Below are 56,603 nucleotides of genomic sequence, written 5' to 3'. Positions count from 1 at the left end.
TTTAGAGCGCAGTTCAGAGGGGTTAGAAACGTAGAGTTCTTCCTATATAGACTTACAACAATTTATGCATAATCTTAAAATCCCACAACTTTTTGACTTGATCCCCCTTGATCCCTTGATCCTCCATAACATAGCATTATTTGAATTATGCCAAAAGCAAAAAACCTTGCTAATCTTAAGATTAACAAGGTTTTGTTTTTAAGTAGTATTTCTACTTGTGACCCGGCTGGGATTAGAACTTATAATTCTAACGCTAGTCAGAGCAGGGTATTTGCTAATTTTTACAATTCATGTTGACGAATTGTGAACTTATATTTTTACAAAAAAAATGTCAATATAACTTTCGTATTCCAAATATAGGAAATCTATTCTATAACTGTTTTAATTTTAGCAAATGTTAACCTATAAAAATTTTGGTAGATGCGCTAGGTTCAGGTCATTGCTTAATAAAAAATTGTTAAAATATTAAAATTCGGATGTGGTGGAACAGGTAGATAAGTTATACTTAGAATATAATATAGTAATGTGTGGGGGCTTTACGCCTGTACAAAAGCCAAAGACAAAACCTTGACTTTTTTGTTTAAAATCATAAACATTTTTATTCAGGAACAACATAAGTAAAACATTTTGTTATTTTTGTTTACTTAGTTTAGGATAATAAGATTTAAATTCATTTAATCTTAAAAACTATTTAGCCATGTTTTGCTATTAATTTTTTTGAGTACCAGACTCATTTCTTGAAGTTAAAAGGTTCAAATCCTGTCATCCCGACAATTATGGTGTCAATAGACACCAAAACATAGCTAATCTTATGAAAATCAAGTATTTTCATTTTTCTTGAAACCATAAGATTGGCTTTAATTTAAAATCAAAGGTTACCTATTCGGTTACCTAATTTATTGCCAGAATTTTCACTACCTTGGTATTTCAAGAAAATTGACCTTCGCAACGATTTGACTTTCGTAAACAAATCGATTATTAATTTAAAGCGAGAGTTTATGCAGACTTCAAAGACTTTTAGTATTCATTTTTGGTTGAGTATGGCCAAGAAAAAAGATGATTTAGCACCCATTTATGCCCGTATTACGGTTGATGGTAAACGTGTCGAAATCAGTTTAAAACGGTTCATTTCGGTTACCAATTGGGATAACCGTTCCAAAAGGGCAAATTCGAGAACTTCTGAAGGGAAATCTCTCAATGTTTATTTAGACCAAGTTTACTCCGATTTGCTTGATTGCCAAAAACAGCTTTTGTCCGAATCCAAATACGTAACCGCCCAATCCATTAAAGCGAGATACCTCGGCGAAGATGAACAGCACAAAACACTACTTCAGCTAATTTCCTATCACAATACGAATATGGTTTCTGTTTTGAAATCTGGCACATTGAAAAATTATTTCACAACAGAACGGTATATTAAACGGTATTTGAAGAATAAGCTAAAGACCAATGATGTTTTCCTCAAACAATTATCATATAAATTTATTATTGACTTTGAACAGTTTCTGCGCAACGGAAAATCAATAAACCGATCACAACCTCTTAATAACAATGGGGTTATGAAACATTTGGAGCGATTAAAAAAGATGATGAACCTCGCTCTTCGATTGGAGTGGATTGAGAAAGACCCTTTTGTGAGATTCTCGTTAAAGTTTACAAAACCCCACAGGGCATTCTTATCCCAATCGGAACTTGAAGTTTTGGAACCTGGCCAACTTTCCAAAGAGATGCATCTAAAAACAAGGGATGTCTTTGTTTTTGCCTGTTATACAGGACTATCTTATATTGATGTGAAATTACTGTCTGACGATAACATAGTTAGGGGTATCGATGGAGATTATTGGATATTCACAAAAAGGGAAAAGAATGATGAAGCAGTAAAAATTCCTATTTTGGATAAGGCTCTTGATATCATAAGAAAGTATGATCAGAATTCTCAAAATAAACAGGAACAATTGCTTCCTGTATTTTCCAATCAAAAAGTCAATAAATATTTGAAGGAAATAACGTTACTCCTCAAAATCAATAAAAAGTTATCGTTTCACGCGGCGCGACATACTTTTGCAACCACCGTTACGCTTTCTAATGGTGTTCCCATTGAAACTGTATCAAAATTATTAGGTCATACGAAGCTATCCACAACGCAAATCTATGCGAGGGTCATTGAAAAAAAAGTGTCAGTGGACATGGGATTGTTGCGAAGTAAATTAAACCTAAAGAACACAACGGTAATAAAGGTGTAGCATCATTAATAGTTTGTGAAGCGTACTTTTCACTGCAACCGTCAAAGGTTAAAACTTTTAAAAAAATTTTAATGGATATAATTTTATAAATCAGGTAGAACTTCACTGTTTAGAATATATTATCATGAACTCTCTGAAATTCACAAAGAACTGAATCAGTAAAACACTTGCATAATTTAAAAGCAAGGCCGTTGTAATTCGGATAAAAATAATTCTATTTTGAGACATCAAGTAGAATTGTCAGGTAGAATTAATATAATTAATTTACCAACCAAAAAACCTATTAACGAATATAAAAAGTGTTTGTTCTGAAGCTCAAATCAGTATAAATACTTTTACAGCGGCAGACTAAAATGGATATCCCCACTTAATAGTTGGAGTTTGACAATTCAAAACTTATATATTGAATTTGGAAATAGAATAACGTTCGATATTAAAAGTCCGAAAAGCAAATCCTAACGCTGCGCTGGGGCTCATTTTAAAAACAATTTGATTTTTCAACAACCAAAATCCGGAGAAAAATCAAACTATTTTTAAAACGTCAAAAAAATGAGCAGACAGAGTTTAAATTACAGACCCGAAAAGTTTATTTTTTATTGGATAAATCGCATCTATAATATTTAATGAAAAAGCACCTAAATAAATATATTCAAAGTGCTTTCAATTAAAATTTTTTTACAGTCTCAAATTTTCTGTAATTTAGTCTATTATAATCTTTTTATTTGAAATTTTACCATCTTCGGATTGCATTTTTAATATATAAATTCCTTTAGCAAAATTCTTAATGCTAATAGGATTTGTATTTTTACTTTTATAAACAGATTTACCAAGAATATTTACAAGTGTTACATTTTTAATTTGCACATCTGAACTTTTAAGTTGAAAGTTTAACACATTACTAACTGGGTTTGGAAATACTGTAATACCTGAGTCAAGTACATTGTTTGCAACAGATAATACTGGAGCAGTAGTTGGTAAAGCGATGCCATTTAAAGTCAAGACATCAATATTAAAATTTCTCGCCTTTTTACCATCATCTTCTCGAACATATCTAATTTCTAATTCGTCACCATCGTCAGATGACAAAGCAGTATGGTTAAGGCTAATTGTAGCTATATTTTCTGGTGCATTTTTAATGCCTTTAATAGTGATTTTACCAGACACACTCAGTTCTGTGCCATCTGTTAGATTGTATAATTTTACATTTACTATACAACTACTAGACTCAGTAGTATAAATAACTGTATTTATAGTATAGGTTGTTCCTGGCTCCATTGTACCATCAACTTTGAAGAAAGCGCCTTGGCCGACTACATCAACTCCCTTTGGTGTTTTTCCATCTACTTTAAGGGCACCGTCCCCAATACCATCGCCATTATCGGCATCAGTAAATACGTCTGTTAATTCTACATCATTTGCAGGGTCTGCGGGAATAGCTGGCACTATTTTTCCCCAATTACCACTAGGTGAAAGTTGAGCAAACGAATTGGTTGCAAAAATTGCAGCAATAAAAAATAAAGTAATTGTTTTCATAATAAATTGTTTTAAAGGTTTATAATTTAGATTAATAATAAGCATTGTTTTAATTACAGTAATAATTTTTAGACTTTAGTATATTTAAGTGTTAACGGTTATTTTTTATGATAAATAATTTTTTTAGAGAAAGCCGAAGTAGGCGTTTTTATTTTGAGGAAATAAATGCCATTAGCTAATTGTAAGTTTTCTATGTGTATTAATTCTTCTAAATTTTTATAGGACTTTCTATATACTTGTTTACCATGCACGTCAAAAAGGTTTAATTCTGCACTATGGCCAAGTAAGGATTCCGTGTTGATAAACAAACTGCCATTTGTTGGATTGGGGTATATTTGAAATGGGGCTCTATGATTATTGCCATGAGTACTTAAGGCATCTTTGTTTAGTGTAATATCTACTGGCAAACCGTCTTTGGCTTCAATGGTAATAGTTGTTTCTGTTACTCCCGTATCAGAAAGAACTACGTTGCCACCAAAACTAGAATCTAATGACCAATTACCGTGAACTTTAAAAGTTAAAGTGGAGGCTAAGCTCTCTCCATTGCTCGAATTAGCAAAGTTTAAGTCTGGATTAACAACAGACATGGATAATTTATCGTTGCTTTCCTTTATCATTAATAAACAAGGCGAGTCATTGGACTTTAAAGGCTGTGTGTTAGGGTAGCTACTTGCTTCAAAAAGCGCATATCCATACATATCATTATAACTTACAATATGACCCGATTTATTTTTTTGAACAACTTCATAAAATGCAGTATTAGCGTTACTCATATTATTGCTAAATGATGCCATTTCTGCATCGTCAGTTGCTGGAATAATAACATATTCATAACCAGAATTATTGGGCGACATACCGTGATTTATATATGCCGATGCAAAATTTCCATTGGTAAAAGAACCATTACCATTTTGATTGGGAGAGTCTTGGTTCTTTCTGTCAACGGTAATTGGATTTCCACTTTTTACATAGTAACCTGTGTTTTGTGCATCAATGAGCCAATTGTTTATATTACCATTTAGTGTATTGTTATATGGAAAGGAGGTATGGGAAGTATTATTGATTATTATGGGTCTAATGGTTGTGGTTATTGAGTTTTGGAATAAATTGGTCGCAGTAATATTTGTATTATCGTTATTACTAATGTTGCTGCCCAAACAAATTAATTTTCCATCGAAACAAAAAACAGATTTTTTAAATTTGAAAGAAAGATTGTGTGTGGCAGAAATGGGTTTTTGAATAAAATCCATTCCAAATACTCCATAGATTCCTTCTAATATTTCATCAATATAATAGTTGGATTTATCTCCAAAACGAAGACTGGCAGCAAAGTTAGACTCGGTTATTTCATCTTGTCTATCTTTTGTGGCTTCTAAATCATTCCAAGATAAATGGATGGTAGTTGCTCCAGGTGTTTTGTTCCAATCCCAACCGGTTTTTGTGAAGCCAGATTTGGTATGACCTCCAGGATACATGATTTCTATAGCACCATAACTTTGATATCTTCCAAATCTGTTACTTGTTTCATATATTTCTGTACCCCAAAAATATTTATTGAAACCTTTTATGTCTGCCACCCAATTACTTTGTCTATAAGCACCCAAATTCGAAAAGTTTATCTGCCAAAAGCCAGTAGGAGGCACTTCATTAGTGTATGAACTTGTTTCGGGGTCGCTGCCAGCTAAATAATTGTAGGCCTCTAGTAATTTACCGTCAATTGGGTTTGAAAGACCCAAATCTTTTAAGCCATTTGTAAAACTGGGAGTGATAAAAGGATTTCTTCCGCTTAGCGAATTTGGGATTTCACTACTTGCAGTTACAACGCGTGCTACAAGCAGCGCATTTTTTAAAGTTGTGTGCGCAACTGTGCCAACCGTAAAATTTCCTTCCGAAATTAGATTGATCACTTGTGCAATACTTTTATAACCAGCGTATGTATACCCAGGATAATATGTATTATGGTGGAATCCGGTAAAATCAACTTTCATTCCGCTACCTTCTTTTGAATATGTTGTTAACCAATTTTCTAGATAGCCTTTATACCCTTTTAAATATTGCACTTTTTCAGCAGCTGTACTTTTGTATAAACATGCTCCTAATATGGCCATAGCTCTCGTGTTGGCATCATCCAAATTACTGTCATGTGCTGTGGGATGCCATATAATATCTACTGCACTATACCATTCTACCATTTTTCTTGCTTCATCCCAAAGCCCTTCCGCCATCAGTTCTTGTTTCATCAAATGAATGGCATTAGGAATATTTCTAAATGAATATCCTATATGGTGGACGGTTTCCATTAAACTACCATCAGCATAACCTTGATCTAACATGTATTTGACAGTATTAATAAAATAGTTTAGACTGCTTGGTGTCGATTTATGTTTATAATCTCTAGCAAAAACATGTATAAATTGTTCGACTGCATCTATATTTTGATAATCTGGATAATCTTTGCCATACAAAGGAACTCCTGTAATATGCGCTCCTGTGTTTTTGATTTTTAAACTGTTGTAGGAATTAATGGCATTATTTATTTTAGAAGTATTAGGTGCATTTCCTAAAATAATGTTATCGTATTTCTGTTTGATGCTATTAAAATCGATGAGTTCTTGTACAGTGGGAGTAGTTAACGGTATTTTTGGTAAAGATTGAAAATACATCATATCGGACCAATGTTTTCCGTTGTTAAGTGCAAGAAACGGTAACTGATAGTCTGGTGATCTATAAGTGTTTCTTTCCATGGTATAATCTATATAATCAAAATAGAAAGCACCACTACCTGATGTAGGCGCCTTGATTTTCAAAGTTGTAATATTGGAGGACAATTTTTTTCCAAGCATTTCATATCTATAGCTTGTAGAAGCAGCCCTCCAACCCGTAAAATTCAATTGAAAATCATAATAGAATTGAAGCACTCCATTAGTGTCATAAAATTCAAAGGTCAACGGTTCATTGGCAATTTTTGATGTATTATACACCCATATTCGAAACATATTATTAAAATAGTCTAAAACTTGAGAAGGTACTAGACCGTTGTTCTGAAGGTTTGAAATTGTTAACACATCGTTTGAAGCCCAATCCCATTTTAAGGATTGTGTACCTAATTTGTAATGATTTGTTGATGTGGTTAAGTTGCCAATACCCGCATTCCAATTATTTGGGACTGTTCTGCTTTCAAATGATTGGTCTTGCGCATTTATTATAGTATAAAAAGCAAAAACGGATAGCGTCAGAAGAGTTTTGCACTTTTTTAATTTTTTTAAAGGTATAAGTTGAATCATTCTGGTTAAGTGTTTAAATCTAATTTTAAAGCATTATAGTTATTAAGGAAACTGTACCAAAAGATGATACTGAAACAACCTTAATCTTCTCTACAAATAAAACTGTACATTACAAAGCTAAAACAGAGGAGTCCAATCCATGTGTCAAAAAATACACTTTAAAGAACTATTAGTACAACAACTATTAAACTCCAAATACGTAATAAAATAATAAGGAAACACTTTATTGATATTTCAGAAAAAATTATTTAGTAAGGCTAGTACCAAATATTAATTGGAGAGAAAATCTGTTTTTATCCACTTTTATGGTATTAGTTACAAAAATTTGAATCACAAAAACTGAATCTAATTGATTAGCAATTTTGCAACGATATTTGTAGACAAGATAGGGGGGAATCCAAACTTACTCTAAAGAACAGAACACCCCCTATGTTTGATCCTCTCACCCCCCTGTGGTTTAGGCTTTAATTGATAATTTTATAATATTGGAAAATGGTTCTAGCTAAATAATCACAAAAGAACTACGCGTCATACTTGATAGAGTTCGAGACTTAGGGTTAGAATTTAAAAAAAACTAGTATGGATTTGCTTCTAAATTGCTTGGATATAGAGTACAAACGTCTGTCCCAGCAACGCTTCAATTACAGTGGTAATATGTATCTGTTTACTGTAAATCCTACTATTCTAAAGAAAAAGATGAGTATAAAAAATATTATTTTAAATCAAGTTTGAAATCATGAAAAAATTTTAGCCTAGTTGTTAAATTAATAAAAGTATGGGAATGAGAAAGTCTTTAATATGCTTAATGTTTTTAGCTTTATCGGTAAACCTGCATGCTCAAAATATTGGATTTGAATATTTTGGGTTAAAAGATGGCTTATCTCAAATTTCTGCGACCTCTCTCATCCAAGATGATATAGGCCGTATTTGGATTGGTACCAGAGATGGATTAAATGTTTACGATGGCGTAAAAGTAAAGACTTTTAGAGCCTTAAAAGGGGACACAACGACCTTATTGGGACATAGTATTAAAAAACTGGTAAAGCAGGGCGAAAACCTATGGGTCATTACTTATAGCGGACTTTCAAAATTGGACACAAAGACATTGGTCTTTGAACAATTTCCTTTTAAAGGAGTACATGCAATCTCGCTTTATAAAAACGTTTTGCTAGTTGCAACATCGCGTGGCTTGTTTGAGCTGGATCCAATAAATAAGACACTGATTTCTAGACATGATATATACAATAAAAATAATGTTGTTAATAGTTTATCAGTGGATAATACTGGCCAAATATGGATAGGTAGTGAAGAGGGACTTTTTATGTATGATGGGAGTAGTAAAATATGTACAAAAATATTAAATGTGACCTCCAATGTAGTTTTTACTGATTCAAAAAAAAGAATTTGGGTGGGCACCGATAATGATGGGGTCTTTCTTTTAAATCGGATTAACGGGGTATTAAAGCACTTTACATCAGATGGTAGTGACCAATCTATTGTTAGTAATTTTGTAAGAGATATTAATGAAGATAGTCAAGGCAATATATGGGTAGGGACTTTCTTGGGATTAAGTATTATTAATGATAAAATGTTAACTGTTAATAATTATCAACAATCTGAAGTAGATAAGCACGCACTTTCCCATAACAGTGTGTATTCTATTCTTCGAGATAATCAAGGCACTATGTGGGTGGGGACATATTTTGGTGGTATAAGTTATTATAATCCAGATTTTCATATTTTTAAGCACTATCCCATTCGTTATAATCACTCTGGGGGAATAAGTTACCGTGTTATTGGGAGAATGGTGGAAGATTCGAATAATAATATTTGGATTGCTACTGGAGGAGGAGGGGTTAACTATTTTGATAGACAGAACAATTTATTCAGACATTTCAAACGCAAAGAAGGGGGAAAAGGATTGTCGAGCAATAATGTGAAGTCTTTACTTTTTGTAGATGAAAATACGCTTTTAATAGGGACACATACTGGAGGTTTAAATATAATGGATATTAAGAAAGAAAAATTCACCGTATTTAAAAATAATCCGGATGATAGCTTGTCTATTCCTTCTGATAAAATTACGTCTATTATAGCTTATAATGATTATTACCTACTTGGAACACATAAAGGTATTGTTAAGTTTGATTACAAAAGAAAAGTGTTTAGTCCGTTTATAAAAGATAAAACAAGTAGACAATCAATTGGTGAGGTGATCTTCGATTTATTTACAGATAGTGATGGTAAATTGTGGATAGGTACCGAGCGTAATGGTCTATTTGTTTTTGATCCTACAATAGAGGAGTTGATAAAATATGTGAATAGTGACAATCCTAAATCCCTTGGGAACAATACGATTAACTGTATTTTTGAAGATAAAAAACAGCAGTTATGGGTTGGAACCAATGGAGGTGGTATCAGTAAATACAATCCTAAATCTAATAATTTTACGAATTACACAGCATCAAATTTTAATTTACCTAGCGATTTTGTTTATGGCATTCAGGAATCACGTTCTGAAAACCTATGGGTTTCTACAAGTAGAGGCCTGGTGAGTTTTGATGTGGAAAATAAGAGACTCTATAGTTATAATCAAAATAACGGATTCCCATTAAATGAGCTAAATTATGGGTCTCTTTACCTCTCTAACGATGGAGAGCTTTTTGTAGGCGGTGTAAATGGGTTGATTTCTTTTAAAGAAGCTGATTTGTTGAAAAAAACACCTTATTCAAAACTGTTATTTACTTCTTTATATCTTCAGAACAAGGAAGTGATACCAAGAGATAATACGGGTATTTTAAACAAAGACCTAACTTATACCGATAAAATTGTATTTAATCCTGAACATCACGAGTTTACTATTTATTTTTCTTCTTTCAATTTTATTTCAACCAACGATAACAGGTATGAATATATGATGGAGAACTTTAATGATACTTGGGTAAATGCAGGAAATCAAACATTCCTTACTTATACAAACTTAGATCCAGGAACCTATACTTTAAAGGTTCGTTCTCGCAACAATGCAGATAATAAAATTATTGATACAAAAAGTATAGATATAATTGTTAATCCTGCGTTTTATGAAACGTGGTATGCTTATTTATTCTATTTTGTTTTTTTAGCAGCATTAATAGCTTGGTTAAACCAAATTTATTTGAGCCGTGTCCGCTTGGAAGATAGTTTGGAAGCAGAGCGAAAAGAAAATGAGCATATTAAAGAAATGAACCAGTCAAAACTTCGTTTTTTCATCAATGTATCGCATGAGTTTAGAACACCATTAACTTTGATGACAGGTACACTTGATTCCATTCTTGAGGACATTAGAGGCTCTAGTAAAAATTATAGTAAATTATTAGCAATTAATAAAAATGCTGCTAGATTAAATAATTTAGTAACAGAGTTGTTAGATTTCAGAAAAATAGAAGGAGGAGAACTCCAGCTTAAAGTTGGAGAACAAAAATTTTTAATTTTTATTGATGAGATATTTCAATCTTTTGTAGAATATTCGCAACACAAAAAAGTGGGTTATGAATTAAAAAAGCCTAATTATCCAATTACACTATGGTTTGATGCTTTTCAAATGGGAAAAGTTTTTTACAATCTTGTTTCTAATGCTTTTAAAGTCGTAGATGAAAATTCAGGCCGAATTACTATTGAAGTAATAGATCAAACAGAAACAGTAGATATTGTGGTCTCAGATAATGGGCCAGGAGTGCCTTATGGTAAAAAAGATAAAATATTTGATAGATTCTATCAGCTTGGAAATGTGTCTGGAAAAACTGTTGGGTATGGTACGGGTATTGGATTGGCACTATGTAAAAACATTATTAAGGAGCACCATGGTGAGATAGCGTTAGATAGTACGGTAGGAGAAGGAACAATGTTTGTTGTCCGATTGAAAAAAGGGAATAATCACTTTAATAAATCCGAGATTGTCCAGGAAGAAGCTGACAAGCTTCAAGGTTACGATTTATCTATGGATTACAAATTTGCAGATATAAAAGATGATGCGATAGAACAGTATGATTTCGGTTATAAGGTTTTATTGGTAGAAGATAATCACGAAGTAAGATATTTATTAAAAAATATTTTTTCAAAACATTATAATCTACTTGAAGCATCTAATGGAGAAGAAGGATTAGAGTCTGCAATAGCACATCAGCCAGATTTAATTATTTCAGATGTCATGATGCCCAATATGTCAGGTACAGAGATGTGCGCTAAGCTTAAACGCAATAAAAAAACGAGCCATATACCAGTTATTCTGTTAACAGCACGTACTGCTGTTGAGTATAAAATAGAGGGTATTGAAACTGGGGCCGATGATTATATTATTAAGCCTTTTAATACAAAGTTGCTTAAAGCACGTGTAAGAAGCCTATTAGAGACTCGATCTATACTTCAAAAAAAATTTAGTCGAGACCCTAATTTGGAGGTCAAAGACTTGGTTAACAATTCTATAGATCAAAAAATAATGGAAAAAGCGCAGGAAATTGTAATGAGCCATATTGATAATGTTGATTTTGGGATTGATGATTTCGCTCAAGAAATGGGACTGGGTAGGACTCGATTATTTACTAAAATAAAAGGGATTACTGGACAAACACCTAACGAGTTTATTTTGTCAATCAAATTAAAGAAAGCGGTTGAATTGCTTACGGATCAACCACAAATGAATATATCGGACATTGCTTATGCTGTAGGGTTTAATACACTGCGCCATTTTAGTCGTTGTTTTAAAAATTATTTTGGTGAAACTCCATCTAAATTTATGCAAAAATTACCTAGCAATGATTCTGGAACAGAAACATTCTGACTGAAATAAAATACAAAAAAATAATTCATGTTTTTTAGGGTTGATGAACTTTCAGGACTAATTCGTGAACGATTATGACCCTGAGTAGTAGCATTTCATAATACTTTTATACCATATAATTAAAATGGCATATAATCGACTACATGTATTTTATTGTTTAAAAAATAGATAAAAGTAGCTGGATTCACTCATTTTTTATAGCAACACTATAAATAAAGCAAACGCACCTTGGTATGTGTAGCCATGCAGGATCTGAATTTGTTTTAATAAACAACTGATAACGTTTCAGGTTGTTTGTATTAAATAAAAAGACTAGTATAGTGCTTTTAGTATTTAAACAGATACCTGATAATACTTTTTTATTTACTGGTAAAAAAGAGCGTACTGGAATTTTTGCTTTATATAAAAAAGTATTGAAGCTTTTATCACGTATAATAAAAACAAGAATGTTAAACTCAAATAAAAAAAATAAAACATGATAAAAATAATAAGTTTACCGTTAATAGCTGGTGCTTTAATGGTATTTAGCTATCTAGAAATTAAATATGTGAACGACATTTTTCACTCTGTCCAACCGCTTAAAATTGAGAAAGCATCATCAATTGTGACAAATGAAAAAGAACTTTTACAGGCTATTGAAAAAGTAGCGCCTGGTGATGTTATTGTATTGATGGATGGTGAATATAAAGATGTAAAACTCTCACTCTCTACAAAATCAAGTAAAGAATACCCAATAATAATAAAGGCTAAAAATTCTGGAAAAGTAACTGTTGTAGGTAATTTTCATTGGAAAATATCAGGAGATTATATTACAGTAAGCGGTATTCATTTTACGAAAGGTTCAAGACATAAGGATAATGATTTAATTGTAGATACAGGTGAATATAATACGTATCAACACTGTAAATTCGATTTTTTAAATGATGTTTCAGGTACTTATATAAAATTGGAAGGGCGTAAAAGCGTTGTTGAATACTGTGAATTTACAGGGAAAACAACACTGGCATCATATATTAATATGGATGTACCTAAAGAGGAGGGTTCACATCATATAATCCGTCGTAACTATTTTTCACGTCCGCCTTTAAAGAAAAATGGCGGTTCTGCCATGCGCGTAGGGCATGGTTCTATGGCTATGTTCCATGCTTATATTTTAATTGAAGAAAATCTTTTTGAAAATTGTGACGGTGAGAGTGAAATTGTTTCCGTAAAAAGTTCTCGAAATTACATTCGAAACAATACCTTCAGAACCAGTAAGGGGGCTTTTAGTTTACGTCAAGGAAATGGGAGTGTTTTTGAAGGGAATTTTTTTATTGGAGATGGACAAAAGGAGTGTGGAGGCCTAACGATTCGAGGACGTGATCATTTTGTTTTCAACAATTACTTTTATAATTTAAAAGCTAGAAAATCAGGAGTTATTAATTTTGGGGTGGCATCTCCCGAGGATCCAGAGCGTGTAAAACGTGGGATCTATCCTCGTCATTTTCCGTTAACTCAAGATATTGTCCTTTGTTATAACACTATTGCTGAAAATAAAAGTGATAGTCATATCAATTTTTTAGAAGGGTATGGGACACGTGACCGTTTTGGCTTACCAACAAATATTAATTTTTATAACAATATTTTTGATGGCACTGCTAATGTCGTTAACGGCAAGCCTAATATGAAGGTAACCTTTGCTAGCAACTTTACTTCCCAAAGCGAAGCTAATATAAATGGTATAACTTCTGTAAAGCTAAATAAACTGAAAGTGGATGGTATTGTTGTTCCAGAAATTAAATCTTTGGATCGGACATCTGTGGTGGATGTGCCACAACAAATAAATTACTCTGTGTTTAATAATAGAGATCTTTTAATTGAAAAAGATATTTTCGGAAGAGCTCGAGAAAAAATAAAAAATGCGGGTTGTTTTAATTTTACTAATACTGATGATGAGATAAAACGTCCATTGTTTAAGAAAGATGTGGGCTGTGGGTATTAAGTTTTATGAGAAGTGACCTTAATGTTTTTTTAATTCGAAGATGGAATCTATAGGAGGTGAAAATTGAAATATTATCGGTTAGCTTGAAAAATTGGTACCTATTATTAAAAGCTTAACGATTATTATATGATCGAAGCTTTAATTGAATATGAAAATAGAAATTTAAATAATGGATTGTGAAATATATTAGATTGATTTTAGCTTTTACAATATTTGTAATAATGGGTGCTAAAGCACAAAATAGTGCTGTTTGGGAGGATTTCAAAATTTCAAAAAAAATTGGGAAAGAGGCAGTTTTGCCAGACTTTTCCTATGCCGGATATAAGTACAGTGAAGTTGAGATTCCATTAGTCAATTACAAGGTTTTTAATGTTTTAGATTTTGGAGCAATTCCCGACGATACTATATCAGATAAAAACGCATTGATAAAAGCAATTGTTGCGGCTACTGAAAATAAATCGGGGATAATTTATTTTCCAAAAGGAAAATATTACATTAACACTGGCGATGATGAATTGACCCCCATTAAAATTAGCACATCAAATATTGTATTTAGAGGTGAAGGTACTGGTAAGGAAGGAACAATTTTATTTTTTGATAAGGATTTGCTCCCGAAAAATCCTAAAAAGTTGTATTCAGTTCCAAATATGATAGAAGCCACTTCAGAAGGAAGAAATGGGAAGTTGGCAAATGTTATTGCAGATGCAAAAAGAGAAACATTTAGTTTAAAAATTTCGGATGCTTCAAAAATCGAAAAAGGGGACTGGGTCATATTGCAAGTCTCCAATAATAGTAAAGATTTGATAGAATATGATGTTCAGCCGTTAGTTATTGAGCCAGAATGGACTTCAATTTTGGATAACGGAGTTGTTGTAAATGAACGTCATCAAGTAAAGTCAGTCAATGGAAATACCATAACCTTTTTTGAGCCAATTCATTATGATGTTCAAGCGAAACATAATTGGGAAATTTTTAGTTTCGCTCATATTGAAGGAATTGGGTTTGAAAATATAGTTTTTGAAGGAAACTGGACCAAAGAGTTTGTGCATCACCGTTCAGCACAAGATGATGGCGGTTGGAGTATTCTAAGTATCACTAAGAGTGTGAATTCTTGGGTAAGAGATTGTCGATTTGTGAATATATCAAATGCAATTACTTTTAAGGCATCCGCCGCTTCTACAGCGTTAAACATTACTATTGAAGGAAAAACAGGACATAGTGCTGTTAGCGCTGCTGGAGGATCAACAGGTATTTTAATAGCAAACGTGAATGATTTGGCAGGAATGCATCATGCTTCCGGTGTTGGTGGCGGAAGTACAACAGGAACCGTTGTGTGGAGATCAAAACATCCAGCACACACTAGTTTTGAATCACATGCTTCACAACCACGTTGCACCTTATTTGATAATGTTGAAGGAGGCTTTTTTTTAGGCAGAGCTGGAGGTGCTAGCAAAAACTTACCTAATCATGGACGCTATTTGGTTTTGTGGAATTATAAAGAAACAGATGAGGCTGAAATCAACTTTGAATTTTTATCATCAAAAACTAATTTTTGGAAATTTGTGCCACCAATAATCGTAGGCTTTCACGGTTCAGGCACGACTTTTAAAACAAAAGAAATTCAAATTTTAGAAAGTTTAGGGACGCGAGTTCTACCAGACTCATTATTTGAAGAGCAATTAAAATTACGTTTAGGAAAACTTCCTAAATGGATTCAAGTAATGGAAAGATAGGTTTAGAAACAACTTGATGCTTGTACGATGGAATTTGGACGTGTTCCATATAGTCTACGAAATGGGGCAAGATCAAAGTTTTTTTTAGATAAGATGGTTGAGACATGCTGTAAAATGGTATATAAAAATATTCTGCACTTTAGAAGGTAAAAACAAGCTGTTACTGAAATTCTCATGTGTTTTTTTATTTAAATGAGATTATAAAAGTTGAAAAAAAGCAAGAGAATTACATGCAATATTCATTAAGAATATAGAGAAGTAATTAAGATTTTATTAATTATTCGAAGAGTATATTGTAAACGAAGTAGTTATCTCGTAAAGCCTACAAATAATTATGTTCCTGTGGATATTTTGGAACTATAAGGATAATTAGCGCAATAGGCTTAAAATCACTAAAGGGAATTAAAGAACATAGAATCCCTTTTTTTAATTTTAACAGCATTTAAACTTTTGTCTTTAAGGTACTGTAAATCAATCGTTTAATTGAGTTTTTATTTGTGTTACTGTATTAAGTGTCCTATCTTATGTATTTTTTGACCATCTATTGGGTTTGTCTATTTTTATATTTGTTGCGTAAAGTTATAAGTATATAGAAATAAAACACAATCTAATTGTTATCATCATTTAATAAGATTAAAAAATGAAAGACAAACACTTACTAGTATTATTAATTATGATGATTTTTACTATGAATATGGTTTTAGCGCAAAATAAACAAGAACCCAGTCCTAAGAAAGAGTATAAAGCGTCAATAACTAAATCGATTCAAAAAGATATAGATAAACTATTAAAAGAAGAGTTTGCAAGCAGAGACGCTGAGTATCCAGAACGGTTTATATTAGAATCATTTGCCTTAAACAGTCCAGTAGCACAACTTGATATTGAAAAAATAAACAAGTGTTTTAAAAAACTTACCTCGCCACGAAATAATTTTAAAAATCAATTTAGACTTAACCATCATAATCTAGATGTGTTGGAAATGGTCTATAACATGAGTGGAGATATATGGTTTTTGAACAAAATGGTCTGAGAAAAATTTGCTAGAGTTTAATCAAAAATTTATGATTTATATATTTCTTTCTACGCGGGTTGCATATAAAATGACAGGTTTAGAGTATGGATAGGTTGTTTATGCCAATTATTTAATGAATAAGCAATTTCCTTACAGAAAATCAAATTTTCATTTAGTAACAAGAAATGAAAAATAATAAAGGAGAATTGAAATTAACCAATGTTTAATACTAAAAAGATGAATTATGAAAAAAACACAAAGCTTACCCATTAAGGAAATTTATTTGTCCTTTATGGCAATATTATTATTGTTTGCTTTCAATGCATGTGAAAGTGATGATGAAATAATTAAAGCTATAAGCCCAGAGGGACTTCGGTATTCTCAAATGGCAGGAGCTTTTCAGGGGGAAGCCTTTCAATCCTCTGCACCCGTTGTTAGTTCATCAACAAAACCTGTTTTTGAAATTATGGATGGCTTGTATGATAGTAGTTACAACGCTCTTGTATTGGAGACCTTTGAAATCAATGATAGTACTGGGGTGATAAGCTTACAAGCAGATAATGATTTATTAGCGGGTAAATATGGATTGGATATTAAAGTGTCAAATGATACTGGTGAAACATTATTCAAAAATGTATTCCAATTAGATATTGAAGCCTACGAACTATCAAAGCTAATTTTCAGTCCTTCTGAGTTCACGGCTACTGTAGGGAAATCATTTGCATCCACAGTGCCATCAATAAGTGGCTCTAGACCTGTTTCGTTTAAATTAGTTGATGCTCCAGAAGGATTTAATATTGATAACGAAACTGGAGTGATCAGTTTGGAGGTTGGTAATCCTGTACCAGCAGGTGTCTATAGTTTATCCGTTGAGGCAACTAATGTTACTGGAACCGTTTCTTTTAAGGATATAGTAACTATTGAATTAGGTGCCCCTTCCGTTCAAATTTTATTTGATGATGGCTGGGATGCAGAAGTGATAGGGAGTACCATTATGGGTAATTTTAAATCGGTAAGTGTAATAGGTTCAGTAGCTTGGCAGATTGGCAATGTGGCGGATAAACATGGAGATGAAACACCGGGAGCATTCTTTAAAACGGATAAAAAAGAAAACTCTTCATGGTTGGTATCTAATCAAATAGACCTTGTTGGCGCGGAAAATTGCGAACTTGATATTTCGGCTTATACACGCTATGCTATGGAAGGACGTTACGAGTTTAATGTGTACGTTACAACCAATGCTAATGCTGTTGCAGGAGATCAAAGTTGGGTAGCATTAAATATCGTTGATATTTTTGAAATTGGAAAGGATCATATCGCAAAAGATCAAATTGTAGATATATCTGTATATGATAATCAAACCATTAAATTGGCTCTTGAGCATAAGTCCTTTGCGTTACCTACAGATCCAGAAGGGTTCGACATAAAAGGGACCACCCATGTAAACCGAGCTGTAATAACTGGATTAAAATAGTAATAAACTAAACTAATTTGTATCGAATTAAAAATATGAAAATGAATAAAATAGATTTTATAAAAAAATATTGTCGCTATGTGCTGGCTTTTTTAATAATGGTCTCTTATAGTGCTGTCTATGGTCAGAGTAAAGTTATAACAGGTACGGTACTTGATGATAATAGCCAACCAATGCCAGGAGTTAATGTTTTAGAAAAAGGAACGACTAATGGTACGATGACCGATTTTGACGGTAATTACAGTTTAAAAGCTAATCAACAATCTACGTTAGTGTTTTCATTTCTTGGATTTACTACGCAGGAAATTCGAGTTAGAGATCAAAATGTTGTTAATGTCGATTTAGTAACAAATACGGAAGCTTTATTTGAAGTAGTTGTAGTAGGTTATGGAACAAAAAACATTCGGGATGTTACAGGCTCTATTGCAACAGTAAAAACAGAAGAACTGGATAGAGCTCCTGTAGCTAATTTTGATGAGGCTTTAAGTGGTCGTATGGCAGGTGTGTATGTAACTCCCACAGAAGGAGAGCCCGGACAAACGGGTTCAATTATTATTCGTGGAGGAAACTCCATTACAGGTGATAATCGCCCCTTATATGTAATAGATGGTGTGCCCATGGAGGACTTTGACGCAGGAGCGCTTAGTATGAATGATATTGATACTTTCGATGTTTTAAAAGACGCATCGGCCACTGCCATATATGGATCTCGTGGTGCTAATGGAGTTATCATGATTTCAACAAAAAGAGGTAAAGAAGGTAAAGCGAGTATTATGGCTAAGTTGGAATCTGGTGTTAGCTGGATTCCCAACACTTTACCTGTCATGACACCTTACGATTTTGTGAAATTACAGGAAGAAGTGGCGTATGCTACGGGTGGAGATAAAGTAGAGAATTTTTACAAAAATTGGATTGACCCAGAGTTGTATAAAGATGTAAAGGGAACCAATTGGCAGAAGGAAATTTTTCGTATGTCATTATTAAAAGATTACTCTGTATCTATGAGTGGTGGGTCGGCTACAACAAAGTTTTATACTTCGTTTGGACTTGTAGATCAAGAAGGAACTTTACTTAATACAGGGTTTAGGAAGTATAATGGAAGTTTTCGTCTAGATCATGCATTAGAAAATGTAGATTTGGGTTTAAATGTTAGATATTCTAACCAACGCAAATATGGGGCAGGGGCAAGAGGTGTTATCGAAGATGCTTTTAGTTTTCGTCCTGTGGAACCCTTAGTATCTGACGGCTTGGAAGATGGTATTGATTTGACTGAAGCTAATTTAAGTCGTTTTAACCCAGTTAAAACATTGAGAAATACCCATAAGGTAAATAAAAGCTCAGATTTGAGAGCTGTGCTTACGGCAGATATACGTATTTCAGAAAAACTAAAACTGATGTTGAAAGGAGCATATGCAGAAGGCGATAATCGTGATGAACGCTTTTTTGGATCTGAAACGTTGAAAGCAAAAAGATATAATAATGGTGTACATGGATCTCTATCAGATAATCGGAATTATATTTTGTCAACCTCTAATGTATTGACATATGATAATACCATAGACAATCACAAGTTTACAGGAATGCTTGGATATGAATACGATATAAAAAGCAGAGAATCCTTTACTGCCGGGTCCAAACAAATTCCGTTTGATGGCATTGGAGTTGATAATTTAGGGTTGGGAGTTATAGCAGATATTCCAAGCTCTTATAAAGGGAAAAGCTCCATGTTATCCTATTTTACACGTTTAGATTACTCGTATAAGGGTAGGTATATTTTAAGTGGGTCGTTTCGTATGGATGGCTCTTCACGTTTTCAGGGTGATAATAAGTGGGGCTATTTTCCTGCTGTTTCTGGGGCTTGGCGTATTATTGACGAGCCGTTTATGCGTAAACTGCGAAAAAACAAAACGCTTAGCGAACTTAAACTTCGGGCCGGATGGGGTGTTACAGGCAATAATAGAGTGCCTGATTATGCCACCTTTAATGTATTGAGTTCTGGTGTAAATTCAGGGTATAGTTACGCTGGCTCATATGGTCCTGGTTATTATGTTAACGATTTAGCAGATGCAGATTTAAAGTGGGAAACGACTCGTCAATATAATATAGGCTTAGATATGGCCTTTATGAGAAACCGATTAAAAGTGACCGTAGAAGCTTATCAAAAAAACACGGACGACTTGTTATTGAATGCGAAGGTTGCACCGTCCTCTTCTTTCTCTTCAGTTTGGACTAATATTGGAGAAGTTCAAAACAAAGGCTTGGAAACAACAATTGATTTCCGTAATGTTAAAAGCAAAAACTTTAAATGGAACACCAGTTTTAACATCTCTTTCAACCGAAACACAGTAATTAAATTAACAGATGGCGCCAATGAGTTATTGACCAATCCAGGATGGAACAACAAAGTGAACGAATTTCAATATGCTTCCGTTGTTGGGCAAACTGTTGGGAAGTTCTATGGGTTATTATCTGATGGCTTATATAGTGTTGATGATTTTGTTCATGTTAACAATGAAGGTTATGTGCTAAAAGATGACGTAGCAGATGCTAGTGGTGGTGCAGAACAGGTGATACCAGGATCCATGAAGTATAAAGATTTGGACGGAAATGGTATTATTGATTTTAATGATCGTACAGTAATAGGAAGCCCCGAACCTGATTTTTATGGAGGATTTGGTAATAATCTTTCTTGGAACAACTGGGATTTGTCAGTATTTTTTAATTATTCATATGGTAATGAAATTTTCAATATGAATAAGTTGGAATATGAAACGCCAACAACAAAAGCTAATTATAATTATTTTTCTGAAGTAGCTAATCGCTATAGCCCAACAAACCCAAACGGAACTATAAATATTGTTAGAGGAGAAAGTGCAATTTTGGGAGCGCCTGTTCCTGGTAATGAAGTATCTAATCGCTTAGTAGAAGACGGGTCTTTTATTAAATTAAAAACGGTGGTAATTTCTTATCGTTTACCAAAATTAAAGATGAATGGTATCGAGCAAGTAAAATTGTCGTTGTCTGCTCAAAACCTATATACATGGACCAATTATTCAGGTTATGATCCTGAGGTTTCTGTAGGACGTATGGGAGCTTTGTCGCAAGGGTTAGATTATTCATCGTATCCAGCAAGCACTACAGTAACCCTTGGTTTAAATTTAAGCTTTTAATAAAAAGCCTTGTAATAGTTTTATTTTATAACAAAAAAAGTAATTATGAAAAATATATTATTTGTATTCGGTTTATTGGTTTTAGTAGCCGGATGTCAGGATTCAATAGACTTAAACCCCATATCAGATGTGGGGACAACCAATTTTTATAATAATGAAGATGAATGCCAGTTGGCCTTAAATGGTGTATACAATTTTTTGGGAGATAAAAGCGTATATGAAAGTGAATTAGGTATTAAGTCTGCTTATGGTACTGATGAAGCATTGTACGGGCGCTCTAACTTGAATTGGCCTATGGCACTATATGTTTACAATGCTAACACTCGTGAAATAGAACAAATTTGGCAAGCCTTATATTCGGGAATTAATAATGCAAATGTATTAATTGAAAATTTACCTGGAGCAGATTTTAATATTGAGGCAAAGCGTACCGAAATGGAAGCAGAGACAAGGTTTCTAAGAGCTTTATTTTATTTTGAGTTGGTGCGCCGTTGGGAAAATGTACCACTTAGAGTGGAATCGGTAAGCACTGTTGAACAGGCTAATAATATACCAGCGACCGATGGTGTAGACATCTATAAATTTATTATTAGTGAATTAGAACAAGTAGCTCCAATGTTACCAGAAATAGAAACTTCACATATTGGTAAAGCAACAGAAACAGCGGCATATGCTTTACTAGCTCGTATTTATTTACAGAAAGCAGGATATCCTTTACAACATGAATCACAATCTTCTTATGAAAAAGTAGTGGAATACGCTGATAAAGTGATCACATCAGGAAAACATAATTTGAGTCTTCCTTACAAACAAATATTTATGCAGGAAATTCAGAATGTTCATGATTTTACAGAAATTATTTTTGAAGTACAGTTTGAAAATCTTTTTAATGAAGGATTGAATGAAGGAGGGTCTTATGGTACTTTTACTGGTATACAGACGTTATATAATCCAGGGCCATATTGCGGTGGGTTTTCTTATGTAGCAGTTTCTCTTACAAATTTATACGCAGATGACGACGAACGTAAATCTTGGAATGTAGCGGACTGGAAGGTTAGAGGGACTGGAAAAATACAACTGGTGGATAAACCTGAAAAAAACAAATATTTTCCATATCGCTATTATCCAGGTAAGTTTCGCCGTGTAGATTATGTTGGGGAGTGGAGTGACCAAAATCTTATTGAACTGGAAACGGGAACCATCTCGAAAAATGAGACAGCAACAGATTTCCCTGTGATTCGTTATGCAGATGTGATTTTAATGAAAGCAGAAGCTTTAAACGAAATAAGTGGTCCAACAGAAGCTGTTCCTTTTCTTAATATGGTTCGTAACCGTGCAGGTTTAGAAGATATTGATAATACCTTAGTGGCTAATAAAAACATGTTTTTAGAGGAGTTGATAGACGAGCGTTCTCGTGAACTTTGTTTTGAGGGCGTGCGTAAAATGGACTTGATACGTTGGGGGAAACTAGGTGAAAAACTTGCTAAGTTAAAAGAGGATATGGAAGAAACGGAAGTTGTTCCAGCTTACGAGTGGCTTTACACAGCACCTAATAACTATTTAGATAAACATAATGTTTGGCCTATTCCATTAATTGAAGTAGAGGAAAACAACATGATTGAACAACATGTTTTATGGCGATAAAATTAATTGAATAAATACAGACAAACATTTAAGAGCATGCTATTTACAAGTCATGTGATTAAAGCTATGCTTTTTAAGTATTTTATAAAGTTGGTAATGTAAAATTATTACCTTTTAATGACTTTGCTTTTATTAAAATCATTAAAAGAAACTTAGCTCTTATTCTACTACATATGTGTTTTATGATTTGCAATGTATTGACACAATTTTTTAAATACAACTTATTGTTATTTTTTTAATAAGGAAAGTTTATATAAATACTAATAATCATTTAATCATTAGGAATGAAAAACTATTTAAACGTATCACTTAATGTAGGAGCCTTAACTAAAAATTTTTTATTGGGAGGTCTTTTAGTTTTAACTATTAGTTGTAAAAATTCTAAAAAAGAAATTAGTGCAGCACTTGTAGTAGGCAATAGTATTGCTATTGATTTACAAAAACAAATAGACGACTGCGAATCGCAATTGGAAATAGCTGTGCCAAAGTTAACTGATCTTACAAAACATCCGCGTTTAATAGAAACTAATGGAACTGAATGGAAACAAGTATTAAATCATAAATTAATTTGGACTTCGGGTTTTTATCCAGGGATTTTATGGTATGCTTATCAAACGACTGGACATGAAAAATGGAAAGAAGAGGCGATTAAGCGAACAGAAATATTTGAGGATTTTAAAAATATTACGGAGCACCACGATATCGGTTTTATGATGTTTCCAGCTTATGGTCTAGGCTATAAAATAGGAGGTGTAGAATCGTATAAAGACATTCTTTTAACGTCTGCAAATTCATTGGCAAGCAGGTTTAATCCAAAAGTTGGCACTATTAGATCATGGTCCAATAAAATGCATCCACGTTGGCAACAACATATTACCATTATAGACAATATGCTAAATTTAGAGCTATTGTTTTGGGCAGCCAAACACGGTGGGGAAAAATCACTTTACGACATCGCAGTATCGCATGCCGAGACCACTATGAAGAATCATTTTAGGCCGGATTATACGTCATGGCATGTTTTGGAATATGATTCTATTTCGGGTGATATTTTGAATAGACACACGAAGCAAGGCTTTGCCGATGATAGCCGTTGGTCTAGAGGTCAAGCATGGGGTGTATACGGTTATACCATGGTTTACAAGGAAACCAAAGATGAAAAGTTTTTAGATTTTGCTCAAAAAATTACAGATAAATATTTGTCTTTATTACCAGAAGATATGGTACCATGCTGGGATTTTGACGTAGCGAACGACCCAAAAGAAGAGAAAGATGCTTCGGCAGCAGCCGTTGTTGCTTCTGCATTATTAGATTTAAGTACCATGGTTGAAAGTAAAGAAGATCAAAAGCGTTATTACAATGCGGCTTTAAAGATGCTAAAATCTTTAGGTTCGGATAAATACTCTGGAGTAGGCAAAGCAGATTCTTTTTTATTGCATTCCACAGGCGCTAAATCCTTAGGGAATGAAATTGATGTGGCATTGATTTATGCCGATTATTATTATATCGAAGCATTGTCTAGATTGAAGAAAATGCAAGCTAACGAAATATTATAACAAGCATATTTTCTTATGAAATTCACTATTAATCTTATCGTAACAGGTGCAGTATTTATTATTTTATTGGGATGCTTAGGTTCTGCCAAAAAAGCAACTGAAGTTAGCCTTAAAACCGAAATGCCAAACCTACTATTTATATTTCCCGACCAGCTTAGAAATTCTGCCATAGGGATTAATAACCAAGATCCTGTAAATACACCAAATTTAGATCAGTTGGCTAGAGAAGGGATGATAATTTCCAATGCCATTAGTAGTTATCCGTTATGCAGTCCGTATAGAGGTATGCTCATGACAGGTAAATTACCTTATCATAATAATGTATTAACCAATAGCAATTCAAATAGATTCAAGTATAACAATTCTTGGCAAAAGGACGATATTAGTTTCTCTGATGTTTTGGTTAAAAACGGTTACGATGCAGGGTATATTGGTAAGTTACATTTAACATCGCCCGCACCTATGATGGGTAAAGATTCTACTATTTGGGATGCTTATACGCCAAAGGATCAGCGTCACGGCTTTAATTTTTGGTACTCTTATGGTGCTGCAGATGTGCACAATGAACCGTATTATTGGGTAAATGATGCCAAAGAAGATGAATTGACCTACGTAAATGAATGGTCTGCAAAACATGAAGCAGATGTTATCATCGATTATATTAAAAATCCATCAGAAAACACAAGAAGTAGCGATAAGCCTTTTGCACTTTTCTGGTCGGTAAACCCACCACATCCACCATACCAATACGTGCCGGAAAAATATGTGGAAGCATACAAAGATAAATCATTAGAAGAATTGCTAGTGAGAGGTAATGTAGATTTAGATTCGGATGCTAAAAATTTGGCATTCCATAATGGTGCCACCAGAAAACGTACTAATTTGGCAAAAGAACATGTACATAATTACTTTGCTATGGTTACGGGTGTTGATGAACAGATTGGGCGCGTTTTAAAAGCCTTGGAAGAGAAAGGCCTTAACAAAAACACCATTGTAATTATTACTTCAGATCACGGTGAAATGATGGGAAGCCACGGTTTAATGTCTAAGAATATTTGGTATGAAGAGGCTATGAATGTGCCTTTTATTATCCGATGGCCAGAAAAAATAAAACCCAATCAAAAAAGCGATTTATTGATAAGCCCTACGGATTTGATGCCCACCATTTTAAATATGCTGGGCACCAGAAAAGGAATACCTACAAATTTAGATGGTGAAGATCTTTCGTCTCTTATTTTGAAAAACCAAGGAACTGAACCCACCTCTGTAATGTATTATTTTATTGAAGAAGGCCAACCAGCGTCGGGGCATCGGGGCATTAGAACTAAGACACATACTTATGTAATTACTTTGGATAGCCAGAATGTGGAGCGTATCATGATGTATGATAATGTTGCAGATCCATATCAAATGACCAACATGACTGGGAAAGATGCCAAACTTGAAAAAATATTGCACAATCAACTTTTACAAAAGTTAACAGAGAAAAAAGATCCTTGGCTAAAACGCTATTTGGACTTGAATAAATCAAAATAACAATTAGTCTTAAGTTATGACGCTGTTATTCTATTAAAAATTTTAATTATACCAATTGTATGCATAAAATAGTCTAAAGAAACGCAATTATTTTTTATCAAGACAATAAAAAAAACCTTTGTATAGCCACGAAGCGGCGGGGCTATGAAACTGTTTTTTGAAGATGTAATGGCGAAAAAGAACAAGTTTATTGGGCTGTTCTATATGTACAATTGGTATTGTAGTAGGACGGAAAACAATTTCAGTACAAAATAAATATAACAAGTAAGATAAATGACATATTCATTATTAAATTCAAAAAAAAGGTGGGCATTTGCAATGCTGTTATCTTTAATGACCACAATAGGTTTTTCACAAGATAAGTATAAACCCGCTGCGGAATCTTTCGAATCTGAAAAAGCTTTAAGTTTTTTCAAGGTATCCAATGGTAAATTAACATTAAGTGATGCGCATAAAAGGTACGGTAAAACCTCTTTGCAGTGGAATTGGACAGGCAATAGTACTTTTGGGACTTCAAATTTTAAGATACTATCTAGCCAAGAGAGTCCATTAAAATATGGCGATCATTTTCCAGCAAGCCCAACACTTCAAATGTCTATCTATAATGAAACACCTAAAAAAGAAAAAATTACGATTTCATTTGAAAAAGAAGGTGTGAAAAAAGTTTGGTTCGATATTGAATTATCATTTACAGGTTGGCGACGTCTTTGGGTGCCTTTTTTTGAAATGCAAGGGGATTCACCAGAAAAAGGAGTACAAGTAGATTATGATTATTTTAGGGTATCAACATCTATAGCTAGTGGAAAATTGTTTTTTGATGATATTGTATTTTCTCAATATCAAGATAATAGACATCCCTATCCAGACGAGATAGTACCTTTTATAAAAGCTGACAAAAATTTAGGTGACGATCATTGGATGCCTTTAACAAGTAATTATGATCGCATTAAAAACTTTAAAGCCAAACCTGTTTCTGCTGCCGTTTTAACGGATTTGAAAAAAATAGAAGAACTTATCAACCAGGATTTAACCAGTGTTAAGAAGAACAAAGAACAAATAAGCAAACTACGTGATATTTATCAAAGCTTAAATTTAAAAGACAATGGAGAAACTATCCTAGGTCCACCGTTAACGTTCGGTAAAGAAGAAGAATATTTCGACAAAAAAGCACCTGGACATAGAATCGCCAATGAATTAGGAGATTTTGGGAAAATCCTAAAAAAAATGTCCATTTTTTATAACCGTGAAGATTTAACAGAGAAGAAAGAAATAGAAGCCATGTTTTTAACAAGTACCCGTTACTTTTTAGACCAAGGTTGGCAAGCGGGCAGCAACGGCGGTACCAGACATCATATCGGTTACAGTATGCGGGAAATTACAGAAGCATTTTTTACCATGCGCCATGTATTGGAGGCTAATGGTTTGTTAGTAGAAGTAGGTAAAAGTTTGCACTGGCTGTTCAACCTAGGGGTGCTTTTAGATGATGAAAGTACCTTCCATGTAAATATTGATTATTTGAATACACAGTCCTATTATCATTTAATGCTAATCTTTATGTTTGACAATCCAGAAATGCAGGCAGAGCTATTACGGGCGTATTCCAACTTTCTATCCATTACATTGGCACAACAGAACGAAGAGTGGGGTTTTAAAATTGACGGTACCACATGGCACCATAATGGGCATTACCCAGCCTACGCTTCGGGCGCTTTTAAAGAAGTACCAAAATTAATCAAAATGTTATCTGGTACGCAATTCCGTATAGGTACAGAAGGACATCGAAACTTTAAAAATGCCTTTTTGGCAAGTAGAACGTATAGTCAACTTTACGATTGGGGTTTTGGCAATGCAGGTCGCCACCCATTAGGAAATGGTGGAATCCAATCCTTAAAAAAACAATTTTTAGAAATGGCTTACGCCGGAAATCCTGAAGGAACTGCTAACATCGATAAAGACGTTGCAGCCGCTTACTTAAGGCTGTGGGGAAATGAAGATCCTTTAAACTCTTCGATTTTTACAAAGGTTAACGGTATACAAGCGGAAAACTTATCGGGTTATTACGCGTTTCCTTTCGCAGCTACTACAGTGCACAGGAGAGACGATTGGGCGGCCATAATAAAAGGATACAGCAAATATGTTTGGGCTTCAGAAATTTATGTGGCCGAAAATAGGTATGGAAGATACCCTGCTAACGGTACAGTGCAACTGTTAAATGAAGGTGGCGAACAAGGTAGTGGATTTCGTCAAGATGGTTGGGATTGGAACCGTTACCCGGGCGCTACCATTATTTATTTGCCTTTAGAAGAGCTAGAACCTCAAACACCTTTGATTATGTTCCGATCTGAGGAAAGCTTTGCAGGCGCAACAACTTTAAACGGAAACGGTGTTTTTGGGATGGTTTTAAATGAAGCCAAAGGTTCTAATGCCGAAGGACCAGCAGTGAAAGTAGGTTTTCCCGGTCGGTTGAAGGCTAAAAAATCGGTATTTTCGTATGGTGATAAACTCATTTTCATTGGAACAGATATTTCCAGTATCGATGAAAAAAATCCTACTCAGACGAACCTTTTTCAAACATTTCTAAAAAATACCGGAGCATCGATAGCAACTTCTTCAGAAACTATAAATAAATTTCCGCATGAAACGGTGTTAAAGCAAACTTCAAACTCAGGACCTTGGTTGATTGATCCCTATGGCAACGGTTATCATGTACTGTCAAACACACCTATTCATATAAAAAAAGCAAAACAGCAATCTTACCATAACAAATATTCCGTCAACACAGGTTCGATGAATAAAAAAGGCAAGGGAGTTACAGAAACGGAAGGCGATTTTGCTACCGCCTGGATCGATCATGGCTTGGCGCCAAAAAACGCATCGTACCAATATGTTGTTTATCCTTTTTTGAATGAAGAAAATCAAAAGAATTTTGGGAATAGAGTAAATAACGACAAATCGTTTACTATCCTTAGAGCAGACAGTATAGCACATATTGTAGCGGACAAAGAAACCAATACAACAGGTTACGTCATATTTGAAGCGAACAAAAGTTTGGAAAACGGTACCTTAAAACAGGTTTCAGAACCTGCTTTGCTAATGATCCACCATAAAGATCAAAATTCAGTAGTAATCAGTGCTGTGCAGCCAGATTTAAATTTCCCTATTAATGACAAAGGAAAATTTAAAAACTATAGCGACCCTGTTAATCTCACAATAACATTGGAAGGAAAATGGAATGCGTTTCCCGCTGAGTTTATCACCAAAATCAATTATTCTGGTGATGACACCATCATCACGCTGAACTGTATAAGTGGCTTACCCAGAGAGTTTACCTTAAACAAACAATAGTTGTTAAGTTAATCCAGCATCAAAACTAATTATTAAAGCAAAAAATGAAATCATTCAAAACACTCGTAATATTTGTATTGGTTCTAGCCACCACCTTGGTTCAAGCTCAACTTACGCCAAAGCAACAATCAGTGCAAGACTTGAGAAAACACTTTTCTAAAAATGAATACAGAGGACACCAACTTAGCAAGGGAAAGGTTGAAAAAATAACGCCAGAAGAGTGTGTCAAATTGTTAAACAATAATGGTCAGTTTACCGATCTGATAGATCAACAAAATGAAATCGAAAACAAGAAGCTGAATCTTTCTAAGCATACAGAGTCGCAAGTATTTGTCGGCAAATTTCTTCAAATCGCATTTAACAGAATGTGGCGTATCGCGAAAACTTACAGAGAAAAACCGAATACAACTTATAAAAAAGATGAAACATTGCCAAAACTTTTTAAAGCCATTAATAACTATAGTAAGATAGAGGCAGACAGAGGTAGTAATACAACGGGGAGGTTTCATATTAGTTGTTTTGCTATTCCTACGGCAGCGGTGAACACCTATTTTGGTTTATTTGGTGCCATGGAGGATATAGAAAAAGGGATTATTAAAGACGCGGTAGCAATTCAAGCTAATAATAGTTTAAAAGAGATGAGCTATCAGTCCTGGACACAGCCTTACCGAAATGATGAAACAGATAAAAACCCAGTAAGCGTAGAACGTTTCCGGAATCATGTTTGGTGGGTAGGAGGCAATGGTTTGGGGTACCGTTCGTTATTGCCAACAGCTGCGGCGATGAGTTCTGTGGAGATGATGGACGTGCTATCTGTTGTGGCAAAAGGAGGGCTCAGCAATGTATCTCAAAACACTTATGACGATGCCTTCTGGACCGAAGGTTTTACTGCAGACGGCGCTGGTTGGGGACATGGCATGCAATGTTTGGTTTGGGGATACCCAATATCTGGCACTTCTGCAGCTTTAAGCCTATTAGATGAATTCAAGGGGACCCCGTGGGCAAAGCAGTTGGACCAAGAAAATGCGCAATCACTTATCAATTATTTTCGGGGCAGCTCATGGTATTATTATAAGGGGTTTACTCCTCCCAGTCTAAGTAGGGCAAATATGGAGTACACTGGGCTTAAGCCAGAGTTCATCAAAACAGATAAAATGATAAAAAGCACGATCAATGACTGGTTTTCATCATATTCTGCAGAGGAACAGCAGGAGTTAAAAGATCTAAAAGCGGATATAAAAGACAAACAGATAAGTATGCAAGCTTACCAAGACGGGTATTATACAGGAACACGTTGGTTTTTTAACAACGACAACCTAATAAAAAAGAATCCAGATTATTACATGTCTGTAAGTATGGCTTCTATAAGATGTGATGGTATAGAAAGCGCTCATACCATGGCAGATAAATATAATTTCTTCACCTGTGATGGGATGACTTTCTTTATGAAGGATGGCAACGAGTATCACAAAGCAATAGGTGCCTGGAATCTTACAGCAGTTCCAGGAGTGACTTCCAGACAGGGCGAAGACAAACTTGTTCCTGTAACTAATTGGCGTGGCTATTGTAGTAAGCATAACTTTGCGGCTGCAGCAACCAGCGGAGGTAAAAATGCAGCCTCTGGATTCATCTTCGAAAAAATGAATGCATCAGATAAAAAAAATGTAAACGACCCAATAGGAAAAACAGACCCAAACACAACTATTTATGGTATAAAAGCAAACAAAGCTTATTTTATGGTGGATGACTATATGATTGCTTTAGGAGCGGGTATTAACAACTTAAATCCTCAAATGGAAGGTGATATATGGACCACCTTAGATCAAACACATTACAATAACACATTACAATTTTATTCAGAAGAAAAACAAACTAATGTTACAGGAAATATAGCATTACAATTAACGGGAAATGATTTGGTTTGGGCTTCTCAAAAAGATGGTTTTTCATATGCGGTATTGCCGAAATATACCATGGGGAAAGTTTTTTTATTAACCGAAAAAAGAAAAACAAAGTGGGAAGCAATTAACGAATCCAATAAAAAGCATAAAAACCTTCCCGAAGAAGAATCTATTTTCCAAATGTATATAAACCACGGAAAAAACGTTGAAAACGGTCATTATGCTTATGTTGTTTACGGAGGTAAAGAAAGTTCTGATAAAGCATTTAAAGCGATACCTTTAAATATTATTGAAAATTCTGTAGACTTACAAGCTATAAGTTGGGGAGATGACTATTTAGGTGCTTCTTTTTACAATCCTAATAAAATTCTTAAAACCAAAGAAACACAAGTAAAAGTATCTGCGCCTTGTGCCTTATTATTGGAAAAGATGGATGGATATTACAAACTTTCTATAACAGATGCAGAAATGAACAAAAACTTAAAAACGATTACAGTTAAAACGACATTACCAATAGAAGGAGATTATGTAATGAAGGATGGGATATGGAATATTATTTCAGTGCCTATGCCCCAGGGAAAGTTATGTGGAAAACCAGCTGTTGTTGAGATTTCTATTAAATAAGCTTGTTTTACTTAAAAAAAACAAATGTAAAAGTAAATATTAATTATAGAATTTTATTAAATACAAGTGTTATGAAAGTTTCTCACATCATTATAATTATTTTAATAGGTCTCTATTCAATAGGAGCAGTTGCAAGATCCAAGAATAGAAAGTTAATAAGAAATATTGATTTTATAGAATCTACAGCGGTATTAAAATACGATTGGGAAGATCCTGCGGCACGTTACATGATATTAGATAATATTTATAACCCAGTAACAAGTGCAGAATTTGAAGGCTTAAAGCAGTATGTGCTAAATGCTTGGTTGCCCACCCACAACGACATGAACTACTATTTCCGTAAAAGGATGAATAGTTATATGCTAGAATGGTTATATAAAAAAGACAATGATATTGTGCTTGTAAATAGAGCCATAGAAATAGCTGAACGAGCGGTTGTTTATAGAAATGATAATATAAGTAAGGTTGACGATAGGTACACATGTTACCAAATCAGTTATGATAGAAGTATTGCTCCTGTTTGGCCAAATTATAAAGAATTAGAAATTTATGAGGATGGTAGTCACGGTTTAGCACCAGGAGCTTCGGGTTTTGCAGGTGTTCCTATGATTACTATCCCTGTAAGAATGATTGCAGAAAACAAGGAGTTATGGAATAAACAATATAAAGGAAAATCATATTATGACATCGCCATATCGCTAGCAAAAGAAGCCCAAAAAACATTAGATTATACCTATAAAGTTTTTGTAGGCGCAGATAATTTATTCCGTTATCCTAAAACAATGCAACGGAGTGAATGGCATGGCAAAGTTTATATTTATAACAGAGTGTTCCCTTTAATGTCTGGCGCAATACCCCTAGCAGAAGCTTATGAGAAGTTAAACATCGATCCAGAAAAAGTACGTCAAATAGACAAAGTAAACCAGGCAATGATTAACTATCTTGTGGAAGATATGACCTTTAAAAAGGTAAATGGAAAGGAATGTGTAAGCTATCCTTACAGCGACCACGCACAATCAGAAAACCTAGGCCAGTCCGAAGATTTTCAACATGGCTCCTTCGACTCTCGAGATTTCCAACTAATTTATAAAAGTGGACGTTACAATTTTGAAGAACGATACATTTTGGCGATGGCCAATACATTGGTTGAAGTGCTCGATAAAAAAAGCGGCAATTTTGCAGAGCGGTTAAATGGCGCAGGCAGTGCTAAAGCAAATACCCCTATCAGCTATGATGGCTATATTTGGTATGCAAGTTACCGTCCTGAAGTGTACAAAATAGTTGTAGAACACATTTTGGATAATAACATCGCTATAAAAAGAGACGTTTACGACGCTTATTGTTTATTTGAAATCCTAAAATTAAAAGATTTAAAAACGCAAAATCTAAATCTTGTTTATCAAAATAGTTTCGATAATCCTTTAGCGCTCGATGATTGGATCATGGAAGGTCCAGGTATAGCAAAAATTGAAAACGGAAAGTTACTTTTACATAGTACATATTCAAAAAGCACTCAGGAATATCTCAGTCAAAATCAGATTAAAGAAAATAATGGTATGGGCTATTATGATTTTGTGGAATCCCAAATGCAAAAAGATTTAGATCATAATTCAGAAGATTATAAAATTGAGGAAAATTTTGCAGGAGGACATATCGTTTTTTGGAATAAAAATAAAACGCCTGATAATTATATCTTGGAATTTGATTTTCAAACTCTAAGTGAGTACGCTTTGCATATGATCATGTTTGACCATTTAGGAATAAAAGGGGAAAGTGTTTTTGATCCTAAATTAAAGTTGCGCAACGGATTAGCTGCTCAATATACTAAAAGCGATTTAGTGGGGTCAAGAATTAGTTTTTTCGCTCCAGATAGAAAAACTACCAATTTAAGGAAAAGTCCAGAAAAAAAGATACTTACAACGGGGTTTGATTACACTATAGATAACAAAAATAAAGTCCATCATTTAAAGCTTATTAAAAAAGATAATACCATTACTTGGCAGATTGATGGCAAAACAGCTTTTATTTATACTGAACACAATCCTAAAGACGTTTTGTCTGGAGGCTATTTTGCAATTAGACTTATGGTTCCAGCAGCTGGTCTTTATGATAATATTAAAATTTATAAGTTTTAAAACCGAAAATCATTTTGAGTTTAAAAATTAAAGAGAATCCTTAACCTAATAATCCTCATAAATCAAGTAAATCATCCAATTTTGATAGTATAATTTTAAGTTTGGTTTTTAAACTAGAATTACAATTCTTATAATATTAAGCTAAAAAATTAAGTAAATATAAACTCATAAATATTTAAATACCATGAAAACACCACTACAATCAAAAAAAATATTCATTAAATATTTTAGAAAACTATTTTTTATGGGCTTTCCAATAATCACTTTATTGGTAGGCTGTAAGCAAAATGAAAAGGATGTTAATGCTCAGCAAGTTGAACTTTCAAATCAGGACAGACCGAACATTGTTTTAATCATGACCGATCAACACCAAGCGGAAGCTTTAAGCGTTGCAGGAAATTCCAATTTACATACCCCAAATCTGGACAAACTCGCCAAAACAGGGACACGTTTTAAAAACGCCTACGTCACTTTTCCGTTGTGCGTACCCGCACGTTCCAGTATTTTTACAGGCAAATTTCCACATACAATTGGTGTGAATTCTAATAAAGAGGGCGACAATATTATGTCTGCTGAAGATAAGCAAAATAGTTTGGGTAATAGGTTGCGAGAGGCTGGCTACGATTGTGCGTATGGTGGGAAGTGGCATGCACACGAAGCCGAAATTCCCGACGGATACGGTTTTGATAAAATTTCAGGTTTTGGGGATATTCCATTGGCGGAAAAATGTATCGATTATTTAAAATCAAGAAAAGAGAATCCGCAGCCTTTCTTTTTAGTGGCATCTTTTGACAATCCACATAATATTTGTGAATGGGCGAGAAATGAACCGCTACCTTATGGCAATGTGACACGCGTACCATTGAATGAAACCCCAGAATTGCCTATTAACTTCAAAAAATCAGAGACATTTCCAGAAGCGTTGGAACTTGAACAGGGCATACAGGTAAAAACATATCCCACCCAAAACTATACAGAGGAAGATTGGCGACAGTATCGCTATACTTATTACAGGTTGGTGGAAAAAGTAGATAAAGAAATAGGTGAAATTATAGATGCCATAGAAGAATTGGGCCTGAGCGACAATACGGTAATTATATTTACCAGCGATCATGGCGATGGCAATGCATCGCATGGTTGGAATCAAAAAACAGCTTTGTTTCAAGAAAGCATCAATGTGCCTTTTATTATAAAAACTAAGAGAATTAGCACATCAAAAAATGATGTAAATTCAACATTGATTTCTAACGGATTGGATTTATATCCAACCATCTGCGATTATGCAGGGGTTTCAGTCCCTAAAGATTTATTAGGAAAAAGCATTAAGCCTATTGTTGAAGATAATACAGAAAACGGCACTAGAGAATTTGTAGTGGTTGAAACAAAATTTGAAGGCAGAAATGCTTTCGGTACGATGGGAAGGGCGTTGGTTACCAAAAAATATAAGTATGTGCTATATAGCTGGGGTAAAAATAGAGAGCAATTCTTTGATCTTGAGACCGACCCTTATGAAATGAACAACCTTGTTAATTCTGAAGAGTTTTCAAAAAATATTGACGATTATCGCCAAAAATTATTGGATTGGTGTAAAGAGACAGAGGATACTAAATTCTTGCGAAAGGTGGTGTTGCCAAGTAACAGTAACATGACTTCGAGTGATTTATTTGATAAGCCTTATTAATTACTTAAGGTCATTTGGACTGTATGGCAAATCATGTAAACACTTAAAAGCTAGATTTTAGTGGACAATAGAATCGTTAATTTTTCAGCGATTATGACAATTTAGTGAAAAAGCAAGAGACCTCAGAGAGAAGTTACTAAGGATTAAAATTCGATTTTAGGAATAGGTGAGAGGTGGTTTTTAACTAAATATTTTAAAAGATGCTAATTGTCTAGGGCAACCTTTTTAACCTTTTTAGGAACAGCCTATATGAAGGGAATATGCCGTTTGGTCAATAGATTCGGTTAATTAATAAATAAGTCAACAAATATTTAAATTAATAATTTGAGAACATACCTGAAAGAAAATAAAATTATTATCATATTGTTTTTTATAAACATATTATGTCTTAGTTCTTGTGAAACAAAAGAAAAGCTCATTCATAATGACGTGTTGGATACTAATGCAAATTGGATTGTAGAACAACAGCCGAAAGGCACAACTACAGTTGAAGATGGTAAAATGACAGTTATAGACGTTAAAGGGTTTACCGCTTGGTTCAAACATAAGTTGGTAGGAAACATAAAAATTGAATATGATATTACAATCATTGATAATAATGGGCCTTATGACAGGGTTTCGGATATGAATTGCTTTTGGATGGCAAATGATCCTAAAAATCCTGATGATTTCTTTAAGGAATCTAAGATTCGTGCAGGTCTTTTTTTGAATTATCATCATTTAACACAATACTATGTAGGCTATGGCGGGCATAATAATACCAAAACTAGATTTCGAAGATATGATGGAAATATTGATAGGCCTTTATTGCCAAAGCATGATTTAACGGATGAGGAATTTATGATTACTGCCAATAAAAAAATGCATATTAAGATTGTGGTCAAGGACAACTATACAAGTTACACGAGAGATGGAAAGGTTATTTTTGAAATGAATGATCCTGAACCTTATACTAGTGGATATTTTGGTTTTAGAACCGTAAACAATCATATGGAAATTGAAAATTTCAGGATAACACAACTAGAATAATAGGTTTGTTAAAAGTCAAAAAAAATGAGTTATATAATCAAAGGGATAACATTAATACTAATTATTTTAGTTATTAGTTGTAAAACTAAAGCGCAACAGAACTCTAAAAAGCCGAATCTTCTTTTTCTATTTACAGATGATCAGCGTGGAGGGACTATTGGTGCAATGGGTCGGGACCATGTGAAAACACCAAATATGGATAAATTAGTCCATAAAGGAACGTCATTTACAAATTCTTATATTTTAGGAGCGCCTACAGCGGCCGTTTGTTCACCAAGGAGAGCGATGCTAATGACGGGAAGAATTTTTTTTAATATAGAGCCCAACGTTTATGCCCAATCTTCATTTCCTAAAGAACTTCAAGGAAAGAGCAACTTACTAACCTTTCCAGAATATTTTAAAGCCAATGGATATACCACCTTTGCAACAGGAAAACAGCATAATGGTAACGTATGGTTAGAACGTGGTTTTAATCATATTAAATCTGCTTTTTTAGGAGGGATGGATGTGCATTTTGGAACCAAACTTAATGATTATGAACCAGAAACAGGTTGGTCTGAAACTTATCAAATTAGAGAAAAGTTCAGTAGCGAAGTTTTTGCCGATGCTGCGGTAGATTTTTTAAAAGATTATAAAGATGAAAACCCGTTTTTGATGTATGTGGCTTTTACAGCACCGCATGACCCACGTACAGCTCCACAAGAATTTCAAGACATGTATCCTGTTGAAGCGATAGAATTACCCATTAATTTTATGCCTCAACATCCTTTTGAGATTGCAGACGATAAAATTAGGGATGAAGTTCTAGTGTCTAAACCTAGAACCAAAATTGCAATAAAAAAAGAAATTTCTGATTATTATGCAATGATATCTGCAACGGATGCTCAGATAGGTCGAGTTTTGGAGGCACTGGAAGTTTCTGGACAAACAGAAAATACCATTATTGTTTTTGCGGGAGACAATGGACTTGCATTAGGACAACATGGGCTACTTGGTAAACAAAATGTTTATGAACACAGTATAAGTGTGCCATTAATTTTTTGTGGACCAAATATTCCACAAAATCAAAAAAGGGATGCTTTGGTTTATTTGCATGATATATTTCCGACCTTATGTGGTTTAACTGAGCTTGAAGTACCACAATCTATTGATACCAAAAATTTAACTCCTGTAATTAAGGGTAAAGAAAGAGAAGTTAGAGAAAGCATGTTATTTGCATACCATTCATGGCCAGGTGACTTGTTAAAAGAAAACTTAGATCATAATCCAGAAGGCGGTCATAGAGCAGTTCGTAAAAATAATTTTAAACTAATAGTTAGTTCTAAAAATGATGTTTATACCTATCAATTATTCAATTTAGAATCAGATCCATGGGAACTAGATAATTTAATTGAAGAAGAGGCTTATATTCCTTTAGGAGAATCTTTGAAGTTAGAATTAGAAGAATTAATGAAAAGCTATGGAGATCCAGCCAATTTAAATAAAAAAGAATTTGGGCTATATGATAATTTAGAGGCTTACAATTTTAAAGAAAAATAAATAAATATAATATGAGAATTTTAAGATTTTTAATACTACTAATGCTAATTGTAAACTATACAGAGGCACAAGAACAACCAAATATTGTATATATAATTTGCGATGATTTGGGATATGGTGATGTTCAAGTTTTAAATCCAGAACGTGGGAAAATATTAACCCCAAAAATAGATGCATTTGCAAAAGAATCCATGGTTTTTACTGATGCACATTCTGCATCTGCAGTATGTACACCATCTCGATATTCCATTTTAACTGGGCGATATTCATGGCGATCTAGATTACAAAAAGGTGTTTTGCGAGCAGGTAATGAATTTGAGCCGCTAATTGATGAAAAGCTTGTTATACGGTTCCTGCAATGTTAAAGAAGGCAGGATATAAAACAGTTGCTATGGGGAAATGGCATTTAGGATTTACTTATCTAAATGAAAAGGGAAAACCTTATGAGCTTTATAATGGTAAAGAATTATTAGATGTTCCCATTGGTGATTTTGTGCCAAATGGAGCGGTTTCACGAGGATTTGATTCTTATATTGGGTTTCATCATTCAACATCAATGAATATCATTGTAAAAAATAATAAGGTGATAGACCATATGGCACCTATAAAAATGTTACAATTTTTAGGTCATAACGCAGCCGATTATATAACCAAAGAAGCTACCAGTAAAGAGCCGTTTTTTATGTATTTAGCTCTGAATTCTCCACATAGCCCTGTAGTTCCATCTAAAGCATGGCAAGGTAAGAGCGGGATGGGTGATTACGCCGATTTTGTAATGGAAACCGACGATGTGGTTGGGAAAGTTCTTGAAGCTCTAGAAAAAAATGGAATTGCAGATAATACAATAGTATTTTTCACAAGTGACAACGGAACGTCTTATCCAACAGCGAACGGTAAAGAATTAGAAGGGTTAGGACATTATCCAAGTGCAAATTTCCGGGGTTCTAAATCTGATATTTGGGAAGGTGGTCATAGAGTTCCCTTTATGGTAAGGTGGCCAGGAAAAATTGAGGCAAACTCTATAAATGATGAACTTATTTGTCAAACAAGCTTAATGGCAACTTGTGCAGAAATTAATAATTTGAATGTGTCAGAAAACGTAGGGGTAGATTCGTATAGTATTCTTCCTTTACTTAAAAATAGAAAAGCAAAGAGTAACCATAAAATGGTAATTCATCATTCTATACAAGGAAAGTTTTCTATTCGAAATAAAAAATGGAAATTAGAATTAACTCCAGGCTCTGGTGGTTGGACATCACCTACAGACCCAGAGGCCAGAAAAGAAAATTTTCCAAAGATGCAATTGTATAATATGAAAAAAGACCAAGAAGAAACTACAAATCTTTATAAAAAACATCCAAGAATCGTAAAAAAAATGACTTTAGAATTAGAGAAAATAGTTAAAAATGGACGAACAACCCAGGGTCAATCGCAAGAAAATGATGTGATGGTTGATATATTCAAAACGGATAAATAATCATTTATGGGATAAACATTGTTTATTATTAAATAAACTATAAATAATCTCTGCGTGATATTAACAATCAAATACCATCAATAGTATATATCTTCAATCTGTTATAAAGATAAGTAGGAATCTATAACATAAGTAATGATTTATTAAAAATTTTAAAATAAAAATACTGACTATATGAAGCTTTTTTTTTTATTCGTGTTGCTATCTGGAGCTTTGATTTCTTGTGTATCTAAGCAAAGTAAAAAACAGAATGATAGTGTTTTAAACAAACCAAATATCTTATTTATTTCTGTGGATGATTTAAATGATTGGCCAGGGTTTTTGAAAAACTTCCCAAATGTTCAAACTCCAAATATGGATAAGCTAGCTGCCAGAGGAATGGTGTTCTCAAACGCACAGTGTCAAGCACCAATATGTGCGCCTTCAAGGGCTTCCTTATTTACAGGCTTGTATCCTCATACCACAGGTTTGTATTATCAATTCTCAGATGAAGATTTAAAAAACAACAAAGTAATAACAGAGAAAGGCACCTTCATGCCAGACTATTTTGAAAAACATGGTTATAAAACATTGGGGGTTGGAAAAATATTTCACAACGGAGATAATAATTCAGTTTTTCAAGAATATGGAGGTGTGTATTCCGAAATGTTATTCGGTCCTAAACCTATGGAGCGCGTTAACTATAGTCCTGCGTGGTTTCCAGCCGCTGAGGGTAGGGGTACCGCCACAGATTGGAGCCCAATAAATTTGCCAGATTCTGACATGTCTGATTACAAAATTGCTGACTGGGCGGTTAATGAACTAGATAAAAAGCACGATAAACCATTCTTTATGGCGGTTGGCTTTATTAGGCCTCATGTACCTTGGCATGTACCGCAAAAATGGTTTGATTTGTTTGATGACGCCTCTATCGAAGTGCCCCCATACTTAGCTAATGATTTTGATGATATTCCCGAAATTTCAAAACAATTGCATCACATACCTGCTATGCCAGATACCGACTGGTTAATTAAAGAAAATAAATGGAAAGGTATGGTAAAAGCATATTTGGCATCCATGGCGTTTGTTGATGCACAATTAGGAAAAGTGTTAGATAAATTAGAAAAGAGTGATTATAATAATAATACCATAATCGTTTTATGGTCAGATCATGGGTATCATCTCGGGGAAAAAGGGAGGACAGCAAAACACTCTCTCTGGGAACGCGCAACCCATGTGCCTTTGGTTTTTGCAGGAAAAGGAGTAAGACCTAACACCAAATCAAATAAACCAGTAGGGCTAATTGATTTATATCCAACTCTTTTGGATATGGTTGGGTTGCCGGAGAATCCTGAAAATGAAGGAAATAGCTTGCTTCCTTTGATAAATGATGAGAATGCAGCTTGGAAACATACCGCCTTAACGTCCTATGGTTATAAAAACATGTCACTCTATAAGGGGGATTATCATTTTATAACTTACCGAAATGGTTCTGGTGAACTTTATAATTTAAGAAAAGACCCTAATGAATGGAACAATTTGTTCTTAAATGAAGCCTATGCTGAAATCATTATTGATTTTAAAACACATTTACCTGAAACCCATGCTGTTTTATCATTGGATAATAGAATGGATGTTAATGAATATATTGATAAAGAGTTAATTGAATTTGGCATTACGATTCCTGAAAATAAAATATTAAATCACTGAACTGTAATATTTTGAAAGGAACCAATCCGCTAAAAGTATAAATTCACAATTCACAATACTTTATATTTTTAAAGCAGTAAAAATAATTTATAAATGAAAACAGTTAAATTATCCCTAATGGCATTTGTATGTAGCTTTCTACATGCCTGTCCTGTTAGCGTATCAAAAAAGTAATGAGGACTTTACAGAAAAACCTTTGGTTTTTGCCGATAAACAAATGTCATTATTATTAAATGATGCCTTAGCAGCAAATCGAATCCCAAGAACCATTGATGAAAATGGTGACATGCATTTCACGAATTTTGGTTTTGATTGGACTGAAGGTTTTTTCCCAGGAACTTGTTGGTATTTATACGAAGTAACAAAAGAAGAAAAATGGAAGCATGCAGCACAAAAATTTCAAAAACAGTTTGAAGATCATAAATATAAAACAACCAATCACGATTTAGGTTTTATATTTAATTGCTCGTATGGAAACGGTTATAGGTTAACTAAAAACGAAGCCTTTAAAAAGGTTTTAATAACTGCTGGAGATTCCTTAATTATTAGATTTAATCCTGTTGTAGGTAGTATAAAAAGTTGGGATGTTGATAGAGGTTGGCAATCTGAAAAAGGTTGGAAATTTCCTGTCATTATTGATAATATGATGAATTTAGAAATGCTTTTTGAATTATCTGAATTAACAGGTGATGACAAGTACAAAAAAGTGGCAATAGCTCATGCAGATACGACATTGAAAAATCATTTTAGAGAAGACAATAGTTCTTATCATGTGGTTGATTACGAACCAGAAACAGGAGAAGTAAGAAGTAAACAAACGGCACAAGGATTTGCAAATGAGAGTGTTTGGGCTCGTGGTCAGGCTTGGGGAATTTATGGTTATACAATGTGTTACCGTTTCACTAAAGATGAAAAATATTTAGAGCAAGCCCAAAAGATTGCTGAGTATATTTTGAACTACAATGGGATGCCTGAAGATGGAATACCATATTGGGATTACAATGATCCAGAAATACCTAATAGCCCGCGTGATGCTTCTGCCGCAGCAATAACAGCATCGGCTTTAATTGAACTAAATGAATATACTAAAGGCAAATATGAAGATGCTGTTGATGTAATTTTAGGTTCATTAGCTTCAGAAGTATATACCGCAAAACTAGGTGAAAATAAAAATTTTATATTAAAGCATAGTGTTGGTAGCATTCCTCATAATAATGAAATTGATGTGCTTTTAAATTATGCCGATTATTATTATGTTGAAGCTTTGATTAGATATAAAAAATACAAATCTAAATAATAAATTATGCCTCTTAAAAAATTAATCTTAAGTTTTTCACTGTTTGTAATGACAGTTAGCCAAGCGCAAAAAAGTGCCGTTTGGGAAGATTTTAAATCGTCACAAAAATCTGGTAACGAAGCTATTCTGCCCGATTTCTCCTATGCTGGTTATAAATACAGCGAAGTTGAAATACCAACGGTTAATTATAAAATATTTAATATCATAGATTTTGGAGCGATTCCCAATGATACGAAGTCAGATAAAAATGCACTGATAAAAGCAATTGCTGCAGCAACTAAAAATAAATCGGGTATAATTTACTTTCCAAAAGGTAAATATTATATGAACACTGGAGATGATGCCTTAACCCCCATTCAGTTCAAAGCTTCAAATATTGTGTTTAGAGGAGAAGGAACGGGGGCAGATGGAACAATTTTATTTTTTGATAAAGATCTACTTCCTGTAGATCCTAAAAAGTTATATTCTGTTCCAAATATGATACAAAGTACTTCCGGAGGTAAAAATGAGAAGTTAGCAAATGTTATTGAAGATGCAAAAAGAGAAACATTTAGTGTGAAAATTTCGGATGCTTCAAAAATCGAAAAAGGAGATTGGGTAATTTTACAAGTAGCTAATAATAGTAAAGATTTGATTTCATATGATATTGAACCCTTAGTTCCTGAGCCAGAATGGACTTCAATTTTAGATAAAGGAGTTGTTGTTAATGAGCGTCATCAAGTAAAATCGATCAATGGAAATACCATAACTTTTTTTGAACCTATTCACTATGATGTTCAAAAGAAGCATAATTGGGAGCTTTATACTTTTGCTCATTCTGAAGGGATTGGATTTGAAAATATAACTTTTGAAGGAAATTGGACTAAAGAGTTTGTGCATCATCGCTCGGCACAAGATGATGGCGGTTGGAGTATTTTAAGTGTAAATAAAAGTGTGAATTCTTGGGTAAAAGATTGTCGATTTGTTAACGTATCAAATGCTATTACTTTTAGTGCATGTGCGGCATCTACAGCTTTAAATATTATTATTGAAGGCAAAATTGGGCATAGTGCTGTTCATGCTGCTGGTGGATCTACTGGTATTTTAATTGCAAATGTAAATGATTTGGCAGGCATGCACCATACCTCGGGCGTTGGTGGCGGAAGTACTACAGGAACTGTTGTTTGGAGATCAAAACATCCTGCACACGCTTGTTTTGAGGCGCACGCCTCACAACCACGATGTACTTTATTTGATAATGTTGAAGGCGGTTTTTTTTAGGTAGAGCTGGAGGTGCTAGAAAAAACTTATCAAATCACGGGCGCTATTTAGTGTTGTGGAACTACAAGGAAACAGATGAGGCTGAGACTAACTTCGAATTTATGTCAACTAAAACATGGTTTTGGAAAATTGTCCCCCCAATAGTTGTTGGTTTCCACGGTTCGGGAACTACTTTTAAAGAAGATGAAATTCAAATTTTAGAAAGTTTAGGGACACCAGTTCAGCCAGAATCATTATTTGAAGAACAATTAAAACTACGTTTAGGAAAACTCCCTAAATGGGTTGAGGATATAAAAAAAACAACTTTAAAATAATTTAATTATGAAAACTTTACAAAAAATTTCCGCATTATTTTTTATAGGGGCATGTACATGTGCTATAAATGCGCAAAGTCAAAAAATAACAGTATCAGAAGATGCCTTTATTCAAGGAGGAGAAACTTCAGGAACTGCTTTTGGACAATCAACACCTAAAAATTTACGTATTTTTAATTCTAAAAGCGATAATAAATATTCAAGGACTACCTATTTGAAATTTACATTACCAAAAAAAATAGAAAATTTAAAAGCTGTTGAGTTAAACATTAATTTGAAAGTTTATAAAAGTGATGAAGATCCAAAAGCAATGTTTAATTTACAAATTTATGCTGTCGAAAATGACACGTGGAATGAAGCTACAATAACTTGGAATGACACTCTTGAATTAGGTAGTTTAGTAGGAGAAATTGAAGTGCCACAATCTCTGGATGATAAAAACCAAAATTTAAAAATTAAATTGAATGCTGAAGAAATAAGTAAACTAGTTGATGGTAAAAAAGATAGAGAAATTACTTTAGCTTTATTAAATTCCAATTTCAATAAAATTGGCGGCATGGCTGCATCAAAAGAGCAATCTGACAAAAACGCCTCTTTTTTACTAATTGATTAAAACTAAAACAATCCATTTTTAAATTTTGTGATATGAAATTTACACGAGTTCTAATTTGCTTTTTCTCCCTGTTTATAATAATCGGTTGTCGAACTCAAGCAGAAAAAAAAGTTGAAATTTTTATAGAAAAACCAAATGTATTAATCATTTTTCCAGATCAATTAAGACGTTATAGTGCTGGTTATTGGTCCGAAGATAAATATAAAGAGCATGTAATTGGTAAACCCGATCCAGTAATTACACCAACTATAGATAAATTAGCTCACAATGGCATTGTATTTACCAACGCCATTAGTAATTATCCATTATGCAGTCCGTTTAGAGGCATGCTAATGTCTGGAATGTATCCAGAACAAAATGGTATTTGGAATAACTGTAGGGTTGGAAGAGATGATAGTTTAAAGGATGATATTCCAACCTTAACGGATTTGTTTTTTGAAGCGGGTTATAATACATCTTACTTTGGAAAATTTCATTGGCTTAAAACAGAACCATTTTTTGATGTTGATGGGAATTATGTTGGTACAAAAGAAGCGCCAGGTGGACATTATGTTAATAAATATGATACGTATATACCAGCGGGAAAAGCCAGACACAACATCGAGTATTTTTATCAAGCATTAAAAGACGACCACTTTAATCCACATATTTATTCGAATGATCCAAATGCAATTGAAGGAAAAAAGGATGGGGAATTACACTTGCCCAAAGTATATTCTGCAAAAAATGAGTCGGAAAAAATTATAGATTACTTGCAAAATAAAAACAGTCACAGAGATTTAAATAAACCTTTTTTTATGATTTGGTCCTTAAACCCTCCTCACAATCCTTGGGGAGACGCGGATACGGACATGGAAATGATGCGAGCGCATTATGATACAGATAAATTCCCTGAAATTGATAGAAAATTAGTGGTTAGGGAAAATGCAGATCTGGAAGTTGCTAAATATGCAAGAAACTATTTTGCAGCCGTAACTAGCATAGATAAATACATAGGATTGGTAATAGATGAGTTGGAAAAAACAGGCGTGTTGGATAATACCATCGTTGTTTTTAGTTCAGACCATGGCGAAATGTTAGGAAGTCATGGAATGGAAGGGAAAAATGTAATAGAAATGGAAGCTATGGCAATACCATTTATTGTGCATTGGCCAAAAGGGTTAAAAGCCGGTGGAATAACTGATGTGTTATTAAGTGCGCCAGATATTTTACCAACAACCATGGGACTTGCTGGGCTTACTAATAAAATTCCAGCAACAGTTCAAGGAACCAACTTGTCAGGGTTGCTTACAAACCCAGCATCAAATAAAGTTGAAAAACCAGATGCCGTATTGTTAATGTTGGGAAATTCTAGAGGTATTCTAACACATCAATATACATTGAGTTTAAAAGAAAATAAAAAGCAGTCGGGTGAAAGGAAAGAAAAAGGGTCAGTGGACGCTTTTATATACGATAATATAAATGATCCCTATCAGCTAAAAAAAATAAGATTAGAAGATAAACCTGAAGTAGCAAAGAAATTATTAATAAAGTTAGGAGAAAAGCTGAAAATGGCAAATGATCCTTGGTTTAAAAATAAAAAATTTAGCGAATTAATCCCTTATGCTTCAAAATAAGGTTTTGAAGCATAAACCTTTTGTTTAATAGAAGAGAAAAACAATAAAAATAATATGAAGTATCTTTTTTGGAGTGTTTTAGCAGTAATTTTACTTCATGATTGTACGAGCCGTTCTGTTAAAAACTTATCAGATGGTACCTGAGAGCCTGAAATCTTAAAAGAATCTATACGAATAGTGATAGGCTCGAGACTACCAGATTATTCATATGCGGGGTCTATGTAATGAGAAAAATCAATTCCAACGGTTGGCACGAAAGTTTTTAATCTGATGGATTAATAAAATGCACATAGATTGTCACAAACAATATTTAAGAAGTAACGTAATTGGAGTGCGTTCATCACATCCGAATAAAAAGTTAAGCATTGAGCATACTTTTGAAAACAGAGCAGATGAATGGATTTATGTGGAAGGTTTAAATACTTCAAAAAAAATGAATTCACTTTATGAAGTTGAATTAAAAATAAGAATTGAAAATTAAAATTTAAAAATTATGAGTTTAGTTACAAAAGTTGTTCAAAGTGTTTTTTTATTTATGGCAATTGGCTGCCATGCACAATCAGGAATTTTAAACACCATAAAAGTTTCAAATAATTCGCAATTAATAACAGCCATTTCTGAGGTAAAAGCAGGAGATTGTATTTTGTTAAAATCTGGTGAATATAAAGACGTTAAATTGATAATGCAAAACTCTGGAACAGCTGAAACCCCCATTTTAATTAAAGCACAAACCAACGGTGAAGTTTTTTTTACAGGAGATGTGAAAATTGAAATAAGAGGAAATTATAACATTATTGAAGGAATATATTTTAAAAATGGTAAAAGAAAAAAAACGGAATGGAAATCTCATGGACCTGGTCTTGTTGCAATTTACGGAAGCTATAACCGAGTTACACAATGTGCTTTTCATGCTTTTGATGAGATAGATTCTGCATATATAACAACGTCATTAACGGAAGAGGGGAAGGTTCCGCAATATTGCAGAATTGATCATTGCTCTTTTACCGATAAAACGACATTTGACCAAGTGATAAATTTGAATAATACATTACAAAAAACCTTAGAAGGTGAGCCAGGAATACCAATGTACCATAGAGTAGATCACAACTATTTTTCAAATCCTAAAAAACAAGGAAATGCAGGTGGTGGAATTAGAATAGGATATTGGAGAAAAGATTTTGGACGATGCATTATAGAATCGAATTTATTTGAAAGACAAGATTCGGAGCCTGAAATAATTACTAGTAAATCTCAAGAAAACGTCTTTTATAATAATACTGTAAAAAATTGTAGAGGAACTTTGAATTTTAGACACGGAGATACACAAGTAGCAATCAATAATTTTTTTATTTCTACCGATACTAAACATGAATATGGTGGCATGTTTGTTTGGGGTAGTAATCATATAATAGCCAACAATTATTTCCAACTAAAAACAACTATTGAAAATAGAGGTAATGCAGCATTGTATTTGAATGCTGGAATTGAAGGTGATGAACATGCATTGGCTTTCAATATTAAAATATTGAATAATTATTTTATAAATACGAATGGATATGCTATAGATTTTCAGGGATTAAAAGATCGAAGAAAAGAAAGAACTGAACAACTGGGGAAAATTTTCCAATTACCACATCATATTACGTTAAGTAATAATCTTTTTTATACTGAGAATAAAAAAGATTTTTCATTTTTCAATTATGAAAATTTAAAAAACAGAAATATTAATTGGGAACAAAATGTTGCATTTGGAAGCAATTTGGGAATGCCGAAAAATAAAGGTGTCAATCAAAATAAAATAGAGTTTACCCAAACCAACGGTTTTTTTATGCCTATCAAGCCTTTTCCACCATCAACTTCAAAAGTCAATAATATTAAAGGTATTAATCTAGATTTCCAATACATAATTAATCAAGGAGTTAGAGGGATGCCATTAACAAGGAATGAAGTTGGTCCCAAATGGTTAAAACAAAATCCAAGTACCTATGCTGAAACAGGACAAATTTCAAAAGAAATTAAAGAAAGATTATCTAAATTAGAAAACAAAATTTAACAGAAGTATTTTAATTTATATCTGATAAATCTAAACATAGAATTAGAATGATTTATAACAATAATAATGAAAAACCTATTGATCTAAGTAGCGTTTCTTAAGAGTTTTATTTATAAGAAGTAACATAAAATCAAATAGGAGTATTAAGTTGAAAAACAATATAAATTAAATGAAATATTCAAAGCCACTAATTGTCAATTTGATGAGTAGTGGTTTATTCCTTTTAAAATCACTCAGTCCATTCCCCTGCATTCCGTAAAAACATCATTCCGAGCAAAGCGCTTCATTAAAAAAGTCTTGGACACAACTTCAAAGATTCCGATTTCCATTCCACTTGTCCGCTCATTCCCGAGAAAAGTCGGGAAGCTATTAAACTCCATTTCAATATACATCTTTAAAGTCAAGTCCGCTTAACATACTACTAAACGACAATAATTAGTTTTCATAACCCACTCAGCACATTCCCCTACATTCCACGCTCGCCTGCTGAAAAAGCAGGCAACCACTTCACTTCGGGAAAAGAGCTTCCCTGCACAGGTCTTGGACACAATCCCCAATTTTAGCTTTCCATTCCGTTAACCCGATCCGCTGCACTGGAACGGGACACTTCATTACTGAGCCAAAACTGTGAATAGCGTCCGCCAAATTGGAATTCTAGTATTCATTTGGTACCGCTTCCTATGTTTTTGTATTTCACAAAAGTCTTTAGACTTACATCCGCACCCTCGCGGTTATACCCTTTTTTCGACAGCAAAATACCAACATTTTGAAGTTGAACGGACTGCATAAACCGTTCTCGCTGCGCTTCACTATTTATAAGTCCTTGTCAATTCCAAATATTGAAAATGTATCAGCAACAAAAAAAGGTAACAGCGAGGGCGCTATGGGAAGTAAATCTAAAATGAATCTTATGAAATCTTACAAAAACATCAAAAAGGAAGCAGCACCAAAAAAAACAAAAAAGGAAAACGCTCAAGATATAATAAGTAAATCAATTCAAAAAAATATAAAGGCAAACTGTCTGAATGGTTCAGATAGATTTTAATTAATTCTTAAATATTTTAATATGGGTACTTTAAAAAATCACGTACAGTTAATCGGAAACGTTGGACAAGAGCCAACCATTACAAACCTTGAAAGCGGAAAGAAAGTAGCCCGTTTTTCATTAGCAACAAATGAGTATTACAAGGACAAAGAAGGCAACAAGCAGACGGACACGAATTGGCATACCGTAGTAGCTTGGGGCAAGACTGCCGAAGTTGTAGAAAAGTTTATTGTTAAAGGCAAAGAGGTAGGAATTACAGGGAAGCTAAAAACCCGAAGCTACACAACTGATGATAACGAACAACGCTATGTAACGGAAGTTGTAGCCGATGAAATTCTTTTACTTGGAAGCAAAGCTGATAAGTAATATCTAAAATTAAAGAGGGCGTAACCATCGAAAGATGCGCCCTCTTTTTTCATTATTCACACTTTAAATAATATGCACAATGAAAGCACAAGTTAACGAAATAAAAGAAAATTTACAGACATTTAGTGGTACTAATTTCTTCTATCAAATACCACTTTTAAAAACTCGGTTTACGGACGGACTAAAATATTTAGCGGAAGTTGCAGAATGTTTTTGGCTCATTACGGACACATCCGTAATTGCAAAAAGTCTGATGAATAGAAGTGAATTTGTAACCATAGACTTTAGAAGATTGTCCAAAGAAAAACAGGATTTTACAGGTTATGAAGCTGAAATTATTTATACCGATGGCAACGATAATATTCTCGAAAAACATGGATATAGAGTAACCGATTTTCCGCTTGATGAATTGCGTTTATTTTTTGTAAATAATACGCTGATGTTATCAAGTGAATACTAAAATCTAAAGCCATGGTATATCTCAATTTTACAGACCTGAGCGAAGAAGCTCAAAACCGACTTTTAGAAAATTCTAAAATAGACGTGGAACGAAAATTTGGCGATAGTATTCGCAAATACGTAACCGAAAATTACACTTGTTTTGAAACGATGATTGAAGAAGAAGCGATGCGAAATTTATACTCTTATAAATTCATTTTCAATATTTAATTTTTTTGAAATAAGAAACAAGCACCTCTAAAATTTAGAGGTGTTTTTGTATGCAATTTATATCATATCAATAAAAAAACGTATCTTTATTCCGCTGGAAATACAGCACACAAATTAAAGTAGGGTTATCCACTTTTCGACTTTCGCCGATAACCATACACATCGAAAAATAACATATCGGAAAATTATTTTCCTAAAATGGCAATCAGCTTTTTGAGCTGGATTGTATGGATTTTTGTTCGCCTGTGGCGAACGAAAAGGAATAGCAAGAGGGTAACACGCTACGCGATGTTTCGGATTCCTTTTCGTTTTCAAATAACTGATTATCAGCTATTTGAATATATTTTAATATCCTGACAATCAACGATTTGCGACAAACGGGCTGGAAACGCCCATTTTTAGGGAAGGTTTTGCGACAAATCGGCGAAATATGGACACATTTATAGGAATTAGATTCAAAAAGGAAACAGCAAAACGTTTTCAAGAATTTTCAAGAACACACTTCAAATCGCATACAGAAGCGATGGCAACGATGCTCGATTTTTTCTTCTACAACGAGATATCGCCAAAGGAAAAATTGGGTCCGACCGGTCGGACAATCGAAACTTCCCTTAAGAAGCGTATCAATGCGGTAATCGCTATAATGCGAGATATGGAAAAGACCCAAACCAAACCAACGGTCGCGATGATAGAATCACTTTTTCAAACGGAAACACCAACAAAGAAACCTTTGATTTTAGAGAAGAAATTTTTAGAAAAAAAGAAGGAAGTGCGATTCAGAGAAAAGCAAAATCACAATAACGGACTTTAAATTTTTGAGCTATGTATATCACAATCACACCTCAAAAATTAGGAGGCACATATTCACAAAGTTCAGCGGATTTTGTGGGTTATTTAGAGAAAGAAAACCAAGGTCTTGAACAAGAGAATCTGGAACACTTTTTCAACCAATATGGCGATGAGATTTCAGCCGAAGAAGTCGTAAAAGATATCGATGGAAATGGTGCTAAATTGAAGAAGACCGAACCGAAATTTTATTCCATAACGGTCAGTCCTTCAAAATACGAATTGAACAGATTACAGAACAGCAGCGAAGATTTAAAAAAGTACACTCGTGAGCTGATGAAGGATTATGTGGCATCCTTCAATCGGGAAATTAACGGTCGCCCGATTACCATCGATGATATAAAATATTATGCAAAAATCGAACATCAACGAACCTTTAAGGGAACGGACTTTCAGATTAAAGAAAACCAACCCTACGCCACAAAAATACTTCAGCTCAAAAATGACATCCGTAAAATAGAAAGTGGAACACTAGAAGGGAATATAAAACGCAAAGAAAAGGAAATGGCAAAATTGGAACGTGAAGCACCACACCAACAGAACGGTAAACGAATCGTACAGGGAATGCAAAAAGATGGAAACCAAAGTCATATTCATATTATCGTGAGTAGAAAGGATGCTTCCAATACATTCAGCCTTTCGCCAGGGAGTAAACACAAAGCTTCGGAAGTGGAGATGCACGGTAATAAAGTAAAACGTGGTTTTGACCGTGATAATTTTTTTCAGAGTGCCGAAAAAGCCTTTGATAAGACTTTCGGCTATCAACGGAATTTTGCGGAGACCTACAAGGCAAGAAAGGATTTCATAAAGAATCCAAAAATCTATTTCGCATCATTGATGAAATTACCCACCAATGAAAAAGCATTGGCCTTCAAAATAATGGGCAAAGCGGGCATTCCGATGATGCCAAGTATTCCTGTAACGCAAGCACAATTAGCAATGAAGGTATTTAATAGGCTGCGACGTGGTGCAGAAGTGGCCATCAAATCAAGTTCCATAGGAATCTAAATTATGCAGATAGACAATTTCTTAACGGTATTTTTAATTATTGGTTTGACCAGTACGGTTTTCTATGGAATGTTTCGGATAAGCAGATATGCATTCATTATCAATTTTCTGATGCTTGGTGTCCTTGTGTTTTGTCTAAACGAACAAGCACAATTAATTTTAATAGCGCTCTATTTGGTTTGTCCTCTTAAATTAATTAATATAGGACTGTATGTTTTTTTGCATAAAATAGAAAGACCAAATAAAGGCGATAGAAAATACCAAGTCAACTTTGCTACTACCAAAGGAAATTTCAAATTAGACAACATTAAACGTGGTGCCTCGGTCATAGGTTCTGCTGGAAGTGGAAAGACGGAAAGTGTGGTCTATGGTTTTTTGAAACACTTCGAAAAAGAAGGGTTTTGCGGAATTATCCACGACTACAAGGATTTTGAGCTTACCGAAATGGCTTATCCACTCTTTAAGGATGGCGATATCCCTTTTAAGGTCATTTCCTTCGATAAAATCATACATAGGGTAAATCCTATTGCACCACGCTATTTAGAGAACGAGGAAAGCGTAAATGAAGTGTCGAGGGTATTGATTGAAAACCTTTTAGAGCAACGAGAATCTGGAACAACCGGTACAACTAAATTTTTCAATGATGCAGCTGAAGGATTGATTGGTGGATTGATTTGGAAACTGAAAACCGACTACCCTAAATACTGTACACTACCGCATTTGATTGCCATTTACCAACACCTTGATACAGATAGCCTAATTCAATTTTTGGAAACCAATACTACTTCAAGAGCCATGGCAGACGCCTTTATTAGTGGTAAAGATTCGGAACGACAGACTGCTGGGGTAAAAAGCACCTTGGCCAATGCGCTGAAACGAATCAGTACTCAAAGAATATTTATGGCATTATCGGCAGACGAAGTACCATTAAATATTAATAGTACTGAGAATCCCTGCGTGATTTCGATAGTGAACAATCCTAAATTTGAGACTTCTTATTCACCAGTAATTGCAACTATTATTCACACCATTACCAAGCAAATGAGTGTTCGAAATAGTGAGCCTTCATTTCTGTTAATGGAAGAAGCACCGACCATTCGGTTATTGAATATGCACCGTATTCCTGCGACACTAAGAAGCTATAATATTTCTACAATTTATGTGATGCAAGATAAAATACAAAACGATATGATGTATGGCGACAAAGCGAGTAAGGCAATTTTAAGCAATCTGTCTTACCAATTTTTCGGAAAAGTTAATGATCCAGATACCGCTAAATATTACGAACGCTTTTTTGAAATCATAAAAGACCCAACCAAAAGTATAAGCCGGGGACACAATTTAGATTTTGATACAAGAGTTACTACAGGAGAAAAAGAGATTCCTAAAATCAGGGCAGATATTTTTTTTAGGTTGAAGCAAGGCGAATTTATTACATATGCGGATGGTAAGGATAAAAGGGTGTGTTTTAAATTAGCCAATATTCAACGCGAATTTCCACAAGAATCTAAGCAGTATTCAAAGGTTGATTTAGAAGCTAATTTTGAGCGGATTTATGAAGAGGCGAGGTCAATATTTAATTAGAGTTGGCAACAGCCCACACAAAAAGTATGACAGTTTAAAAATGGCGGCAGTACCATAGGATGCACTGAAGCGTTGGCATTGTGCGGTGGGAGTGCATAAGCCGTGTTTTGTGCGGTGGCTGGGTGGGGCTAAAAAAGATTTTCAATATATTGAAATAATATACTAAAATTACCAAATTCATTTACATCTAAATCTTGTATATGCTGTGAAAAATTATTTTTCTTACCACTAATTTCATAAATTGAAACGCCATTGATAATAGGTTCGTCAATCATATTGTGTTGCTGTAATATTTCATCACTAAAATAATGTTCAATGACAAAATACCGCTGTTTCATACTATTTATGTTTATATATTGCTGTCTAAATATAGGAACTGGTAAAACTACACCAAAAATATTTTTCTCTAAATGCTTCCTGTGAATACTATTATAGTCTTGTGGTGTAAATATTTCTTTATTTAAACTATTAAACTGCTCATACCCCTCTCTATCATTATCAAATAAACCTATTATTTTTAAATCAGAAAAAAAAGTTGACAAAGTTTCAATCGTTCTTCTTACGCTGTCAGCATTACCTGTTCTGGTGTTTTCGTCTATCTGTATTCCTGAACTTATAAATTTAAAAGGACAAGCAATATCTGGATTTAACTTAGACCAAGCAATTTCGAGTATTTTTTTGTCTGTTTTACCTTCTGTGATTACAATGATTTTATTTCTTTCTATTTCATTTAGACTAAACATTTTTGAAGCAAGTTCGGCCGTTACATTATTATAATTCTCTTTTGGAATAGGTATTATTTTGCCTTTTTCTAAACTTACCTTATTAATAAACAACAATTCACCTTCCTCGGCTTTGTTAATTAAACGGTCATTATGAGTTATTATAAAGTGTTGATTGTTTATATCAGTACGTAACTCATCAATTAAAGCTGATTGTAGATTTGAATGAATATGGGAATCAGGTTCATCTATTAGTAAAATATTTAAGCAATTATCACGTCTATTAATAAACTCTAAAGTGGAAAAAATATCAATAATTTGTAATATACCACTTCCTACAAGCGAGATATCAACTTCTTTTGAGTTATCAATTTTAACAGTTATTCTAACATATTCTTCATCTTGTAAATTTTTATTTTTGAAACGAATTTCTACTTGATTATTAAATACTTTGGAAATACGTTGCTGTAATCTTATAAACTTTCTTTCAGATGGGTCGCCCTTCAATATTTTATTTCTAATCACATCATACGTTTTGCCAAGTGATATTTTTTTCATCAGTTGAGCACTATTGTAAAAGGGTTCATTTTTTATAGTGCTAAAAACTGGGCGTGTATGGTAAATAAATATGGAATTGGATAAATTCAATCCCTTTTCTTTTAACATCTCACTGAGCGATTTAAAATCCTGGCCTTCATATTTTACCCTCAAATAGAAACCCATAGAAGCAGGTTTCTCAAATTTTATTTTAAGAGAATAAATTTTCTCTTCGAGTAGAATATTTATGGTTATAGATGCTGTTTTCTTATTTGAATGAAAAACGTCATTTATATTCGTTATTCTTAAAAAGTACAAACTATCAAAAGAGATATATCTGAGTGTATTTGAACCATAAAAACTTTTACCATTTGCTTGAATTAAACTTTTGTAGCCTAACATCCATAAATGGATAGCTTCAAATAATGTAGATTTACCAATATTATTTTCCCCAATAATAACATTGAATTTTGGATTTAAAGGTATCTCAACTGAATTGAATGCCTTAAAGTTTTCTATTTTAACACTACATATTTTCATAAATAAGAGCTAATTTTATTTTAATTATTTAGTCCAATGGTTCGCTAACAACTCTGCTTGTTTTAATACGGTTTCTGTTGCTAATTTTTGAAGGTCTGGTGGATAGCCAAACTTCCTTAAGGCTCTTTTTACCATTACTTTCAGTTTAGCTCTTACGCTTTCCTTAATCGTCCAGTCTATTGTAGCATTGTTTTTTACAACTTCTGATAAATAGACTGCTAATTCTCTTAAAACCTCATTACCTAATACTTCTTTGGCACTTTCATTTTCAGCAATTGCATAGTAGAAGGCTAATTCTTCATTGGTTAAGCCTGTGTCTTTATCGGCTTTGTCTTTATTTTTTATGCTATTGGCTAACTCTATCAATTCTTCTATTACTTCTGCTGCTGTAAGAATTTTATTTTGATATTTTTTAATAGAATTTTCAAGCATCTCCATTAAGGATTTACTCTGTATTAGATTTGTTTTTGCTCTTGATTTTATTTCGTCATTAAGCAATTTTTTTAATGTTTCTAATGCTAAGTTTTTATGCTCCATATCTTTGATTTCCATAAGGAAATCATCAGATAGGATTGAAATGTCAGGTTTCTTGATACCTGCTGCATCAAACACATCTATCACACCATCTGAAACTAATGCTTTATCAATTACTTGTCTGATAGCTGATTCTATTTCGTCATCTGATGTACCTGAGCCAGTAGTATCGAATTTTTGAAGCCTTGATTTAA

At 33.7% G+C, this 56,603-nt stretch carries 35 protein-coding genes and 1 pseudogene (1 of these 36 only partly in view); 32 read left to right on the top strand and 4 right to left on the bottom strand.

Features of this window, described 5'->3' with window-relative positions:
* Nucleotides 1-998: 998 nt before the first annotated feature.
* Nucleotides 999-2,243 (top strand): site-specific integrase, encoded by a 1,245-nt coding sequence (locus tag ACFFU9_RS15340; RefSeq protein WP_379862356.1) that lies wholly within the window; start codon nt 999-1,001, stop codon nt 2,241-2,243.
* Nucleotides 2,244-2,942: 699 nt separating this feature from the next.
* On the opposite strand, the gene ACFFU9_RS15335 is transcribed toward ACFFU9_RS15340, so the two are convergent.
* Together ACFFU9_RS15335 and ACFFU9_RS15330 are read right to left on the bottom strand one after the other, a co-directional pair.
* The gene (locus tag ACFFU9_RS15335) at nt 2,943-3,776 is read right to left on the bottom strand and encodes a T9SS type A sorting domain-containing protein (RefSeq protein WP_379862355.1); all 834 of its coding nucleotides are present in this window, start codon (nt 3,774-3,776) and stop codon (nt 2,943-2,945) included.
* Nucleotides 3,777-3,874: 98 nt separating this feature from the next.
* Nucleotides 3,875-7,060 carry a chondroitinase family polysaccharide lyase gene (locus ACFFU9_RS15330; protein WP_379862354.1) on the bottom strand — a complete coding sequence of 1,062 codons (3,186 nt, stop codon included), beginning with the start codon at nt 7,058-7,060 and terminating at the stop codon, nt 3,875-3,877.
* A gap of 781 nt (nt 7,061-7,841) precedes the next feature.
* On the opposite strand from ACFFU9_RS15330, the gene ACFFU9_RS15325 reads away from it, so the two are divergent.
* The 31 genes and pseudogenes from ACFFU9_RS15325 to ACFFU9_RS15175 all read left to right on the top strand — a co-directional run bounded on the left by ACFFU9_RS15325 (nt 7,842) and on the right by ACFFU9_RS15175 (nt 54,076).
* On the top strand, nt 7,842-11,879 hold the full coding sequence (locus ACFFU9_RS15325) for a hybrid sensor histidine kinase/response regulator transcription factor (protein WP_379862353.1): 4,038 nt from the start codon (nt 7,842-7,844) through the stop codon (nt 11,877-11,879).
* A 475-nt stretch (nt 11,880-12,354) separates the two neighbouring features.
* Nucleotides 12,355-13,860 (top strand): polysaccharide lyase 6 family protein, encoded by a 1,506-nt coding sequence (locus ACFFU9_RS15320; protein ID WP_379862352.1) that lies wholly within the window; start codon nt 12,355-12,357, stop codon nt 13,858-13,860.
* 176 nt (nt 13,861-14,036) lie between these two features.
* Nucleotides 14,037-15,593 carry a DUF4955 domain-containing protein gene (locus ACFFU9_RS15315; RefSeq protein WP_379862351.1) on the top strand — a complete coding sequence of 519 codons (1,557 nt, stop codon included), beginning with the start codon at nt 14,037-14,039 and terminating at the stop codon, nt 15,591-15,593.
* A 640-nt stretch (nt 15,594-16,233) separates the two neighbouring features.
* Nucleotides 16,234-16,623: a hypothetical protein gene (locus ACFFU9_RS15310; protein ID WP_379862350.1), complete on the top strand. Its 390-nt coding sequence runs from the start codon at nt 16,234-16,236 to the stop codon at nt 16,621-16,623.
* A 226-nt stretch (nt 16,624-16,849) separates the two neighbouring features.
* Nucleotides 16,850-18,079 carry a putative Ig domain-containing protein gene (locus ACFFU9_RS15305; protein ID WP_379862349.1) on the top strand — a complete coding sequence of 410 codons (1,230 nt, stop codon included), beginning with the start codon at nt 16,850-16,852 and terminating at the stop codon, nt 18,077-18,079.
* 41 nt (nt 18,080-18,120) lie between these two features.
* On the top strand, nt 18,121-21,249 hold the full coding sequence (locus ACFFU9_RS15300) for a SusC/RagA family TonB-linked outer membrane protein (protein ID WP_379862348.1): 3,129 nt from the start codon (nt 18,121-18,123) through the stop codon (nt 21,247-21,249).
* A 45-nt stretch (nt 21,250-21,294) separates the two neighbouring features.
* Entirely contained in the window at nt 21,295-22,893 is a 1,599-nt protein-coding gene (locus ACFFU9_RS15295) for a RagB/SusD family nutrient uptake outer membrane protein (protein WP_379862347.1), read from the top strand.
* A 284-nt stretch (nt 22,894-23,177) separates the two neighbouring features.
* Nucleotides 23,178-24,449: a glycoside hydrolase family protein gene (locus ACFFU9_RS15290; RefSeq protein WP_379862346.1), complete on the top strand. Its 1,272-nt coding sequence runs from the start codon at nt 23,178-23,180 to the stop codon at nt 24,447-24,449.
* Nucleotides 24,450-24,464: 15 nt separating this feature from the next.
* Nucleotides 24,465-25,985, top strand: coding sequence for a sulfatase family protein (locus ACFFU9_RS15285; protein ID WP_379862345.1), 1,521 nt, complete (start codon nt 24,465-24,467; stop codon nt 25,983-25,985).
* 273 nt (nt 25,986-26,258) lie between these two features.
* A complete protein-coding gene (locus ACFFU9_RS15280; protein ID WP_379862344.1) occupies nt 26,259-29,330 on the top strand; it encodes a chondroitinase family polysaccharide lyase in 3,072 nt (1,023 codons plus the stop codon).
* Between the two features lie 44 nt (nt 29,331-29,374).
* Nucleotides 29,375-31,855 carry a polysaccharide lyase family 8 super-sandwich domain-containing protein gene (locus ACFFU9_RS15275; RefSeq protein WP_379862343.1) on the top strand — a complete coding sequence of 827 codons (2,481 nt, stop codon included), beginning with the start codon at nt 29,375-29,377 and terminating at the stop codon, nt 31,853-31,855.
* A 71-nt stretch (nt 31,856-31,926) separates the two neighbouring features.
* On the top strand, nt 31,927-33,990 hold the full coding sequence (locus ACFFU9_RS15270; protein WP_379862342.1) for a DUF1961 family protein: 2,064 nt from the start codon (nt 31,927-31,929) through the stop codon (nt 33,988-33,990).
* Between the two features lie 184 nt (nt 33,991-34,174).
* Nucleotides 34,175-35,671 carry a sulfatase family protein gene (locus ACFFU9_RS15265; protein ID WP_379862341.1) on the top strand — a complete coding sequence of 499 codons (1,497 nt, stop codon included), beginning with the start codon at nt 34,175-34,177 and terminating at the stop codon, nt 35,669-35,671.
* A gap of 324 nt (nt 35,672-35,995) precedes the next feature.
* Nucleotides 35,996-36,700, top strand: coding sequence for a DUF6250 domain-containing protein (locus ACFFU9_RS15260; RefSeq protein WP_379862340.1), 705 nt, complete (start codon nt 35,996-35,998; stop codon nt 36,698-36,700).
* Nucleotides 36,701-36,724: 24 nt separating this feature from the next.
* Nucleotides 36,725-38,239: a sulfatase family protein gene (locus ACFFU9_RS15255; protein WP_379862339.1), complete on the top strand. Its 1,515-nt coding sequence runs from the start codon at nt 36,725-36,727 to the stop codon at nt 38,237-38,239.
* An 11-nt stretch (nt 38,240-38,250) separates the two neighbouring features.
* A complete protein-coding gene (locus ACFFU9_RS15250; RefSeq protein ID WP_379862338.1) occupies nt 38,251-38,604 on the top strand; it encodes a sulfatase-like hydrolase/transferase in 354 nt (117 codons plus the stop codon).
* Nucleotides 38,598-39,716 carry a sulfatase-like hydrolase/transferase gene (locus ACFFU9_RS15245; RefSeq protein ID WP_379862337.1) on the top strand — a complete coding sequence of 373 codons (1,119 nt, stop codon included), beginning with the start codon at nt 38,598-38,600 and terminating at the stop codon, nt 39,714-39,716. The genes ACFFU9_RS15250 and ACFFU9_RS15245 overlap by 7 nt, the downstream gene beginning before the upstream one ends.
* A 174-nt stretch (nt 39,717-39,890) precedes the next feature.
* Nucleotides 39,891-41,405, top strand: coding sequence for a sulfatase (locus ACFFU9_RS15240; RefSeq protein ID WP_379862336.1), 1,515 nt, complete (start codon nt 39,891-39,893; stop codon nt 41,403-41,405).
* Between the two features lie 142 nt (nt 41,406-41,547).
* Nucleotides 41,548-42,702: a glycoside hydrolase family 88 protein gene (locus ACFFU9_RS15235; RefSeq protein ID WP_379862335.1), complete on the top strand. Its 1,155-nt coding sequence runs from the start codon at nt 41,548-41,550 to the stop codon at nt 42,700-42,702.
* Nucleotides 42,703-42,708: 6 nt separating this feature from the next.
* Nucleotides 42,709-44,276, top strand: a pseudogene (locus tag ACFFU9_RS15230) (DUF4955 domain-containing protein).
* 7 nt (nt 44,277-44,283) lie between these two features.
* On the top strand, nt 44,284-44,889 hold the full coding sequence (locus tag ACFFU9_RS15225; RefSeq protein WP_379862334.1) for a CBM96 family carbohydrate-binding protein: 606 nt from the start codon (nt 44,284-44,286) through the stop codon (nt 44,887-44,889).
* A 32-nt stretch (nt 44,890-44,921) separates the two neighbouring features.
* On the top strand, nt 44,922-46,505 hold the full coding sequence (locus ACFFU9_RS15220; protein WP_379862333.1) for a sulfatase family protein: 1,584 nt from the start codon (nt 44,922-44,924) through the stop codon (nt 46,503-46,505).
* A 283-nt stretch (nt 46,506-46,788) separates the two neighbouring features.
* Nucleotides 46,789-46,986 carry a hypothetical protein gene (locus tag ACFFU9_RS15215; protein WP_379862332.1) on the top strand — a complete coding sequence of 66 codons (198 nt, stop codon included), beginning with the start codon at nt 46,789-46,791 and terminating at the stop codon, nt 46,984-46,986.
* A 12-nt stretch (nt 46,987-46,998) separates the two neighbouring features.
* Complete coding sequence (locus ACFFU9_RS15210) at nt 46,999-48,558, top strand: chondroitinase-B domain-containing protein (RefSeq protein WP_379862331.1); 1,560 nt, start codon at nt 46,999-47,001, stop codon at nt 48,556-48,558.
* Between the two features lie 823 nt (nt 48,559-49,381).
* The gene (locus ACFFU9_RS15205) at nt 49,382-49,603 is read left to right on the top strand and encodes a hypothetical protein (RefSeq protein WP_379862330.1); all 222 of its coding nucleotides are present in this window, start codon (nt 49,382-49,384) and stop codon (nt 49,601-49,603) included.
* Nucleotides 49,604-49,624: 21 nt separating this feature from the next.
* Complete coding sequence (locus ACFFU9_RS15200; RefSeq protein WP_379862329.1) at nt 49,625-49,969, top strand: single-stranded DNA-binding protein; 345 nt, start codon at nt 49,625-49,627, stop codon at nt 49,967-49,969.
* Between the two features lie 79 nt (nt 49,970-50,048).
* The gene (locus ACFFU9_RS15195) at nt 50,049-50,429 is read left to right on the top strand and encodes a DUF6876 family protein (RefSeq protein WP_379862328.1); all 381 of its coding nucleotides are present in this window, start codon (nt 50,049-50,051) and stop codon (nt 50,427-50,429) included.
* An 11-nt stretch (nt 50,430-50,440) separates the two neighbouring features.
* The gene (locus ACFFU9_RS15190) at nt 50,441-50,638 is read left to right on the top strand and encodes a hypothetical protein (protein ID WP_025613688.1); all 198 of its coding nucleotides are present in this window, start codon (nt 50,441-50,443) and stop codon (nt 50,636-50,638) included.
* A 430-nt stretch (nt 50,639-51,068) separates the two neighbouring features.
* Nucleotides 51,069-51,449, top strand: coding sequence for a BfmA/BtgA family mobilization protein (locus ACFFU9_RS15185; protein WP_379862327.1), 381 nt, complete (start codon nt 51,069-51,071; stop codon nt 51,447-51,449).
* A gap of 11 nt (nt 51,450-51,460) precedes the next feature.
* The gene (gene mobB, locus ACFFU9_RS15180; RefSeq protein WP_379862326.1) at nt 51,461-52,492 is read left to right on the top strand and encodes a MobB family relaxase; all 1,032 of its coding nucleotides are present in this window, start codon (nt 51,461-51,463) and stop codon (nt 52,490-52,492) included.
* Between the two features lie 3 nt (nt 52,493-52,495).
* A complete protein-coding gene (locus ACFFU9_RS15175) occupies nt 52,496-54,076 on the top strand; it encodes a type IV secretory system conjugative DNA transfer family protein (protein WP_379862325.1) in 1,581 nt (526 codons plus the stop codon).
* 128 nt (nt 54,077-54,204) lie between these two features.
* Here ACFFU9_RS15175 and ACFFU9_RS15170 read toward each other — a convergent pair whose 3' ends face one another.
* Nucleotides 54,205-55,875 (bottom strand): ATP-dependent nuclease, encoded by a 1,671-nt coding sequence (locus ACFFU9_RS15170; RefSeq protein WP_379862324.1) that lies wholly within the window; start codon nt 55,873-55,875, stop codon nt 54,205-54,207.
* 24 nt (nt 55,876-55,899) lie between these two features.
* On the bottom strand, nt 55,900-56,603 hold the final stretch of the coding sequence (locus tag ACFFU9_RS15165; protein ID WP_379862323.1) for a type I restriction endonuclease subunit R. It continues 2,521 nt past the right edge of the window; only the last 704 of its 3,225 coding nucleotides appear in the window; its start codon lies beyond the right edge, outside the window — the gene reads right to left on this strand; it ends in the stop codon at nt 55,900-55,902.

The sequence above is a fragment of the Mariniflexile ostreae genome (assembly GCF_042427585.1).
GTDB lineage: Bacteria > Bacteroidota > Bacteroidia > Flavobacteriales > Flavobacteriaceae > Pseudalgibacter > Pseudalgibacter ostreae.
Note: the sequence above shows the minus strand (reverse complement) of the source record. Positions and strands in the feature narration are given on the sequence as shown.

Coding starts and splice junctions, on each gene's coding strand:
- ACFFU9_RS15340 (WP_379862356.1), top strand. CDS start 999: ATGCAGACTTCAAAGACTTTTAGTATTCATTTTTGGTTGAGTATGGCC.
- ACFFU9_RS15335 (WP_379862355.1), bottom strand. CDS start 3,776: ATGAAAACAATTACTTTATTTTTTATTGCTGCAATTTTTGCAACCAAT.
- ACFFU9_RS15330 (WP_379862354.1), bottom strand. CDS start 7,060: ATGATTCAACTTATACCTTTAAAAAAATTAAAAAAGTGCAAAACTCTT.
- ACFFU9_RS15325 (WP_379862353.1), top strand. CDS start 7,842: ATGAGAAAGTCTTTAATATGCTTAATGTTTTTAGCTTTATCGGTAAAC.
- ACFFU9_RS15320 (WP_379862352.1), top strand. CDS start 12,355: ATGATAAAAATAATAAGTTTACCGTTAATAGCTGGTGCTTTAATGGTA.
- ACFFU9_RS15310 (WP_379862350.1), top strand. CDS start 16,234: ATGAAAGACAAACACTTACTAGTATTATTAATTATGATGATTTTTACT.
- ACFFU9_RS15305 (WP_379862349.1), top strand. CDS start 16,850: ATGAAAAAAACACAAAGCTTACCCATTAAGGAAATTTATTTGTCCTTT.
- ACFFU9_RS15300 (WP_379862348.1), top strand. CDS start 18,121: ATGAATAAAATAGATTTTATAAAAAAATATTGTCGCTATGTGCTGGCT.
- ACFFU9_RS15295 (WP_379862347.1), top strand. CDS start 21,295: ATGAAAAATATATTATTTGTATTCGGTTTATTGGTTTTAGTAGCCGGA.
- ACFFU9_RS15290 (WP_379862346.1), top strand. CDS start 23,178: ATGAAAAACTATTTAAACGTATCACTTAATGTAGGAGCCTTAACTAAA.
- ACFFU9_RS15285 (WP_379862345.1), top strand. CDS start 24,465: ATGAAATTCACTATTAATCTTATCGTAACAGGTGCAGTATTTATTATT.
- ACFFU9_RS15280 (WP_379862344.1), top strand. CDS start 26,259: ATGACATATTCATTATTAAATTCAAAAAAAAGGTGGGCATTTGCAATG.
- ACFFU9_RS15275 (WP_379862343.1), top strand. CDS start 29,375: ATGAAATCATTCAAAACACTCGTAATATTTGTATTGGTTCTAGCCACC.
- ACFFU9_RS15270 (WP_379862342.1), top strand. CDS start 31,927: ATGAAAGTTTCTCACATCATTATAATTATTTTAATAGGTCTCTATTCA.
- ACFFU9_RS15265 (WP_379862341.1), top strand. CDS start 34,175: ATGAAAACACCACTACAATCAAAAAAAATATTCATTAAATATTTTAGA.
- ACFFU9_RS15255 (WP_379862339.1), top strand. CDS start 36,725: ATGAGTTATATAATCAAAGGGATAACATTAATACTAATTATTTTAGTT.
- ACFFU9_RS15250 (WP_379862338.1), top strand. CDS start 38,251: ATGAGAATTTTAAGATTTTTAATACTACTAATGCTAATTGTAAACTAT.
- ACFFU9_RS15245 (WP_379862337.1), top strand. CDS start 38,598: ATGTTAAAGAAGGCAGGATATAAAACAGTTGCTATGGGGAAATGGCAT.
- ACFFU9_RS15240 (WP_379862336.1), top strand. CDS start 39,891: ATGAAGCTTTTTTTTTTATTCGTGTTGCTATCTGGAGCTTTGATTTCT.
- ACFFU9_RS15235 (WP_379862335.1), top strand. CDS start 41,548: ATGCCTGTCCTGTTAGCGTATCAAAAAAGTAATGAGGACTTTACAGAA.
- ACFFU9_RS15225 (WP_379862334.1), top strand. CDS start 44,284: ATGAAAACTTTACAAAAAATTTCCGCATTATTTTTTATAGGGGCATGT.
- ACFFU9_RS15220 (WP_379862333.1), top strand. CDS start 44,922: ATGAAATTTACACGAGTTCTAATTTGCTTTTTCTCCCTGTTTATAATA.
- ACFFU9_RS15215 (WP_379862332.1), top strand. CDS start 46,789: ATGCACATAGATTGTCACAAACAATATTTAAGAAGTAACGTAATTGGA.
- ACFFU9_RS15210 (WP_379862331.1), top strand. CDS start 46,999: ATGAGTTTAGTTACAAAAGTTGTTCAAAGTGTTTTTTTATTTATGGCA.
- ACFFU9_RS15200 (WP_379862329.1), top strand. CDS start 49,625: ATGGGTACTTTAAAAAATCACGTACAGTTAATCGGAAACGTTGGACAA.
- ACFFU9_RS15195 (WP_379862328.1), top strand. CDS start 50,049: ATGAAAGCACAAGTTAACGAAATAAAAGAAAATTTACAGACATTTAGT.
- ACFFU9_RS15190 (WP_025613688.1), top strand. CDS start 50,441: ATGGTATATCTCAATTTTACAGACCTGAGCGAAGAAGCTCAAAACCGA.
- ACFFU9_RS15185 (WP_379862327.1), top strand. CDS start 51,069: ATGGACACATTTATAGGAATTAGATTCAAAAAGGAAACAGCAAAACGT.
- mobB (WP_379862326.1), top strand. CDS start 51,461: ATGTATATCACAATCACACCTCAAAAATTAGGAGGCACATATTCACAA.
- ACFFU9_RS15175 (WP_379862325.1), top strand. CDS start 52,496: ATGCAGATAGACAATTTCTTAACGGTATTTTTAATTATTGGTTTGACC.
- ACFFU9_RS15170 (WP_379862324.1), bottom strand. CDS start 55,875: ATGAAAATATGTAGTGTTAAAATAGAAAACTTTAAGGCATTCAATTCA.